Source organism: Kitasatospora sp. NPDC056731 (genome assembly GCF_040687675.1).
GTDB lineage: Bacteria > Actinomycetota > Actinomycetes > Streptomycetales > Streptomycetaceae > Kitasatospora.
Genome location: NZ_JBFBNR010000052.1, coordinates 1 through 49,322, shown reverse-complemented (window position 1 = coordinate 49,322; position 49,322 = coordinate 1). Strand labels below are relative to the sequence as shown.

Annotated in this window: 45 protein-coding genes and 5 pseudogenes; 19 read left to right on the top strand and 31 right to left on the bottom strand. The window is 70.6% G+C overall.

The window, feature by feature from the left end; translation table 11 throughout:
• Positions 1 to 82: 82 nt before the first annotated feature.
• Positions 83 to 3,733, bottom strand: coding sequence for an FxSxx-COOH system tetratricopeptide repeat protein (fxsT, locus tag AB0R04_RS33665; protein WP_363377390.1), 3,651 nt, complete (start codon positions 3,731 to 3,733; stop codon positions 83 to 85).
• A gap of 44 nt (positions 3,734 to 3,777) precedes the next feature.
• Positions 3,778 to 4,260, bottom strand: a complete 483-nt coding sequence (locus AB0R04_RS33660) for a hypothetical protein (RefSeq protein ID WP_363377389.1) — start codon at positions 4,258 to 4,260, stop codon at positions 3,778 to 3,780.
• Positions 4,261 to 4,581: 321 nt separating this feature from the next.
• Between AB0R04_RS33660 and AB0R04_RS33655 the strand changes: the two genes are divergently transcribed.
• Positions 4,582 to 4,776 (top strand): hypothetical protein, encoded by a 195-nt coding sequence (locus AB0R04_RS33655; RefSeq protein WP_363377388.1) that lies wholly within the window; start codon positions 4,582 to 4,584, stop codon positions 4,774 to 4,776.
• A gap of 53 nt (positions 4,777 to 4,829) precedes the next feature.
• On the opposite strand, the gene AB0R04_RS33650 is transcribed toward AB0R04_RS33655, so the two are convergent.
• On the bottom strand, positions 4,830 to 5,120 hold the full coding sequence (locus AB0R04_RS33650; protein ID WP_363377387.1) for a hypothetical protein: 291 nt from the start codon (positions 5,118 to 5,120) through the stop codon (positions 4,830 to 4,832).
• Positions 5,121 to 5,469: 349 nt separating this feature from the next.
• Positions 5,470 to 5,706, bottom strand: a complete 237-nt coding sequence (locus AB0R04_RS33645; protein WP_363377386.1) for a hypothetical protein — start codon at positions 5,704 to 5,706, stop codon at positions 5,470 to 5,472.
• Positions 5,707 to 5,872: 166 nt separating this feature from the next.
• On the opposite strand from AB0R04_RS33645, the gene AB0R04_RS33640 reads away from it, so the two are divergent.
• Entirely contained in the window at positions 5,873 to 6,451 is a 579-nt protein-coding gene (locus AB0R04_RS33640; protein WP_363377385.1) for a TetR/AcrR family transcriptional regulator, read from the top strand.
• A 429-nt stretch (positions 6,452 to 6,880) separates the two neighbouring features.
• Here AB0R04_RS33640 and AB0R04_RS33635 read toward each other — a convergent pair.
• Both AB0R04_RS33635 and AB0R04_RS33630 read right to left on the bottom strand, forming a co-directional pair.
• Positions 6,881 to 7,039 (bottom strand): annotated as a pseudogene (locus AB0R04_RS33635) (leucine zipper domain-containing protein); the annotation flags it as partial.
• Positions 7,040 to 7,108: 69 nt separating this feature from the next.
• On the bottom strand, positions 7,109 to 8,371 hold the full coding sequence (locus tag AB0R04_RS33630; protein ID WP_363377392.1) for a beta-ketoacyl-[acyl-carrier-protein] synthase family protein: 1,263 nt from the start codon (positions 8,369 to 8,371) through the stop codon (positions 7,109 to 7,111).
• Between the two features lie 66 nt (positions 8,372 to 8,437).
• Here AB0R04_RS33630 and AB0R04_RS33625 point away from each other — a divergent pair, with 66 nt between their 5' ends.
• Both AB0R04_RS33625 and AB0R04_RS33620 read left to right on the top strand, forming a co-directional pair.
• Complete coding sequence (locus AB0R04_RS33625; protein WP_363377384.1) at positions 8,438 to 9,055, top strand: TetR/AcrR family transcriptional regulator C-terminal domain-containing protein; 618 nt, start codon at positions 8,438 to 8,440, stop codon at positions 9,053 to 9,055.
• Positions 9,056 to 9,128: 73 nt separating this feature from the next.
• Positions 9,129 to 10,132: pseudogene (locus AB0R04_RS33620) on the top strand (IS5 family transposase).
• A 777-nt stretch (positions 10,133 to 10,909) separates the two neighbouring features.
• Here the strand turns inward: AB0R04_RS33620 and AB0R04_RS33615 are convergent.
• Positions 10,910 to 11,821, bottom strand: coding sequence for an aminoglycoside phosphotransferase family protein (locus AB0R04_RS33615; protein ID WP_363377383.1), 912 nt, complete (start codon positions 11,819 to 11,821; stop codon positions 10,910 to 10,912).
• A 513-nt stretch (positions 11,822 to 12,334) separates the two neighbouring features.
• On the opposite strand from AB0R04_RS33615, the gene AB0R04_RS33610 reads away from it, so the two are divergent.
• Both AB0R04_RS33610 and AB0R04_RS33605 read left to right on the top strand, forming a co-directional pair.
• On the top strand, positions 12,335 to 12,757 hold the full coding sequence (locus AB0R04_RS33610; RefSeq protein ID WP_363377381.1) for a hypothetical protein: 423 nt from the start codon (positions 12,335 to 12,337) through the stop codon (positions 12,755 to 12,757).
• Positions 12,758 to 15,619: 2,862 nt separating this feature from the next.
• A complete protein-coding gene (locus AB0R04_RS33605; protein ID WP_363377380.1) occupies positions 15,620 to 16,450 on the top strand; it encodes a hypothetical protein in 831 nt (276 codons plus the stop codon).
• Positions 16,451 to 16,523: 73 nt separating this feature from the next.
• Here the strand turns inward: AB0R04_RS33605 and AB0R04_RS33600 are convergent, their stop codons facing one another.
• A complete protein-coding gene (locus tag AB0R04_RS33600) occupies positions 16,524 to 16,649 on the bottom strand; it encodes a hypothetical protein (RefSeq protein ID WP_363377379.1) in 126 nt (41 codons plus the stop codon).
• A gap of 180 nt (positions 16,650 to 16,829) precedes the next feature.
• Here AB0R04_RS33600 and AB0R04_RS33595 point away from each other — a divergent pair, with 180 nt between their 5' ends.
• From AB0R04_RS33595 to AB0R04_RS33585, 3 genes are all read left to right on the top strand, one after another.
• A complete protein-coding gene (locus AB0R04_RS33595) occupies positions 16,830 to 17,459 on the top strand; it encodes a hypothetical protein (RefSeq protein ID WP_363377378.1) in 630 nt (209 codons plus the stop codon).
• A gap of 270 nt (positions 17,460 to 17,729) precedes the next feature.
• Positions 17,730 to 18,233 (top strand): hypothetical protein, encoded by a 504-nt coding sequence (locus AB0R04_RS33590; protein WP_363377377.1) that lies wholly within the window; start codon positions 17,730 to 17,732, stop codon positions 18,231 to 18,233.
• Positions 18,234 to 18,578: 345 nt separating this feature from the next.
• A complete protein-coding gene (locus AB0R04_RS33585; protein ID WP_363377376.1) occupies positions 18,579 to 19,019 on the top strand; it encodes a hypothetical protein in 441 nt (146 codons plus the stop codon).
• A gap of 85 nt (positions 19,020 to 19,104) precedes the next feature.
• Here AB0R04_RS33585 and AB0R04_RS33580 read toward each other — a convergent pair whose 3' ends face one another.
• Both AB0R04_RS33580 and AB0R04_RS33575 read right to left on the bottom strand, forming a co-directional pair.
• Positions 19,105 to 19,314 carry a hypothetical protein gene (locus tag AB0R04_RS33580; RefSeq protein ID WP_363377375.1) on the bottom strand — a complete coding sequence of 70 codons (210 nt, stop codon included), beginning with the start codon at positions 19,312 to 19,314 and terminating at the stop codon, positions 19,105 to 19,107.
• 846 nt (positions 19,315 to 20,160) lie between these two features.
• Entirely contained in the window at positions 20,161 to 20,658 is a 498-nt protein-coding gene (locus tag AB0R04_RS33575; protein ID WP_363377374.1) for a hypothetical protein, read from the bottom strand.
• A gap of 161 nt (positions 20,659 to 20,819) precedes the next feature.
• On the opposite strand from AB0R04_RS33575, the gene AB0R04_RS33570 reads away from it, so the two are divergent.
• Positions 20,820 to 21,668, top strand: a complete 849-nt coding sequence (locus AB0R04_RS33570) for a nucleoside-diphosphate kinase (RefSeq protein ID WP_363377372.1) — start codon at positions 20,820 to 20,822, stop codon at positions 21,666 to 21,668.
• Positions 21,669 to 21,715: 47 nt separating this feature from the next.
• Here the strand turns inward: AB0R04_RS33570 and AB0R04_RS33565 are convergent, their stop codons facing one another.
• From AB0R04_RS33565 to AB0R04_RS33540, 6 genes are all read right to left on the bottom strand, one after another.
• A complete protein-coding gene (locus AB0R04_RS33565; protein WP_363377394.1) occupies positions 21,716 to 21,868 on the bottom strand; it encodes a hypothetical protein in 153 nt (50 codons plus the stop codon).
• The gene (locus AB0R04_RS33560; protein WP_363377371.1) at positions 21,865 to 22,128 is read right to left on the bottom strand and encodes a hypothetical protein; all 264 of its coding nucleotides are present in this window, start codon (positions 22,126 to 22,128) and stop codon (positions 21,865 to 21,867) included. The genes AB0R04_RS33565 and AB0R04_RS33560 overlap by 4 nt, the downstream gene beginning before the upstream one ends.
• A gap of 246 nt (positions 22,129 to 22,374) precedes the next feature.
• Complete coding sequence (locus AB0R04_RS33555) at positions 22,375 to 22,596, bottom strand: hypothetical protein (protein ID WP_363377370.1); 222 nt, start codon at positions 22,594 to 22,596, stop codon at positions 22,375 to 22,377.
• A 637-nt stretch (positions 22,597 to 23,233) separates the two neighbouring features.
• The gene (locus AB0R04_RS33550; protein ID WP_159398741.1) at positions 23,234 to 23,620 is read right to left on the bottom strand and encodes a hypothetical protein; all 387 of its coding nucleotides are present in this window, start codon (positions 23,618 to 23,620) and stop codon (positions 23,234 to 23,236) included.
• Between the two features lie 711 nt (positions 23,621 to 24,331).
• The gene (locus AB0R04_RS33545) at positions 24,332 to 25,180 is read right to left on the bottom strand and encodes an NAD(P)H-binding protein (RefSeq protein WP_363377369.1); all 849 of its coding nucleotides are present in this window, start codon (positions 25,178 to 25,180) and stop codon (positions 24,332 to 24,334) included.
• The gene (locus AB0R04_RS33540) at positions 25,177 to 25,602 is read right to left on the bottom strand and encodes a nuclear transport factor 2 family protein (protein ID WP_363377368.1); all 426 of its coding nucleotides are present in this window, start codon (positions 25,600 to 25,602) and stop codon (positions 25,177 to 25,179) included. Before AB0R04_RS33540 ends, AB0R04_RS33545 begins: the two co-directional genes overlap by 4 nt.
• 87 nt (positions 25,603 to 25,689) lie before the next feature.
• Here AB0R04_RS33540 and AB0R04_RS33535 point away from each other — a divergent pair, with 87 nt between their 5' ends.
• Positions 25,690 to 26,280 carry a TetR/AcrR family transcriptional regulator gene (locus AB0R04_RS33535; protein ID WP_363377367.1) on the top strand — a complete coding sequence of 197 codons (591 nt, stop codon included), beginning with the start codon at positions 25,690 to 25,692 and terminating at the stop codon, positions 26,278 to 26,280.
• Between the two features lie 242 nt (positions 26,281 to 26,522).
• On the opposite strand, the gene AB0R04_RS33530 is transcribed toward AB0R04_RS33535, so the two are convergent.
• The 9 genes and pseudogenes from AB0R04_RS33530 to AB0R04_RS33490 form a co-directional block, all read right to left on the bottom strand.
• Complete coding sequence (locus AB0R04_RS33530) at positions 26,523 to 26,930, bottom strand: hypothetical protein (RefSeq protein ID WP_363377366.1); 408 nt, start codon at positions 26,928 to 26,930, stop codon at positions 26,523 to 26,525.
• Positions 26,931 to 27,078: 148 nt separating this feature from the next.
• Positions 27,079 to 27,549, bottom strand: a complete 471-nt coding sequence (locus tag AB0R04_RS33525; RefSeq protein WP_363377365.1) for a hypothetical protein — start codon at positions 27,547 to 27,549, stop codon at positions 27,079 to 27,081.
• Positions 27,550 to 27,779: 230 nt separating this feature from the next.
• Positions 27,780 to 28,058 (bottom strand): hypothetical protein, encoded by a 279-nt coding sequence (locus tag AB0R04_RS33520; protein ID WP_363377364.1) that lies wholly within the window; start codon positions 28,056 to 28,058, stop codon positions 27,780 to 27,782.
• A 565-nt stretch (positions 28,059 to 28,623) separates the two neighbouring features.
• On the bottom strand, positions 28,624 to 29,076 hold the full coding sequence (locus AB0R04_RS33515) for a hypothetical protein (protein WP_363377363.1): 453 nt from the start codon (positions 29,074 to 29,076) through the stop codon (positions 28,624 to 28,626).
• Positions 29,077 to 29,267: 191 nt separating this feature from the next.
• Positions 29,268 to 30,920 (bottom strand): alpha/beta hydrolase, encoded by a 1,653-nt coding sequence (locus AB0R04_RS33510; RefSeq protein ID WP_363377362.1) that lies wholly within the window; start codon positions 30,918 to 30,920, stop codon positions 29,268 to 29,270.
• Positions 30,917 to 31,246 (bottom strand): hypothetical protein, encoded by a 330-nt coding sequence (locus AB0R04_RS33505; RefSeq protein ID WP_363377361.1) that lies wholly within the window; start codon positions 31,244 to 31,246, stop codon positions 30,917 to 30,919. The genes AB0R04_RS33510 and AB0R04_RS33505 overlap by 4 nt, the downstream gene beginning before the upstream one ends.
• A gap of 374 nt (positions 31,247 to 31,620) precedes the next feature.
• Positions 31,621 to 33,456, bottom strand: coding sequence for a CRISPR-associated helicase Cas3' (cas3, locus tag AB0R04_RS33500; RefSeq protein WP_363377360.1), 1,836 nt, complete (start codon positions 33,454 to 33,456; stop codon positions 31,621 to 31,623).
• A gap of 229 nt (positions 33,457 to 33,685) precedes the next feature.
• A pseudogene (locus AB0R04_RS33495) lies at positions 33,686 to 34,135 on the bottom strand (CRISPR-associated endonuclease Cas3''); the annotation flags it as partial.
• Positions 34,136 to 34,790: 655 nt separating this feature from the next.
• A complete protein-coding gene (locus AB0R04_RS33490; RefSeq protein ID WP_363377359.1) occupies positions 34,791 to 35,660 on the bottom strand; it encodes an LLM class F420-dependent oxidoreductase in 870 nt (289 codons plus the stop codon).
• 354 nt (positions 35,661 to 36,014) lie between these two features.
• Here AB0R04_RS33490 and AB0R04_RS33485 point away from each other — a divergent pair, with 354 nt between their 5' ends.
• Positions 36,015 to 36,470 carry a hypothetical protein gene (locus AB0R04_RS33485; RefSeq protein ID WP_363377393.1) on the top strand — a complete coding sequence of 152 codons (456 nt, stop codon included), beginning with the start codon at positions 36,015 to 36,017 and terminating at the stop codon, positions 36,468 to 36,470.
• The gene (locus AB0R04_RS33480) at positions 36,392 to 37,378 is read left to right on the top strand and encodes an IS110 family transposase (protein ID WP_363377391.1); all 987 of its coding nucleotides are present in this window, start codon (positions 36,392 to 36,394) and stop codon (positions 37,376 to 37,378) included. Before AB0R04_RS33485 ends, AB0R04_RS33480 begins: the two co-directional genes overlap by 79 nt.
• A 718-nt stretch (positions 37,379 to 38,096) precedes the next feature.
• On the opposite strand, the pseudogene AB0R04_RS33475 reads toward AB0R04_RS33480, so the two are convergent.
• Together AB0R04_RS33475 and AB0R04_RS33470 are read right to left on the bottom strand one after the other, a co-directional pair.
• A pseudogene (locus AB0R04_RS33475) lies at positions 38,097 to 38,611 on the bottom strand (MFS transporter); the annotation flags it as partial.
• Positions 38,596 to 38,814: a hypothetical protein gene (locus tag AB0R04_RS33470; protein WP_063352833.1), complete on the bottom strand. Its 219-nt coding sequence runs from the start codon at positions 38,812 to 38,814 to the stop codon at positions 38,596 to 38,598. The gene AB0R04_RS33470 and the pseudogene AB0R04_RS33475, both read right to left, overlap by 16 nt.
• On the opposite strand from AB0R04_RS33470, the gene AB0R04_RS33465 reads away from it, so the two are divergent.
• Positions 38,813 to 39,241, top strand: coding sequence for a hypothetical protein (locus tag AB0R04_RS33465; protein ID WP_363377358.1), 429 nt, complete (start codon positions 38,813 to 38,815; stop codon positions 39,239 to 39,241). The two genes, AB0R04_RS33470 and AB0R04_RS33465, sit on opposite strands and share 2 nt — an antisense overlap.
• Positions 39,242 to 39,320: 79 nt before the next feature.
• On the opposite strand, the gene AB0R04_RS33460 is transcribed toward AB0R04_RS33465, so the two are convergent.
• Together AB0R04_RS33460 and AB0R04_RS33455 are read right to left on the bottom strand one after the other, a co-directional pair.
• Positions 39,321 to 40,871: a DHA2 family efflux MFS transporter permease subunit gene (locus AB0R04_RS33460; RefSeq protein ID WP_363377357.1), complete on the bottom strand. Its 1,551-nt coding sequence runs from the start codon at positions 40,869 to 40,871 to the stop codon at positions 39,321 to 39,323.
• Positions 40,872 to 40,893: 22 nt separating this feature from the next.
• A complete protein-coding gene (locus AB0R04_RS33455; protein ID WP_363377356.1) occupies positions 40,894 to 41,475 on the bottom strand; it encodes an NAD(P)H-dependent oxidoreductase in 582 nt (193 codons plus the stop codon).
• Positions 41,476 to 41,608: 133 nt separating this feature from the next.
• Between AB0R04_RS33455 and AB0R04_RS33450 the strand changes: the two genes are divergently transcribed.
• The 5 genes from AB0R04_RS33450 to AB0R04_RS33430 all read left to right on the top strand — a co-directional run bounded on the left by AB0R04_RS33450 (position 41,609) and on the right by AB0R04_RS33430 (position 46,559).
• Positions 41,609 to 42,265, top strand: coding sequence for a TetR/AcrR family transcriptional regulator (locus AB0R04_RS33450; RefSeq protein WP_363377355.1), 657 nt, complete (start codon positions 41,609 to 41,611; stop codon positions 42,263 to 42,265).
• 605 nt (positions 42,266 to 42,870) lie between these two features.
• The gene (locus tag AB0R04_RS33445; protein WP_363377354.1) at positions 42,871 to 44,010 is read left to right on the top strand and encodes a lipase; all 1,140 of its coding nucleotides are present in this window, start codon (positions 42,871 to 42,873) and stop codon (positions 44,008 to 44,010) included.
• Positions 44,011 to 44,675: 665 nt separating this feature from the next.
• Complete coding sequence (locus AB0R04_RS33440) at positions 44,676 to 44,918, top strand: hypothetical protein (RefSeq protein WP_363377352.1); 243 nt, start codon at positions 44,676 to 44,678, stop codon at positions 44,916 to 44,918.
• Between the two features lie 434 nt (positions 44,919 to 45,352).
• Positions 45,353 to 46,108, top strand: coding sequence for an alpha/beta hydrolase (locus AB0R04_RS33435; RefSeq protein ID WP_363377351.1), 756 nt, complete (start codon positions 45,353 to 45,355; stop codon positions 46,106 to 46,108).
• Positions 46,101 to 46,559, top strand: coding sequence for a winged helix DNA-binding protein (locus tag AB0R04_RS33430; protein ID WP_363377350.1), 459 nt, complete (start codon positions 46,101 to 46,103; stop codon positions 46,557 to 46,559). The genes AB0R04_RS33435 and AB0R04_RS33430 overlap by 8 nt, the downstream gene beginning before the upstream one ends.
• A gap of 451 nt (positions 46,560 to 47,010) precedes the next feature.
• Here the strand turns inward: AB0R04_RS33430 and AB0R04_RS33425 are convergent, their stop codons facing one another.
• Positions 47,011 to 47,304 carry a hypothetical protein gene (locus tag AB0R04_RS33425; protein WP_063352647.1) on the bottom strand — a complete coding sequence of 98 codons (294 nt, stop codon included), beginning with the start codon at positions 47,302 to 47,304 and terminating at the stop codon, positions 47,011 to 47,013.
• Positions 47,305 to 48,107: 803 nt separating this feature from the next.
• Positions 48,108 to 48,295: pseudogene (locus AB0R04_RS33420) on the bottom strand (transposase); the annotation flags it as partial.
• Positions 48,296 to 49,322: the final 1,027 nt, after the last annotated feature.

Here is a 49,322-nt window from a genome sequence, read left to right as displayed (position 1 = left end):
GGAAGGAGATGCCTCCGGCGCACAGGTGTGGTGGGGCGAGGTAGAGAACGGCGGCCAGGCCCCGGGCCCGGGGCGCCGGCACTCAGACCGACTGGAGTTCGAGGTCGAGGTCGATCGCGCACCCGTCGCGGGCCGCCCGGGTGTCGGGATGGTCGACGCCCAAACGGCGGGTGAGGCCGTCGAGGGCGTGGGCGTGGTGTTCGGCGGCCTCGACCGGTCGGCCAAGGAGGCGTAGGGTGCGGGCGAGGTTGGCGGCACAGGCCAGTGCGTCCGGGTGCTGCGTGCCGTAGCGGGCACCCAGGTCGGCCAGGGCCTGTTGCAGGAGGGGCAGCGCCGTGTCATGGCGGCCGGTGTCGGTGTAGGCGTTGGCGAGGTTAATCACCGCCTTGAGGGTGAACGGATGCGTCGGGCCCACGCATCGGCCCAGCGCCTCCGCCGCCGCCTCGCCCCGCACGATGGCAGCCTCGGCGTCACCGCTGGTCCTCAGGTAGAGGGCGAGGTTGGCGGCGCAGGCGAGGGTGAACGGGTGGTCTGCGCCGAGCAGTCGCTCGTACGTGGCGTGGATCTGGACGGTCAGGTCTCGGGCGAGGCCGTGGTCGCTGGCGGCGCTGTGGTCCGCGGCCAGGTTGGCCGCGCAGATCAGAGCGTCCGGTGTGTCCCCGTCGTAGCGTTCCCGGTAGCGCTCGTAGGCGGTGGCGTTCTTCGTCCGGGCCTCCTCTAGCCGGCCTGCCCGGCGCAGCGAGACGGCCAGCGAGGTGTCGTTGCGCAGCCGCTCCGGCAGGTCGGGGTCGAGGACTGCGGCGAAGCCGACGGCGACCTCGCTCAGCAGGGCGATCGAGGCCGGAAAGTAGCCGAGGTCGCGCAGGTCGCGGGCGAGGCAGTACTTCGTCGAGAGGGTGGCCGGGTGTCGCAGGCCCAGCACGGCCTCTCGTCGTTGCAGGGTCTCCTGGTCCAGGTCGCGGGCGGCCTGGCTGTCCCCGACCAGTCGGTAGTCGATCGCCAGGTTGTTGGCCATGGCCAGGGTGCGCGGGTTGTCGGCGCCGAAGAGTGTGGTGAGGCGGGCGTAGGTGTCGAGGTCGAGCGCGAGCGCGGGTTGGAAGCGGCCCAGGCCCCGTAGGTCGGCGGCCAGTGACCCGGCGGTCATCAGGGCGTCCGGGTGGTGTTCGCCGAGGGTGGTCCGCTGTCGTTCCAGGACGTCTTCGTCCAGCGTCAGCGCTTCGGTGTAACGCCCCAGTGAGCGACGGATGTTGGCGTGGTGGAAGCGCAGCCGCAGGTTCTGTGGGTCGTCCGGGCCGAGTTTGTCGGTCCATACCGGGATGAGGGTTTCGCTCAGGCGGTCGGCGCTGTGCAGTTCAGCGCGCTTCCACAGGTAGCGGACGCGGTCGATGAGCAGTTGCCGGGGCTGTGGGGCGTCGCATTGGTGGGTGGCGCAGGCGGTCAGGTGCGGCCAGATCTCCTCCAGCGCGGGCCAGCTGGCCGGATTGTCGATGTCGTGGTCGGCGGGGCGCGCGGCGGCCAGGATGAGGTGGACGTCGTGGGCGGCCCCGCGCTGCTCCTCTGCGGTCATTGTGCTGCGGATGACCGCCTGGACGAGCCGGTGCAGTTGGATGCCGGTGCTGTCGACCCGGGCGAGGGAGTAGCGTCCGATCTTCTTGATGGCTGCGCCGAGGTTGATCTGGGTGGCTGGTCCGTCGGCCCGCTCTCCGTAGAGCGCGTGGAGTATCTGCTCGTTGTCGTAGACGAGCCGGGTGGAGATGGGCTCGGGGGCGAAGAACGCGCACAGCTGCAGCAGGCGGGCGGCCGCGGGGGCCTCGGCGCGCAGCCGGGTGATCGAGACGTTCCAGGCGGCTGCCACCGTGGCGGGGTAGTCCACTGGTCGGCCCATTGAGAGTACCTGGGCGGCCGCGCTGCGTAGTTGGGCCAGGTAGGAGTCGACGGGCATGCCGGTGGCGTCCAGCCAGGCGGCGGCCACCTCGATCGCCAGGGGGAGGTCGCCGAGTTCGTGGGCCACCGCGTCGGCGTTCGGTTCGGTCAGGCCTGCGACGCGGCGGCGCAGGTGCTCGATGCTCTCGCGGCGGGTGAAGACGTCCACGGCGAGGGCCTCGGCCACCCGGTTCCACTCCGGGTTGCGGGAGGTGACCAGGATGTGGCCCGAGCCTCCCGGTAGGAACGGGAGGATCTCGGCGGGGTCGTCGGCGTTGTCGAAGATCAGCAGCCAGCGGGCGGCCGGGGTGCCCCGCCGCAGGGCGGTCAGGGCGGAGTTGGCGGCCTCGGCGACCGAGTCGCCGACCGGCAGGCCGAGTTCGCGTGCCAGGTCGGCGAGCGTGGGGCCGATCAGCTCGGGCTGTTCGGCGTCGATCCACCAGACCAGGTCGTACTCGGCTGCGAACCGGTGCGCGTACTCCAACGCGATCTGTGTCTTGCCGATCCCGCCGAGGCCGTAGAGGGTCTGGGAGCTGGGCAGGACGGCCGCCATTGCGCCGCCGAGCTGCCGGTGTAGGTGTTCCAGGACCGTGCTGCGGCCGGTGAACGACAGGTGGCGGGGCGGGGCCTTGAAGTGGGCCGGGCCTGTACCGGGGTAACGCAGGCCGGTGAGGTCGGGTGGTCGCGGTGCGCCGCCGAGTGCGGCGAACAGGGCGGCGGCGGCCTGTTCGGGGCGGTGGCCGGTCAGCTCGACGGTCGGGCCCGAGGGGTGGGAGGCCGGCGGCGACGCGGCGTCGATACGTGCCGTCACCAGGGCATGCTCGACGGGGTCGGCACAGCATGGCGAGCGTAGGTAGGCGGTGGACAGCAGCACGATCGTGCGGTCCGCGTCGGCTTCCTCGCAAAGTGGGCCGAGTCCTGCCGAGGTCAGGACGGCCTCGATCCACCGGGCCCAGACCTCGTCCTCCGGGGCGTGACGTAGGGCGATGCCGGTGGCCGGGGCCGGTGGGGCGCACAGCGGGCAGGGCACGTACCGGCGCAGCTGTACGGATCCGCGGTGCAGGCCGTACGGGTGTGGTGGCGGGCCGGAGCCGGCCTCGATCAGCTGGTCGGCGGCGGCGCACAGCTCGCCCGGTCGGCCGCCTGCCGCGTCGGCGGCTGCGGTCAGTTCGGACTCCGGGGCTCCGAGGTCGTGGACGGCGAGGCGGTCGGCCAGGTAGCCGACGGACTCCCACGTGGTGAAGTGGCGCACGGGGAGCGTCGCGCGCCGTCGGGTGCGCAGTTGCCGGTCCGTGCTGCGGGTGGTCACCACGAGTTCGCTCCTGGGGGCCGGGTCCGGCCACAGGTCATGGATGTCTCTGCGGTCGGCCAACGCGTCGAGGACCAGCAGCCACCGGCGGTTCGTGGTGTGCAGCCACGCGAGGAAGGCTGTTGCGGCGTCGGGTCCTTGGGCCAGCCCGAGGTGAGCGGCCGCCCGGGCGTAACTGTCCCGTACGGCGGTCCGGCTCGATGCGTCGGTCCACAGGAGCAGGTCCACGCTGCCTTCCCGCAGGGCGGACTGGGCGCGGTGGGCGGCGGCCTGGGTCTTGCCGGTGCCTTGCGGTCCGCTCAGTACCGTGGCGGTGCCCGTGCGCAGGGCGCGGTCGACGGAGGGGCGGTGGTGGTAGCAGTCCGCGACCGTGGGGACGGTGCCGATCTGCGTCGGCCAGGTGAGGGCCGGTGGGGTGGTGGGACTGTGGACGTGGATGTCGCCGCGGACGCTCCCGGCCACCACGCCGCCGGAGTTCACGAGGTCGTGCTGGCTGCGCACGCCGGTTCGCGGACCGGCGGGGCCGTGCTCGGCTCCGGGGACGGTCAGCGCGGGTCCGCTCCCGGCGGGGTAGGGCGGTCGGGTGCGCCGATCGTGACCGAGCCGCTGAAGTCCCGGCCGATCGCACCGCCCTGGTTGTCGATGTCCCGGCCAGCGGTGACTCCACTGTTGTCGGCGTGGACCTGGGCAGCGGGGTCGGCGGGGGCGGGGACCAGCAGGGCGCGCAGTTGTTCGGCGGCCTGGTCCTGTTCGGCCGGTTCCAGCCCTTCCAGGAAGTCGACCAGCCGGGTCTGCCAGGTGTGTTCCTGTCGCTGTGCAAGGGCTGCCCGTTCCTGCGGGGCCACGGCTTCCAGTTCCTGCCTGGTCCGGTCGAGGCGTGCCTGGACGAGGCGTTCGTCCTCGGTCCGCCCGCGGCCTAGCAGGCGGGCGACCCGTTCCCGGGTGGCCGCCCACACGTCCGTTCCGGCGGCCTGGACAATCCCGGTGCCCCCGGCCGCGGCCAGTGCGCTCAACGTCTCCGACAGCATTCCCGGCTACCCCCTATCCCTCGGTGGTGCTCCGTGCAGAACTGACCGACATTCAACTCCAATGGCTCCATCGAAAGAAGACCGCCGTCCCGCCGCCGTCCGCGCCGCGGCCGTGTCCCGGCGGGCAACCCGCTCACCGGCATCTACCTGCACGCACTGTCCGAGCTGGACGAGCGCGGTGCCGACCTGCCGGATATCTTCGGCCTGCAGCACCGGATGCGACAGGTCGCAACCGGTGTTGGCGCAGGTCCGACCGGACGATGAGCGGCTTCCCGTCCTATGTCACCTGCTCGCCCACTACGCGATGAAGACCGAGGCGATGTGGAGGCCGCCCGGCAGGGGCTGGGTGAGGAGCACCTGGCCGAGTCCGCCCGCCTGGAGGAGGCCGAGCGGCAGGCCGCCCACGCCGTCTGGGCCGACGGGTACTGGGCCGAGCTGTCCGGTGAGGACCTGGTCGCTGCCCGCAGCCGGCTTCAGCACATCGACGACGAGCCGGTCGCTGCAGCGGCGGCGTAGCAGCGACCCGGGCGGCCTTGGCGGAACTCGGTCCCTGCCCGCTGCCGCCCGGCTCAGTGCGGTGGCTGGGAGCGCTGTGCGTACAAGGCAGCCGCCATGCTGACGGTCCGCCAGGCCAGGTCCGTTCTCGTGTGCAGCTCGCCGGGAGAGCCTGTCAGGCGTAGGGATGTCAGGTCGCCGTCGGTGGCCTGGACCTCGCGCTTCAGCTGGGCGAGGGAACCTTTGAGGTCGCCGTGGGCAAGGGCGCGGTCCGCGGCGTCGACGTCCCGGCCGGTCAGCCGGGCGGCGGCGTTGCTGCTTCCGGTGTCCGTACCTGTCAGCCCTTTCCGGGCAGCCTGCGCCACCGCCGGCAGGACTCCAGGGTCGCTTCGGCCAGCCGGTCCACGAGCCGTGCCGCTTCTCCTCGGCGGCCGCGACTTCGGCGGCGGCCCGCTCGCGCTCGGCATCGGTGCCGTCCTGTACGACGCGCGGAGCTCGGAATTCGGGATGCCGGCAGCGCCTGAGATGACGGAGGCCGGCACCCCGGCTGTGAGGTCCCGGGGCGCTGGCCGCTTCGGTGTGCGCTCTCCAGGCGTACGGACGTGTCGGTTGAGGTGGTTCGGCTTGTCCGCCACCGCCCGATCCCTGTCCCGCCCGATGGGCAGCCGGGGACGGGACCGGCCGCCCGGTCTGGAGAGCGCGGCGCGCCGATGCTCAGCCGCCGTTGCGCGAGCACATGGCGAGGACGAAGAATGCGACGATCACGATGGCGATCCAGCCGAGGCACCCCAGCCCGTCCGGGTTGCCGGGCGCGATCTGCGAGGCGCCGCCCGGCTCGAGGTGCGGGTGCCGCCTGGTGTAGTGATCGAGCAGGTCCTGCTCCGTCGTGGCCTCGGTGGTCCATTCGGTCTTGAATCCGCACTCACCACAGTGTCCGCGGAACTTGGCCATCGTTTTTTCCCCTTACTCCTTGCGTCTCACGTCGCGGCGGGCGTTTTTCTGCGGTCGTCACCGACCTTGATCCGCCGTGCGGCTTCCCTCCGGGAAGTCCACCACAGATGCGGTACCCCGTCCGTGGTGATATAGTCAAGTCGCGGCCAGGAAAGGAAAATTGACGGTGAATCATGATCGACGGGATCTGCTGCGTGATACAGCCATCGATGTGCTGGCCGAGGCGGGCGGGCGCGGGCTGACCCACCGGGCCGTCGACACGGCCGCCGGGGTGCCGTCGGGCACCACCAAGAACTACTTCCCCACGCGGGACGCCCTGCTGGGCGCGGTCGCCGAACGGTGCGCCGAGCAGTACCGCATGGTCGCCGAACACATCGCGGCCTCCGCTCCAGGGCCCAGCGACCGCGAGGGCCTGGTGGCCATGCTCGCAGGCCTGCTGGAGAACGTCGCCGGACCGGGCCGCCCCAGAATGCTCGCCTACCTCGAACTCCAGACCGAGGCCACCCGCCGCACCTGGCTGTCAGCGATCCTGGACCCGATCTCCGCCGCCGACTTCACCGCCTTCGAACACGCCCAGCGCGCGGCCGGCCTGCCCGTCACCCCGCAACGATCCGCCGCCGTCACCCTCGCCCTGCACGGCGCCATCCCACACCTGCTCGGCGCCGGCCCCGACACCCTGGCCGCCGCCGGCCTCGACAACCTGGACCGCTTCGTCCGCGGCCTGCTCGCCGCGGTCTACCCGTAGCACCCCGATCAGCGCCCCCGGCACCCCGCCGACACCGAGTTCCCCGGCGCGCCGGGCAGGCGCCCGCGACCACCACCACCGGAGCACCGGCTGGTCGGACCCGCCCGGCACGTCGGCCACTCGGCGCCCGGCCGAGCAGGCCGGGGCAGTGGTGGATGGCAGGCCGGCGGCGCCGGGCCACGGCGGCGACCGGCCCTCCGGCCGTGCACGGCAGCGCGGCCTGCCGCCAGGCCGGATACCTCCAGCGCCGCTTCGACAGGGACCTGCCCGCCCCTGCGTGCCGAAAGCCCGCACCCTCCTGGCCGGCCTCGACGACGACGAACGGACGCAACGGGCCCTGGCGCGGGCGGCCCGGCGGTCACGGTGTCCGTCGGCGGCGGGCTCGTGGGCGTTGCGGGTGGCCGGCCACTTGTGGGCGCGGCGCATCTCCTCAACGTGTGTGACCGCGTCGGCCGGTGTCGTGCCCGGCTGAGGGTGTGGCGTCGAGCTTCGATCGGTCAACCCGAGTTCGCTGTGCGGCGGGTGCCGGTTCGCCCGCCTCGGCGCCGTTGCTCGGGAAGTCCCCATTTCCGCGGTGACGTGCGTGATCGGACGGGTCTTGCCATGTTCGATCCATCGGTGGCGGTCCTCTGGGGACAGTGGTGCGTTTTGCGTGGGTCACGGTGTCGTCGGGGCGGTGCGGGAGGTGTGGTGTTGTGCGCGGGTGACGATGAGTGAGACGTTCTGTCCGCCGAAGCCGAATGAGTTGCTGAGTACGGCTTTCTGGGGGGCGTCTCGTCGTGCTGTGGCGATATCGAGATCGATGTCGGGTGCGATGCCGGCTGCGGTGAGGTTGCGGGTCGGCGGGATGACGCCGTGTTCCACGCTGAGGACGGCGATGAGCGCCTCTATTGCGCCGGCCGCGCCGAAGAGGTGGCCGAGTGCCGCTTTGGGGGCTGTGACGGTGGCGCGGCCGAAGACCTGTCTGATCGCGTGCGCCTCGGCGGTGTCGCCTGCCGGGGTTCCGGTGGCGTGGGCGTTGATGTGGCTGATCTGCTCGGGAGTCAAACCGGCTTGGGCGAGGGCCTTGCGCATGGCGGCGACCTGGCCGGAGCCGTCGGGGGCGGGTGCCGTGATGTGGTGGGCGTCGGCGGCGATGCCGGCTCCCGCGAGTACGGCGTGGACGTGTGCGCGCCGGCGGCCGGCATGCTCGGCGCTTTCGAGCACCACGACGGCGGCGCCTTCGCTGAGGACGAATCCGCTGCGGTCCGCGGCGAAGGGGCGGGACGCTGAGGCGGGTTCGGCGGTGTAGCGCGACAGTGCTTGTGCCTGGGCGAAGCCGGCGACGGTGATCGGGGTGATCGCGGCCTCGGTCCCGCCCGCGATGACCACGTCCGCCTCGCCGGCACGGATGAGTCTGGCCCCCAGGGCGATCGCCTCGGCGCCGGAGGAGCATGCCGAGACAGGCGTGTAGGCCCCGGCCCGTGCGCCGTATTCGATGCTGATCAGCGCCGCTGCCGCGTTGGGCATGAGCATCGGTACCGTGCGTGGCGAGACGCGCCGTGTCCCGGCCGTCTCCAGTACGTCGTCTTCCTTCAGCAGCGTCCCTACGCCCCCGATGCCCGTGCCGATCGCTGACGCGAGCCGGTGCGGGTCCACCTGCGGGGCGCCGGCGTCGGCCCAGGCTTCGGCCGCTGCGGTGAAGGCCGCCTGCTGTGAGCGGTCGAGCCGCCTGGCCTGCGCCGGCGGCAGCGACTGGGCGGGGTCGATCGCCATCGTTCCTGCGGCGGTGTCGGGAAGGCCGGTGTCCTCGTGGCCGCGCAGGGCGCCGCCACGGATGCCCGACCGGCCGGCGAGCAGGGCTTGCCAGGTGGACTCCACGTCTGCGCCCAGTGGTGTGATCGCGCCGAGTCCGGTGACGACGACTTCGGTCCTGTGCATGCCATTCAACCTTTCTTGTATGCGATACAAGCGAACGGGCCTAGTTGTATCACATACAATTCGGGTGTGGAGAAGAAGCGAACCGAAGCCCGACCAACGCCGGCCCGGTCGCGTGACCGCGGTCGCGCGACCAGACGCCAGCTGATCGAGGCGACCGCACGGCTCTGCAAGGAACGGCCCGGCGCCGAGGTGAGCGTCGCGGAGATCGCGAACGCGGCAGGCGCCTTCCCCAACCAGGTCACCTACCACTTCGGCTCCAAGGACTCGCTGCTCGTGCACGCCGCCTTTCTCGGCCTGCTGCACGACGCCCGACGGATCGAGCGCATCGGCCGCCAAGCCCCCGATGCGGCGACATTTCGGCGCAACATCGCCCGCGCCGTACTGGCCATGCCCTCGCTCCCGCCGGTCGCACGGGCACTCGCCGCCGGGATCTCCAAACCCGAACTCGCCCCCGTCGTCGACCGGCACCTCCAGCTGCTGTTCCGGCAGTCCGAGCGCTTCGTGAGCCAGCTCATCGACCGTCGCGGCTGGAAGGTCCGCCGACCGCTCGACGTGGAGACCAGGACGTTCTGGAGCACCGCGCTCGGCGCAGTGCTGCTCGTCCGCGCCGGGGCACACGGCACCGTCGCCGACCTCGACCTCGCCGGAGCACTGACCATCCACGACGAACCCGAACACGGCTAGGGCACGTATTCGGTTGTGATCAATATGTGGGATTCGCCCTCATGGCGAGGCCCGATCAGGTAGACCATGTTGCGTGACGCGAGCGCAACTATCAGATGTGGAGTGGGAGTTCATCGGGCCGTACTTGCCGATCGGCGAGTACGGCCCGTACCCGGAGCGGTTGCGGCAGCAGTTCGAGGGCGTGATCTGGCGCTTCAGGACCGGTGGGCAGTGGCGGGAGATGCCGGCGGAGTTCGGCGCGTGGTCGACCGTCTCCAATCGCTTCCGGCAGTGGCGTGACGCGGGCGTCTTCGAAGCCCTGCTGGAGGGCGCGATCGCGGAGGCCGCGAGGCGGGGCGAGGTGGATTTGTCGCTGGTCAGCGTGGACTCCACCACTGTTCGGGCCCACCACGATGCCGCCGGGATGCACCTGGGTCCCGACGCGCTGGCCGCTTTGGAGAAGGCGGCCGACGAGGCGGAGAAGGCCCGGCAAAAAGGGGTGACCCGCAAGGACAAGACGGACAGGACACGCCGGGCAACCCAGAACGGGAAGAGCGGCGACGCCTCCGGCGCCGGTGCAAGCTCCGCCTGAAGGCCGCCCTGCTTGGGCGCTCAAGGGGTGGACAGACCAGCAAGGTCCACGTCGCCGGCGAGCGCAGGTGCCGCCCGCTGGCGTTCATTCTGACCGAGGGGCAGGCCGCCGACAGCCCGCAGTTCGTCCCCGTGCTCAAGAAGGTCCGGGTCCGCGGGCCGGTCGGCCGTCCCCGCACCCGGCCCGACGCGGTCGCCGGGGACAAGGCCTACTCGTCCCGCGGCAACCGCGCCCACCTGCGCGGGCGCGCGATCAAGGCGGTCATCCCGGAGAAGAAGGACCAGGCCGCGAACCGGAAGAAGAAGGGCGGCCGGGGTGGCCGGCCCGTCAGCCACGACGTCGACCTCTACAAGGAGCGCAACACCGTCGAGCGCCTGATCAACAAGCTGAAGGCCTGGCGAGGCATCGCCACCCGCTACGACAAGACCCCGGCGAGCTACCTTGCTGGCCTCCACCTCCGCGGCGCGATGATCTGGATCAAAGACCTCACCAGAGCCAACCCTTGATCACGACCAAATACGCTCCCTAGGACGGTCGAACGGGCCTGCGGCGACGACGTACGCGGTTCCCGCGCGAAGGCGGAATCGTCGAGCGAAGGCGGCCCTGTCGCGGCCGGGATGTTCGCCGTCGGCATGTTCGCGGCCGGGATGTTCGCCGTCGCCGACGAACCCCGTCGCGGCCGGAGCAAGGCGTCGAGAACCTGCTCGCCGGCAACAGCCAGGCCTGTTTCAGAAGTGGATCAACAGCTGTCGTCCCGCCTGGCGTAGCGAAGCGAAGCGGGCCAGCCCCCGTGCTGGAACCCGGCAGGAGCCTCCTCCTCCCGCGGGTCGATCCCGCGACGCTCCAGTTCGCGTAACCAGCGATCCCGCCGCGGCTCGGGAAGGCCCTGCCCGCACCAAGGGCAGAAGCCGACCGCGATGCCCGATGCGCCACCGTCACGGACGATCAACCCACACTCCTGGAACCCGGCACCGAACCGAATCAGTGCGTCCGGGCAGCCGAAGGGGCCGCCGTGCCGGCCGCCATGCCAGTCCACCCGGCTCGCCACCGCCTCACAGCAGTCGGGACGGGCCGGGGCACGGGCGGGGCGGGGACAGGGCGCGGACGGGGCGGGGACAGGGCGCGGGCGGCCGCCCACCGGTCCTCTTCTCACCCCGATCCGCCTGCGCAAACCACCGCACCCGCGCTCCCGCGGGCCCGTCCGCCAGGCTTGCCGGTTCACGGCGCCCGGTCTCGACTGACGCTGACCGTTACCGTTCCGCGCGGCGGGGCGGGGGCGGGGGTCAGGTGAGTGCCTCCACGATGTGGGCGCAGCGCGCCGGGTCCTCGGTGAAGCCGGCGCGCAGGCCCCACATCCAGTACTCGGCGGCTCGCAGCAGTGCCCATTTGCGGGCGCGGTCGGGGTCGAGGTCCGCGGCGTCGGCCAGGGCGTCGATGCCCCACTGGACGCGGGAGGGGCCGAGTTCGTCGAACCGGCCCCACAGCAGGGGTGCGACCTGGTATTCGAGGACGCCGCGCACGATCAGCGGGTCGACGACGGACCAGTGCCCGTCGGGGGTACGCAGGACCTGGTCGTAGTGGAGGTCGTTGTTGACCAGGACGGTGTAGTCGTCGTGGGACAGTTCCTCGGCCAGGTCCAGTGCGCGGTCGAGTGCGCGTCGGGGCATCGGACGGCCGAGTTCTTCCCACTGGGCGGGGAGTTCCCGTCGGTGGCCCGCGGCGATGTCTGCGGTCGTGCGCAGGCCGTGGGGTGGCTCGACGGCCAACCGCCGTAGCAGTGTCCCGATCACGGGGACCGCCTGTGTCAGTGGTACGTCCCGGAGCGGGCGGGTGTGGTCCAGGCGTTGCAGCAGCATGACGCCCGCCGTGGTGTCGGCGTCGAGCAGGCGGACCGCGCCGTGGCCGTCCCACAGGCGCAGGGCGAGTACCTGTTCCTGCATCTGCCCGTCGGGCCACGTGACTTTCAGTGCCAGTGGCTCGCCGCCCCGGCGGACCGGCACGACGAGGCTGTTGTAGCCGTGCATGGGCGGCCCGTCGGCCGTCAGGTCCCAGCGCTCGCACCATTGGACGACGGTGTCCGGCAGCGCCATCAGCCACCGGCGGCCCGCCTCGCCCTCGTGCTGCCAGCGGCCGAAGGCCCGAAGGGACTCGGGTGCCTGCGTCAGGCGGTGTTGTTGCGGACTCCCGGACGTCACAGCGTCTCCGTTACGGGTCTGGTCCAGGCCTCGTCGTCGGACCGTTCCTCGCCGATCCCGCGGCGCGGTTGCAGTGCATTGCGGGTGCGGCGCGCCTATCGGCGAGGCGAGGTGCAGTGCGGCGCGGCGCCTCCGCAGGGGCGGTCGAGCCGACAGGAGACCCTACGCAGCGGCTCCCCGGATGCCCTTGCGTGTCCTGGCAGTTCACGGCGAGTGCCGGAGAACCCCGTACGGATTCAGGACGGGTGCACCTGCGCAGAGGCACTACGCCACCCGTAAGCCGCATCCACGACCTCACGGGACAGAACACCTGACGCCGACCGTTCTGTGGCCCGGACGGGCGGCCGCCGGGAAGCATCCCCTGGCCGTCCCTGCCCCCCTACACCCGGGAAACAGTCCCCGACCGTCCCACGGCCCGGGCGGGCAGCCGCCGGGCGGGGTTGTGCAACAGGTCGTCAACAGGTTTCCGTGAAACGGCCACGCGACCGTGTCCCGTGGGCGGATCATGTTCGGGTGCCGATCATCCCGAACCCGCCCCCGTCCCCACCCGCCAGGCCCCCCTCCTGGGAAGACCGGCTGGAAGCCTGGGTCGGGATATGCGCCGCCCGACTCTCCTTGTGGGGCCACGACTTCACCGACGGAGCATGGCCCGACACCGAAGATCTCGCCGTCCTCCTCGCCCGGACCGTGGACGAAGTCACCGACATCCCCTCGATGCGGCCGGCCCACCACGCCCTGACCGCCGCACTCGCCCGCGTCCACGCCGCCGAACGCTGGCTCCGCCCCTACAACGCGGCCTCTCCCTCCATGGCCTGCCACCACCTGCGCCACGCCGCCGGACACCTCCACACCGCCCACCGCCACCTCACCGACACCGCACCCCAAGGCCGCCCCAGCCCACCACCCCGACGGGACCCCGCTTCCCCAAGCCCCTGACCACACCAACAACCCGACCAGCCACCGACGGACCGCCAACCGGCCACAACAGGACGACGGGACGGCGGCGACGACGGCCGACAGGAGAACCCCGACAACAGGCGACGAGCCACGGGCGACGGCGGCGCCGAAGAAAGCAGCAGCCGGGACGACGTCACCCCCGAGGCGCAGCAGAACGGGACGGCCGACACCGGCCACGCAGGGGCACCGCAGGGAACCATGGGAGGGATGTGGGAGGTCGGGTCGGGCCGGGCACAAACCGGGCAGGCCACACGGCACCGGGCGGCCCCCTTTGCCTCATCCGGGCCAGGGGACGGCAGTGCGGCAGCCGGGCCGGGAGCGGGCCTGGCCGGGGACAGGTCCGCGCAGGCGGTCACCGACGGCAGACCAGGGCGGCGAACAGGCTCTCACCACCCCAGGGGCAAAGCGGGCCAAGACGGGCCGGGCGACGGGGCGGCGAACGGCACCAGCCCCCGAGGCGCAGCAGAACGGGACGACCGACACCGGCCACGCAGGGGCACCGCAGAGACGGAACACCACCACGCTCATGAGCCCGCGACCGGCATGCCGTTAGGGCCGCCAGGCGCCGTCTCACGAACTGGATCTCCGAAAAAAGTCCTCATGCCTCGCAGGTCACCGGACGAGATCAGGTCCCACCTGCCGCAACGCTTCACCCGCAGCCGGCCCGCAGCCGTCCGCCGGCCGGCGCCAACCGCCAGATCGCCCGGTTCGAGCAGGCCCACGGACTACACCCTGGCACTGTCGCCCACGCATTCGGGAGCTGGGCCCGAACCGGTCGGCGCCCGCGCCGCGACCTGGCGCCGTGGTACGGATACGACGACACGGACCCACGAAGCGGGTACCACCACGTCAGAACCCTGCTGGAACGGGCCGTCCGGGCCCTGCGGACCCGGGCCCGCCGAGAACTGCGCAGAGAACTCGGACCTCTCGACGAACGCATCCTCGCCCGGACAGTCAACGACCCGCTCGCACCACGTGACCTTCCCTCGTGGAAACGACGGACCGAGATATGACAAGAGGAGAACACCGACAGGCACCGGGCCGCCGGACACCCTGGCCGGTACCGCCGAAAACCCACAGGCCACACCCCCCGACCCTCACGGACCGCCTGCCTCATAAGCCACTGACACTGGTCGAACGAGGCAGCAACACCCGAGGAACCGATGGAGCCGGAGGAAGGCTGAGCGAAGCCGCGGGGGGCCGGGCGATTCGGAGGAGGGCTGGGCAAAGCCGCGGGAGAGGCGATCGCCGCCCCGCACACGATACGGGCGCGGGGCGGGCAGGCCACGCGACACAGGCACCCCTGAGGTAGCGGCATCAGCGCGCGGAACGGGAAATCCTCCTGTCGCGGACGGCTCTGAGGGGTTGTCCGTACGGGAGCACGCCGAAGAATTTCCTGCCAGGCAGCACTGACGAGGCCTGATACCCACTGCTACCGGCAACCCGGGAACGGGGGTGACCATGACGCGATCAACCCGCACACCCGACACTCCACCAGCACGCACCGGTCCTCGCACGAGCTCCGAACCCGGACGGTGACGGCGGACCTGAGCAACCACGCCCCCGAGGCAGCGGCGAGCGGGCACGGCGGAGCATCCCCGACCGACGACGCGTCAGACACCGAGCGCGGGCCGCCGAGGAGGCGGTGGGGTCGTCGGTGATCCCCGAGCCGCCACGGTCCCGCCATCGTCGGCGAACCGGACCCGGCACCCACACGGGACGCCGGCGGGCCCGGACGACCCGCCGGCAGGAGGGGGTGCCCAACACCCCAGACGTCCCTGGAAGAGACTGGTGTTGCCCTGGAAGGAGATCCGGGGGACGAACCCGGACTCGCCAGCGCCGTCCTCGCCGACCGGTTACGCAAGGCCGAAGAACAGGCCCAGCCGTCCGGGTACTGGGTGCTGTGGCGCTGGCCGCACCAGAACTCGGCAGCCAGGTCACCGACCTGGGCGGCCCGGTTGTTCAGCGTCGTCGCGCCGGCGCCGGTGAGGACCAGCGCCACTGGCGGGTAGCCCTCGCGGGTGTGCCCGGGGTAGGCCCGGCGCCACCAGTGGACCATCCGCTCGCAGGCCTCCTTCTCAGCCGGCTCTGTTCACGAGAACGGGCAGCATTTCGACGTCGGTTCCGGAGGCGGTAGGCGGTCACAGCCTCGCCGGAATGCTCACGAGCCCCAAGAGCACCTGGGCTTGCTGGGCGTTCCCCGTTGACCAAGGACGCGGGGCCGGTAAGAGCCATCAGCTGGGCGGGAGCGCGCCGTGCTGGGCTATGGATGTACCCGCCACCAGCGGTCCGCCTCAGCACGAGCCACTTCGGCGTCGTACTGCCTCGCGTCGAAGTGGAGCTCCGGCGGAGGGTAGGGCACAGGGGTGTTCGCCTCCCACGGAACCTCCCAGTCCGACCACTGCACGATCTCCCCGGACCGCTGCACGACCACGGTCAGGAAGCCGCAGCAGCCACCGGTGCACTCCGGTTCCCCCAGCTCCACACGGCGCGCCTCGCCGGTCGCCCGGAGAAGACCGGGGCTGCCGGCCGGCAGCGCATCAGCCGCGTACGGTCCGCGGCCGCCTTCGCGGACCGCCTCTTCGACCACGCCCTCGCCGTTGACCCAGAGCCGCAACTGGGCAGCGAACCGAGGTCCCGCCGACAACAACCCTGATCTCCAGATGATCGAACATCAGCCCACCCCAGGGGGCGGGCTGACGTCGACGCGCGGCTCAGCCGACGCCTGCCCATATGCGCCCAGGGGCGGCCCGAACGCGGGCCACCCCTTTCACCGCTGCTCTGCCTTCCCAGGCGGGCGGGGAGCGCCAGGGCGACGCAGTGGCGAATACCCGGGTCCGGGTGAGCGGCGTGGGCCAGGACGGCCGGGAGCTCCTCGCGGGAGCAGTAGCCGGTGAACGCCACGATGACGGTGCGCAGGGCGTACGGGTCCTGCTCGACGTCCAGCCGGGGCCGGAGGAACTCGACGACCTCCCGGCTGAAGAACTGAACGACCGCTCCCGCGAGACCGGGCAGGTGCAGCTCGCGTTGCGCGCGAACGCCCGCAGCCTCAGGCAGGTCCCGGACGGCGGTCACGGCTGCGGCGAAGACTTCGGCCGTGACCGCACACCGGCCGCCGAGCCGGTGCAGGTCCTGGCCGCCCTAGTCCCGGACACCCGTCCCCTGCCCACCACCACCGCCTACGACGAACTCCTCCCCTCTCGCCGCACCACCCGACCAAAGGCTCTCGACGGTCCGGAGAGCACCCCGGGCGAGGCCGGCAGGCAGACCACCGACGCCACCACGATCGGTGCGAAGCCCGACCCGATCGGCGACGGGATCGCCGGGGCGCAGCAGGCGGGCGAGGGCCTCGGCCTGGCTGCTGTCGAGGGCGAGCTCGTCGCCGCCGCCCAGGCGCTCGTCGGCGACCTGGCTTCCGGCCTGTCGAAAGCCGTCGACCGGCAGTTGTACCGGCAAACCGCAGCCCTGGCCCGTGGTGAGGACATGCTGCTGCCCCACCTCTGCCACGCCATCGCCGACCTCGCCGGTCGCCGCAGCCGGCTCCGCCTGCCCGACACCCCCGAAGGCCGGCGCCTGCGCACCGCCCTGGCCGCCTACGAGAGCGCTTGGAACACCACTGGGAGCGGCACGGTGATGGGACCGCAGGACGTTTCATCACGAGCCCACCCGTGACGCAACCATCACCGGGCGACACGAGGCGCCGGCCACCCAACGGCGGCCAGACGCCGTCCGCGCACCACAAGGGTCACTCCCTGCAGTCCTTCGCCGGGTAAAGCCTGGCGTGCAGCACCCGCGCCTCCCACCACAGATCGTCCGGCACGGAGACCAGCACAGCCACCAGCTCCCGCTTCATCGGGACGGGCAGCACCAACGGGCCCAACTCCTCCGTCTCCCGGTCGCTGACGCGCTGCGGGCACTCCAACCGGTCCGGGCCGGCCTTCTCGGTCAGGCTGACTTCCCACTCCTCCGGCGTTTCCGGGGACCGGAGTTGACCGCTGCTTGACCTTTCGGGACCACCGAATAGGGTGTTCGCGAACGAAGGGGGGCCGGGATGACGCGACGACGAGGTGCGATCGCGGGGGTGCTGGCGGGGGCCGCGCTGCTGCCGCTGGCGGCCTGCGTGTTGGGGCGGTGGGAGAGCCGGTGGGGCGGGCACGGCCGGGTGGCCGACGCGCTGAACCGGCCGCTGCTGATGCTGGGGCTGACGCTCGGGATCCTGCTGGTCGCGGTGCTGGTCCGTAAGCGGTGGGACACGATCGGGCTCGGCGCCGCGCTGGTCGGCGGCTTCGCACTGATCGCGCTGCTGGCGGCGGCTGGCCTGCACGCCGCCGGCCTCGGCACCTTCGGCCGGGCGACGGAGGCCCGGGCAAGCACGCCGGGGCGGCCCGACCGTGTCCTGGTCGTGGTACACGACGGTTCCGGCGGCTCGGAGACCGAGGCGCAGTACTGGAAGGTCCGGCTGGAGAGCGGGGACGGCTGGTCGGCCCGCCGCTGGACGCTGGTCGGCATGCGCGGGCGGTTCCCGGGCGACGGCGCGTTCAAGTCCGCCCGGTGGACAGCCCCGGACCGAATCACCGTCACCACCGACACCGGCGCGAAGGTCTACGCGGTCGACGCGGAGAGCGGCACGCCGACCATGGTGGAGAGCACCGGCAACGTGGCTTCCCTCACCGCGCGTTGAAGCCGCGCGACCGGGCGGTGGAACCCGGGGGCCGGAAGTGGTACCAACGGGAGCGGGCCCCGGAGCTCCGGTCGGTACGACACCCGGGAAGCGTCGAAGAGCAGGGCTGGTCCGTCCAGGCACCCGGCCATGAGGAGCAGTTCTGCGAAGCGCCCGGCGGCGAACAGCTCGCCCCGTTCAACGGCCCCGGCGACGGCGGCGAACGCCTCCTCGTTGAGATCGCACACCCCACCTCCCACGGCCAGGTCCCCGGGCAGCTGGCCGGCCGGTGTGCCCCGCTCGACCGCGTACCGGCTGCTCGACCTGACGGCCGTCGCCGAGGCGATCGAGGACACCGTGCAGTCCGAGCTCGGGGTGTCCCACGCGCGGGACAGCACCGACCTGGTCCTGCCGGTGCGCGCGGTCGTCGGCCTCAAGGGCCGCACCGCGGAGCTCACCGACCTGATCGCCGACCGCCTCGCCGGCGCCCACCAGGACGCCAGCGGCGCCGTGCTCCCGGCCGAGACGGTCGGCGGGATCGTCGCCGCGGCGGTCGCCGAGGTCCGCGCCCGCCCCGACGTCCCGGCTACCGAGCTGGAGACCGGCCCCGCCCCGGACGGCATCACCGCCGAAGCCTGGCGCCACCACGTGAGCGTCGGCCGCGACGCGCTCACCCAGCAGCGCGCCGCCCAGCTCGGCATCGGTGCGCTCGCCCTCGAGGTCGTGCCGGCCTACGTCTCCGACCGCCAGGCCGAGGACAGCGGTCTCGCCCGCCTCGCGAGCGATGCGCCCTGATACCTCGTCGCCGAATAGGCCACCAGGCGGTGCCGCACTTCACGACGCATCGAAGATCTTCAATCCAGGGCGGTGACTGCCCTCCGCACGGAGGGCGGAGGGGCCAAGCAAGGTGCACGTCAAAGAGCCATGACGTGATCTTGGAAGACGCTTGGTGCGGCCAAGATGAGCCGGAAAGCCTCCATGGGGCGATGTTCGGCTTCGCCTTGATCGGCTGGCGCGACCCCTGGGGCTGAGTCTCCCAGCTCCTGCTTGGCGGCCGACCGAGCATCATCTTCGCAATCCATTTGAACGCGTTCAATATTTCCATAGAGTGGACGTGGCCGAGTGATGGAGGTTCGTGCCGTGATCGCCGTTGTGATCCGACGAGGTGTTCGACTGGGAGTCCGCATAGGAGCCGTGCCTGCCGGGCTGGCCGCCTCGCTATGGCTCGGCGTCGCTGTCGCGCAGTTCCTCATGAAGCCGCATGCCCTGCCGGGTTTCTCCCGACTGGCGATCATGGTCGGCGGAAGCCTGGGTGTCGGCGTTCTGGTCGGCGCGATCACCGGTGCGGCACTTGTACTGTCACCTGAGTGGCTGGCTGGGCGCACTTCACTGCGAGGACTACTCGCTGGGATTGTCGCCGGGACGACATATCTCGGCGAGACCGTCGTCGTGGCAATGGCCTCCGACGGCGGATACGGGCCGATGCTGCTCACGCTCCTCTCCACTCCTGTGGTCAGCGTCGTGGCAGCGGTGCACAGCGGTGACATCCTGCGACGCACCCGCAGAAAGTCAGCATGCTGACGCTGACGCACCACCCGCGTCATCGCGAGGAGGGAGGCCGGCGCCAATTCGGCTGCCTCGAAGTCCCCGAGGGCTGTTGCAGATGTCAGGGAGTGTGGTCGCCGGCGACGTACCGGCTCCAGGTGATCCCCATGTCTGCCGCGGCCTGCTCGGTGGTGAAGTCGGTGTAGCCCAGCGCCTTCGCGGCCACGGGCGGCGGAGTGTGCGCGACGAACCGGCGCAGCGCCTCGGCACGGCCGGCGCCGGGCGTGATGCCGGCGTCTCTGAGGATCGTCTGGAGGGCCCGCGCCGTCATGGGCTGGCCAGCATGACGCCCGGGGACGAGCCACCGCCGGGCTTCGCGCACTGGCGTAACGGCGCGGGAAACCCGGGCACACGCTCACGGTCGTGCTCGACCAGGCGGTGGTCGTCGTCGGCATCGCCCCGCACGTAGCCCTGCGGGCGCTACCGCCGGTCGGCTACCACCGGCTTCACAGGGCACCACCGGCCGAACCTTGTCAGGCAACGACGTCCAGCCCGCAAGGTCGCCGCCCTCCAGCAGGAAGTTCCGAAACAGGATCTGACCTTGTCGTTTAACTATCGGCTCGGCGTGTGCTCTGAGAGAGACCTGCCTGGTCTTGTCGGGTGGCAACTTCGGCTTGTGTCAGTGCCCAGCGCATGTGATCGGCGTGCTCACGGGTCATATCGCGGAGAGTGGGTGACTCGGCGGTTCGCTGGGCAGCGGCTTCGGCCGACTCAGTCCAGGCGCGGAAGACTTCGAGGGGGCGCTGGTGGCCGCATTCCAGCTCAGAGCCCGACTGATCCGTGACCACGGCCCAATTGCCGATGTTGACATAGAGACTGACGCCTTCGTCATGGAAGACGACCTCGAAAGGCGCTTCGTCGGACTGCACTCCCTCGGGGGGTCTCGGTGGAGATAGTGAACTGTTCCTTGGGGTTCATCCAGTAGTCCTCGCCCCATGGTTCGACCCAGATCCCAAGGATCTTCTCGTTGTCGTTGTTCAACCTGATCTTCGGCATGGCCGCAGCGTAGCCCCCTCCATGAGGCCTGCACGCTGCTACCTGTAGCAGCTCACCGCCGCGGTTGCGGCGCTCCTTCGGTGGTGTGGTGCGACTCAGCAGATCCTGTTCGTCCCGGCAGTCAGGACAGCGGCCCGGCCAGCAGCTGGGCGGCCAGGTCGTGCAGTTCGGCCACCAGGTCCTTCGTCAGCCCGCCGCAGTGCTCCTGTTGGTCCTCCGCGAGATACAGCCATCGGCGGACCGGCCGCAGCGGCGAGTCGGGGTCGTCGGCGGGGCACAGCTCGAAGCCGATCCGCTCGGCCGCCACCAACGGATCGACGCGGCCGTCCAGCAGGTCCCGCAGGCAGTACTGGGCCAGTGCCCGGTCGCGGGCCTCGAGGGTGGCAGGCAGCCGCAGCGCCGGCCAGAGTTCCTGCTCCAGCTCGGCCAGCAGCCGGCGCGCCTCCAGAACTTCCTCCTCGGGCAGCACGCCGAGCTCCCACAGGCTCGGGGTGTCCGCCCCGCCAGCCAGTGCCGTCCGGGCAGCCTCCACCGCCGCGGAGACCGTCTCCGGATAGCCGGCGGTCCCGCGCTCCAGCAGCACCCGACGCAGCGGTTCCAGTACCTGCTCCAGCTCCATGGCGCGAGCGTAGCCGCCCACTCCGGTATAGAGCGACGCGATTTGAGCCGGGTGGCTTTGTTCACGAGAACGGGTTCTGGCTCAACTTCGTGAAATGGCCGCGCAGAGTCACGAATTGGCTTGGCCTGGGCTCCAGGTACAGTCGGAGCGCCCATGAGACCGTGCTCGCGCAGGAGTCCTCCTTGCTCGAACCGGGCCGCTTCGCCCTTCTCATAGTCAAACCAGACGGCGTGGCCCAGCACCTCACTCGGCTCATCTCCCTCTGGACAGGCGACCGGGGCTACAAGCTACGAGGGTTCCGGGAGCTGGTCCTGAGCCCGGAGCACCAGCTCATCCTCGACGCGGACACCCACTCCGGAGGCCGAATCGATCGGCAGCTGAGCGAGGTGTTTTACGGCTTGGGGCCGGCGCACGCCTTGCTCCTGGAGCGGGAGGGCAGCCGGTCCTCGGGCGAAAGCTCGGCTGCAGCCGAGCTCGCGGGCCAGTTCACAGGGGATGCCCTTCCCCACCGGGCCCGACCGGGAACTCTGCGCGGCGATTTCGGGGCCCTGAACCCCGTCTTCAACCTGGTTCACGCAACCAAAGACACCGATAGCCTCGACCGGGACGCCCGGGCCCTCTTCGATCGCCCTCTCATTGAACTCCTGGGACCGAGCGGTGCCAGGCCGGATGGAATAGCCCAGACACCGCACCTACTGCGCCCGTTCAAACTGTGGACCACTGTGGCGGACGTCCTGGCCGCCTGGCTGGGACCGGAGGTGGTACGGCCCATCGACTGGCCTGCCGACTCCCACGGCCCGTCCCACCCGGCAGTCGGCGCCGCCCTGATGGCCTGCACCCGCGCCGCACAGCGAGCCGGAGGCGAAGATGGCGAGGTGCTGACCGGCGTGCTGGGCGGGACCACTTCCTACGTGCAGTTCGCCCGCCAGGTTCCGGCGGTGGACTCATGGCACGGATACCTCGCATATACGACGCTGCGTCACTTGACGCTGTGTGCTGACACCCCATGAGCCGTGATCGCTGCTGGCCTCGGCGCTCGCGGTACAGCGCCGCTCTGTCACGCCAATAGGACGCGCTTGCGAAGGAGCTGGAAGCCTGCGCGGCCGAACATCTGGCGCTTGAGCATCTTGATCCGGTTGACGTGGCCTTCGACGACGCCGGAGTTCCAGGTGTCGGCGACCGCGACGCCCAGCGGTGCGGTGTCGGTCACCGGCCGGTGCCTTCGTGCATCCACTCGTCGGCGCTGGCGGCCAGGTCCGGGGGCCCGTCGAACAACGCCCAGTCCACCAGCGGCTTGGTGGGGATCGGCAGAAGGCCGGCGGCGTGCTCGATCGCCAGCTCCTCCGGGGTACGGCCGAGCACGGCGGCCAGGTCCCGCAGGATCTGCGCCTCCACCCCGGACACGGTGACGCTCGCGGTGATCGGCGGCTGTGCCGGCGGTTCCGGGGCCGGTTCCGACTGAGGGCTCATCAGGGTTGCTCCGCCCAAGAGGTGGGGCTGCAGGTCGACGGTAGCGGTCGGCGAGCGGGCCGCGGGCCGATCCCGCTCACGCGGCACCGGTACAGGCCATCGACGGCCGGACCGGGCGCAGCGGGACCGCCGCAGTGCGCGTCGCCTGGTCGGCGCGGGCCCGACGTTCGGCGACGGCCCTGCCCCGGACGGCCGTGTTCTCGTATGGCTGCCGCCACCTGACAAGTATCAGAGAGTGACTGACTGTCACTTCTGGTGAAGATGCTGGGTGAGGGTGACGAAGTCGGCGTGGGCTTGCTCGACGGCTTCCGGGTACGCCTGGCGCTTCTCGTGCTCAGCCAGCGCCCGGTAGATGCTGGCCAGGCCCGGGTCCTGGCCCTTGCGCTTGCCGGTGGGGGTGATCAGGTCTGAGCGGATCTTCTCGACGGACTCGCCCGCTGTCCGGCGTCGCAGCACGGTGTGCAGCATGTCGTCGGTGATGACGAGCGGGCGTCCGCCCGTCTGTGAAGAGCCCGATGAGGTTCTCCTCGCGGCCCGGTACCACTTTTCCGAACTTCAACATGGTGACTTGATAGGGAAGCCCAGTGCCGGACCGTCCACGGTCCGGCCGGTGCGGCGACGGGCCGACGGCGGGGCCGGCCTCGGCCCTGACGGCGGACCGGCGGCGCAGGGCAGGCGGCAGCGCATGTCCAGCCCGCGCAGGGCTGGTGGGGGGTGCGGGGGGAGGAGCCCCCCGCTGGTAGGCGGGTCCAGCGCCGCCGGGCGCTGGCCACGGGTGCGGGGGCGGAGCACGCCGTGCCTGGCCATCCACTCGGCTGCAGTCCGCGGCGGTTCTGCCGTTGCCGCCCGGTCCCGGCCTGGTTGGCGGGGCAGGCGGGGGTCCCGGGAGAGGGAGAGCGAAGGGGAGGGTCCGGACCGAGCCGGTTGCTGACATGACGACGGCCGGGCTCCTCCTCTGGAGTGCCCGGCCGTCGCTTGACCTGTGCTGATGCAGAGTGAGGTCACGGTGGTGATCCAGGTCACCAAGATCGCCGATATGCCCTCATGCAGGCGGTACACGACGCTGATGCGGTAGCCGGAGTCGGGGCCCGGGTCGGCATCAAGTTCATTGACACCGAGGGATGTTGGGGTTCCGGTCGACGGTGTTCGCGTTGTTGTCGACGTATCCGGCGAACGTCCAACCCGGTGAGTACACGTAGTTCGAAGCGCCCGGGTACCAGACGTAGGTGACGCGGTACCAGGTGTCTCCCCAGTTGCCGATGCTCTCGCCGACCTGCCAGCAGTCGGCCCAGATCTCGGAGCCCGGGGGCAGATCCGCCGCGCCGGTCTTGCTCGAGGTGTTGGGGTTGTTGTAGATACCGACCCAGTTGCTGGTGGTTGTTCGGACCCAAGCGGAGGCAGCGGCGCTGTCTGCCCCCGAAATCACCACACCAGCGCTGATTGCCAAGGCCGCCGCGACTGTTCCGGTGCGGCGTCCCACCTTGATCCTCATACGTTGCTCCTCGGTGTCTGGCGCGAGTAGTGCGCTTCGCCGGCACGACGGCACCCGCCGCACCGGATTGCCCGTCGTGGCCCGGCCGTTGGCCGGACCTGTCTCGTCATCGGAGACCGGAACCTGCAAGACGCCTGCTTCCGATGGGCCGTGCCCGATGGGGCACCCGGCGGAAGCGGTTGCCCAGAGGCTGTGGGCAGGCGTCTTCGAGCTGTCCTGGTACCGTGCCCGTCCCCGTGCCCCAGGTTGGCAGGCCAACACCCGGATGAGGAAGGGGGAACCCCATGCGAAGCGGTAGAACGTCGCCCGCGACGGGATTGTCAGCCACGCGCACCGCGAATCGGCGGACTTGCACCTGAGACGGGTGAGATACCACCAGGTCCAGTGGGACCGGCCACGAACCCGCAGGACAACCGGTGGTCCCCGCGACGGAACGCCCCCGTTTTGCCAGAAGGGTTGAGACGAAGTGGAAGATCGGGAGCACGCAGGATCTGGCGAGTAGCAGGCCAACGGGCCGAGCGCTCGTCCGGGGGTTGAGGAGTATTCGACCGGAAACCGGTGCCCGTACTCCTCTGTGACCGACCGCTGGAGACAATGCCCGCAGGGCCGGACCCGCGGTCGGGGGGTTCGGCCGTCCCGGTGTCGTGCGGGACGGCCGGCGCAGTCTCGCCGGGTCGAGGTCGAAGTCGAGGTCGAGATCGCCCTGGAACATCAGCTGCTGCATCGCATCTCCCCCTCAAGGAGGGCCCGGAAGGTGCGCGGGGGCCGACCGGTAAGCCGGTGGACGGCGTCGGTAGTGCGGTCCTCCGCCCCTCCGGCGATAGCACGGTCCATGTCGGCCAGCATTGCAGCGAACTCCACCGGTACCTGCGTCGTGAGGCGATCGCGCATCTGCTTGTAGGACAGACGGCGGTGGACGACGGGCCGACCGGTGACCTCGGAGATGCTTGCGGCAATGTCGTCGTGGCTGAGTGCCTCAGGTCCGGTGAGGACGAGATCGGTGTTGGGGGCTTGCTCGTCGGTCAGAGCGCGCACGGCGACGGCCGCGATGTCCTCGGCGTCGACGAAGCCGACCCGGCCAGTTTCGGTGGCGGTCCAGATGATGCCCTCGTCGCGGATGCTGCGAGCATGCGCGTGTGTGCCGGTGAAGTTCTGCATGAACCACGAGGGCCGCAGTACCGCCCACTGTTCGAACAGATCGGGCAGGGCCTGGTGCACCGTTCCCACCGCCGGGCCGCCCTCGGGGATGGCCGAGGAGCTCAGCAGCACCGCGCGGCGCACACCGACGGTGCGGGCCTGATGGAGGAACGGCAGCATGATTGCCGCAGGGTCGGAGTCACCCGGGGGCGGTATGAGGTAGACGCGGTCGACGCCGTCGAGAGCGGCCGCGTGGGTGGTGGGGTCGTGCCAGTCGAAGGGGACTGGCTCAGCCCCGGCGACCGGGGTGGCCTGACGGCTGGCAGCTTTGACGCGGTGGCCCGCGGCCGTCAACTGCGCGGCGGTGCGGCTTCCGGTGGTGCCGGTGGCACCGATGACCAGAGTGGTGCGGGCGGTGGTCATCGGCTGCTCCTGGTGAAGTCGGCGCCGGGCTCCTGTACGGCGAGGGGGTTCCAGTAGTCGCGGTAGGAGGCGATGTGTCCGTCTCGAACGGTCACGACGGCGATGTAGGTCATGTCGAAGGGAGCGTCGCTCTCCACCAGGCGGCCGACGCCGCGCATCTCGACCACGATGGTCTGTGGATCGGTGGTCTGGTGGATCCGCAGGTCGGGGAAGTCGTGCAGGTCAACGTGATCGGGGTAGTGGCGCATGTAGGCGGCGATGGGCTCCTTGCCCTCCAGGCGCCGGGGCCAGCCGTCGGGGGCGAAGGGGAACTCCATGAGGCCGTCCTCGGCCCACAGGGCGACCCACGCGGGTATGTCCTTGTCGAGCAGCAGTCGCAGGCTGTGGCGGTACAGATCCGTCGGGGAGGTTGGTGCGGACATGGGTATCCTCCAGAACATAGAATCCGGACCTTGGGTCCGCTTCAACGATATGGACCACGGGTCCGTTTTACAAATGGAAGGAGCGGCATGCCCGAACGCCAGTCGTCTCGCAAGGACGCCATCCGCAACCGGGAGGCCGTGCTCGCGGCCGCCGACGCCCTCTTCACTCGCCGCGAGAGTCCCGAGGACGTCACCATGGCCGACGTCGCGGCAGCGGCCGGCGTCGGCAAGGGCACGCTCTTCCGGGCCTTCGGTGATCGCGCCGGTCTGCTCCGCGCGCTGTACGAGGCACGGCTCGAACCGATCAGGCAGGCCGTCGAGACCGGCCCACCACCCCTGGGGCCCGCGACCCCACCGCGGGATCGCGTACCCGCCCTGCTCGATGCCGTCCTGTGCTTCAAACTCGACAACCGGCGCCTCGCGCTGGCCCTGGAGGAAAGCGGGAGCAGCAGCCCGTACCGGGCGGAGCACTACGAGCGATGGCACGGCCTGCTCCAAGCCGTACTGGAGCAGATCCCCAGCGTGGCCGACAGCGGCTTCACCGCCCACGCCCTGCTCGCCGTCACACGAGCCGACCTCGTCGAGCACCTGGCCGGAGAAGAGCGCATTTCGCGGGAGGAAATGCGGACACAGTTCGCGAACTTCGTCACCGGAGTCCTGGCCTCCGGCTCACCGTAAGGGTTGACCGCCGAGGGATGATCGAGGATCGGCGAGTCCCTTGATCGGCGGGGCCTCTCGCAAACGGTCCATTTTAACGGTGGAGACGTCTTCATGGAGTCCTGCTCGCTCACGCGCATCCACCTCTCTGCTGATCTGCTGTGGGTCCGATCGGGGCCAGCGAACGGGTTGTCGCGGCCACCCTGCCGTCACCGCCGCGCGGTTGTCCCGGCTTTCCACGAACGAGCGAGGCTCGCTACAGCTCACGCCGCTCCGGACCGGGCCAGGGCAGGGCGGGTGGTGCGCAGCGGGATCGCCCCGGCCCGGGTGGCGCAGGCGACGGCGAGAGCGGCGCGGTGGCGTTCGCGCTGATGGCGGGCGTGCTGGTCGGCGTCCGGGGTCGGGGTGTTCCCGATCGCGGGCCGGTGGGCGTCCTCGGGCTCGCGCAGCCGGTTGTAGTGCTGGCGCAGGATGGCCTCCCGTTCGGCGACGGCCTCGTCGACTGCGGCCTGGCGGGCGGCGGCCGTCCTCGCGCATCCGGCGTCGCAGGTCCTGGTAGGCGCGGTGGTCGGCGAGCGGGGGCCGGACCGGCTGTGTGGTGGGCCGGTTGGAGAGTCGGCGGTGATCCGCAGGCGGCGGGTGGTTGGGTCGTAGCCGTGCGCCTCCGCCACCCGCGTCCAGAACAGCCGATAGCCCAGGCTTCCAACGAATCCGGGCCACGGACCAGACCGGCCAGACAGACAGGAAGCCGACGCCGGTCGGCTTCTCTGCCATGCTCCTTGCTGGCGGTTGGCACCGGCAGCGGCGGCTCGGCGGGTGTCAGATATCGACTCGGTGTCGCTGAATCTCTTCCGCACTCCATCCCGTGACGGCCGCAACGTCCTTGTCTGGTGTCGAAAGCAGCGAGAGCCATTCGCGCAGCGCTTCGGCCAAGGAGTCGGGCAGGCCGAAGGAGCTCACCGGGAGCTCGTCAATGCCCTCGCCAACGTGGTCGATGTGGAACCACATGCCCGTGGGGTCTAGGCGGGCCGTCGCAGCATCGTAGCCATCGAGGCCGTTTGTACCGGCCTCAATCAGCGCACCTGAGCGCCAGTCTGTGATCTCCCACGAGTCCATTCCGGTCTGACCGCCGTTCACGATCCGGTGTCCGGTCTCTTCGAGGCGCCGGATCTCTCCCTCGCGCGCCTCCTCGGCTGCCAGGTTGGCGCGCAGGAGCTCGCAGATGTATTCCCTGATCGGCCCGTCGAGAGCCGTCTGCTGGGTGTTGCCAGTCGTACCGCTGGTGGTCATGGTCATCTCCTTAACACGCCACTCCTGTGGTGATGCGGCAGTCTCGCACGCGGTCCCGCTACGAGACGCTCGGGCCGGGCCGGGTAGGGCGATGGGCGCCCATGCCCCCGAGGTCGACGACTACACCGCCCGCATTAACCCGGCCTCCGACACCGGCGACCGCATCGTCCACTGCTGGCCGCCGATCGACGTGGCGAGGGAGTCCATGGCCTCGGGGCTGGTGCGCAGGGTCAGGCGGTGGCGATAGGTGGCGATGACCTCGGCGACGGCGGCCAGGTCACCAATGCGGCCAGGTCGGGCGGGCCGTCGAACAGGGCCCAGCCCACCAGCGGCTCGGCGGGGATCGGCAGGACGCCAGCGGCGTGTTCGATCGCCAGCTCTTCCGGGGTGCGGCCGAGTACGGCGGCCAGGTCCCGCAGGATCTGCGCCTCCACCCCGGAGACGGTGACGCTCGCGGTGATCGGCGGCTGTGCCGGCGGTTCCGGGGCCGGTTGCGGCTGAGGGGTCATCTTCGCTCCGATCCAAGAGGCGGGGTTGCAGGTCGACGGTGGCTTCGCCGGGCGGTACAGGGCAGCGGTGCCGAGGGGCAACCGGTGCCGGCGCCCAGGCCGGGCTGGGCCGCTTGATGGCAGTTCCTCCCCGACAGCAGCTGACCGGGCACCGCGGTCGGTCAGCGGTGTCGGAACTGCTGGTGAAGGCGGAGGACTTCGGTCTGCCAGTGCACGCGGGTCTCGTTGGTGTTGGTGGGTACCTGTCGGCCGAGGCGGGCGGCCAGTTCACGGTAGAGGGCCGGGTGCTGGGTGTCGCCGGCGGCGAGCAGGGAGGAGAGCAGCGGTTCGCCGGCGGCGGTGGTGTCTTCTACCCAGAGCAGGACCTGAAGCAGGTCGTCGGGGTGGAGGTCGGGCAGGGCACTGCCGAGGTGGCGGCTCAGGTGGGACCAGGAGGTGGCGGAGCGCTCGCGGGCGGCCTTATTCAGCGCGCCGCGTACCGCCGAGGTCAGCCGGGACCGCGGGGACGGAGCGCCCCAGGAGCCCGGCCGCGGGAGGCACCGGGCTGGGCCCTTTCGTTCCCGGGTCAGTGAGAAGTCGGCGACGAAGTGGGGGGCATCAGGCAGGGTGTCCTGACCCGGAAGAGGAGAAGTCCTCCAGTCGTGGTCTCGACCGTGACCAGGTACTGGCTCGATTCCTGCGATGCGTCGAGGACAGTGTCCACCTTGCTGTCGGTGGTCTCGCGGTAGCCATCGATCTTGAAGCCCTGCTGTTCGAGCATCGCGCGGACCTTGCGGACGGCCTGCGGGTGCTGTTCGAGCGGGGCGGAGCTGTAGGCCACGTACGTCAGCTTGTACCGGCCGTCCTCGCGGACCTCGTCGTTCTTGCCGACACAGTTGCTGAATTTCGGTTCGACGCTTCCGGCATCGAGGGTGGCTCCGGCAGTCTGCGCCATGTACTCGGTCATGTGCTGGGCCCAGTCCTGGGCGTCCCGGCGAGCTTTGACGGGCAGTGGGTCGTTCGGGCCGGGTGTGGACATGCATCCTCCGAGAATCAGGGGCAGGCAGAGTGCTAGCGCGGCAGCACCCAGGCGCCGGGCTCCGGCGGGGCGTGCGGCGGGTCGTGGCAAGTAGGGCATGGTGAAATCCTTGTGGCCGGGGCGGTGTGAGGACCGGGCGCAGCCGGACCGTGGCCGGCCCGGCTCCGGTGGTCACGGGGGAGGCTGCCGGGCTAATCGTGGTTTTTGGGAACCGTGGCCGGGGGCTTCCCGACGATGATGCGGCCCTGGTTGTCGAGGCTTTTGCTGCCGGCATCCCAATACCCGCTGTGCCCGGAGGTGTCGACCTGGAAGTTCTGCCCGCCGAACGGGGTGTTCATCGGGTCGTCGCCGAGGGTGAGTCCTGTGGCGATTTTGATGTTGTCGTCTGCTGCTCTGCCGGTCCAGAAGTGGTTGGGGTCGATGTGGAGCTGGTCGGCACGCTGGACGGTCATTCCGGGGCTCGCAACGGCGACGATGTCGTCGGCTCCCAGCCCCTGCCCTCCTGCGGCAGCCGCACCGACGAGCGTCGTCCCGTAGCTGTGGCTGAAGACCGAGAGGTGGCTGTGGTTGCCGACGCCGTCCTGGGCGACCCGGGTGCCCTGGGTGAACTGACGCAAAGCCGCAGCCCCGTCCTCGGCCCGGGTCGTCCCGACGACACCGAAGTTCGCCTCCTGCACGACCGGGATCTCAGGGGCGTCGTACCCGAGCCAGGAGATCACCGACACCTTCTGGTTCGTCCCCTTCGACTCCTCCTTCGCGGCCTCCTGCATGCTGTTGACGCGCTCGAGCTGGCCCCCCGTGCCGGCGATCGTCGTTCCCGTCCCCGGCACCAGGACCGCGGTGTGGTCGGCGGTATCGGGATTGCCCATGGCGATGACCGCCTTGCCGTCACCACCGTAGGACTTGGAATCGAAGGAAAGCAGGAACAACTGCTTGTCCCCGACCGCGCTGTCGTGCTGGTCGAGCTGCTCCTTGAGCTTCATCAGATTCTGCTCGCGGATGTTCCACTCCCCCTCGTCGATTCCGCTTCCCCGCGCGGTACCGGACCTCAGCCCGTCCAGTTCCTGGTCCAGGGCCAGCCGGTTCGCCTCGTCCCGGACCGCCGAAGGCAGACCGTCCAGCTGCCCCACCTTGTCCGGGTAGAGCGCGAGATAACTGCTCTGCTGCTCCGGGGTCAGGGACTTCCACCAGTCGGCGGACTTCTGCGGGTCCTTGTTGTCGGGAACGTACGGATCGGCGAGGCCGAGGTCCTTCGCCACGTTCTTCACGTCGGTGGCGGTCTCGGCGGTGGAGCCGAACGTCCTCGGCCTGGTCAGGATGTCGGCGTCGAGGCGCCCGAGGGCATGGTCGCCCTTGTCGCTCGCCTCTTTCGCGTCGGCCAGCGCCTTGTTGATCCGCCCCTGGGCCTGCGTACACAAATCGGCCAGCGCCTTGCGCTCCGGGTTGGACCTGGCCTCGGGGTCGTTCTGCTCACCCTTGCTCAGCGCCGGCAGGTTTACGATCCCGTCGGCGCCGACGGTCAGACCCCACTCCTCCGCGCGGTGCACAGCGTTCTTCAGATTGGTCTGCGCCTGGTACATCCGGTCGGCGACGGTGTCCAGAGTGAGCGCGACAGCGGCGGACTCGACCCGGACGATCTCCAGGATCTGCTCGGTTCGGCCCAGGGTGTAGAACGCCTTCTGCGCGTCCTCCCCTTCCCAGTTCCCGTTTCTCAGCGGCCCGTTCACCTGGTTGCGGTGCCGGCTGTCGGCGGCCTGGGCCCCGTTGGACAGGGCCCGCCAGGCCTTGGCAGCGTCGTGCAGCCCGGTCGGATCGAACCGGAGCAGCAGCTCGTACAGGTTCACTGGCCCGGTTTCTCCCATGCCTCGCCGATCCTCTGCTTCTGCCACACGTCGGCGTTGGCGTTCTCGTTGCTCGTGTAGGCCTGCGCCGTGGCGGTGAGGTTGTCGGCCGTCTTCTTGAGACGGTCGCCGACGCCCGTCAGCACGGGTGCCCAGTTGCCCGCCACCTGGCCGAGCCGGGCGGCCACCGACCAGCCCGTCAGCTGACCGGAAGCTGTCTGGCTGGTGGTGACGGCCGCTTGGCAAGGCTTCGCGAAGTCCTCGCTGATGGCCCGCACCACGCCTGCGGACATGCGGATCTCACCCGGATCGACTTTCAGATGCCCCACTGCTTTCCCCTCCCGACAGATCTTCAGTCAGCAGGGAGCCTATTTCGGTAATCAGCCGATCTCTATCCGTGCAGATACTCAACCGCTATAGGGCAATTAGTCTGGTTCTAGCGATATGGTTCCTCTGCATGGCTTTGTTCATGTTCAGCAGCAGCGTTTGTTCACTGCGTGCGGCGGCAGCCGGCGATCGGCAAGCTCATGGATGTTCACGAGACTCCGGCGCCGCAGCAGCTGGCGAGCCCTGGCAGCACCGATGTGTCGGCGGCGGCGACGCCCAGCGGGGTGGTAGCGGTCACCAGCCGGTGTCTTCATGCATCCACTCGTTGGGGAGGGCTGCGGATCCACAACGTTCCAGCACGAGATCCTCTCGAAGGTCATTCCCGGATGATGCCGTCCAGGGGGTCCAGACGGATCGTCCGTCCGTCGGGGGCACGCCATCCGCCGGTCTCCCGATGATGGGGGATCAGGGCGATGTCGCGTAGTGCGGGGATGTCCTGCCACGGGGCCGGCGGATGGGTTTCCGCTCCGGCGCCGGTGAGCCAGGTCGACCGGACCTGGACGGTGGAGAGGATGACGACACGGACGCCGTCCTTGTCCGGGTGGTGGGGCAGCTTGGCCGGGCCATCGGCGGTGACGAAGATCCAGCCGTCACCGTCGGGCCAAACGGGCAGGATGCGCTTCGACTCACCGCCCAGGCGGGTCACGGCGAGGTCCGGGTCCAGGACGGACGTCAGCGGGTACAGGTCCTTGACCCGGTCCGGTGGCGGGATCATCGCCATGTCGGCGGCCGCGGCTTGGGCCTGTTCCCTGGCCAGGCGCTGCGCGTCGTCGGAGTTCATCTGGGCAGGGTCCCAGGCGGCGTCGTACACGTCGGCGATCAGACCGGGAACCGCGCCCGGGATCGCGATCGGACCGTCCAGCCCACGGAGCGTGTCGCAGGTCCGGCGGAGCAGGGAAAGGTCGTAGACGTCGCCCCAGTGCGGGGCGGGCGCGCCGCCCGGCGGGGACAGGACCACCAGTCGAGGGCCCGGCGCCCAGGCCGGCCGCGGGTGGTCGTGACGGTGGCAGCGCCCGGCACGCTGGAGGAGCAGGCTCATCGGGGCGAGGTCGGAGACGACCAGGTCGAAGTCCCAGTCGAGGGACTGCTCGACGACTTGGGTCGCGACGACCACGAGCGGCCGGGCCGGGCGGACGCCCTTCGACCCGACCATGCCCTCGATCAGGTCGGTGCGCTCGATCCGCTGCCACATCGGTAGCCGGGCGTGCAGGAGAACGATCTGCGGGCCGTCCTCACCCCAGCGCTCCGCGAGCATCCGCCTGGTCGCCTGGGCATCGGCGACGACGTTGCACACCACCAGCGCGCAGCCCGTGCCGGCGGCGGCGGGCTGGAGCTCTGACACGATCCGGGCGGCGCGGCCGCCGGGCACTTCCGGGTCGTGGGTGTGGCGGGTGGTGTGGTGGTCGACGGCGACGTCGCGTTCCCGGGTGGTGGGCAGTGGCCCGTGCGGGGTGACGTTGCCGGTCGAGGCGGAGACGTGGACCCAGCCGGGGTAGGGGGAGGCGATCGGCTCCGCGTTCTTGTGGCCGGCGCCGGACCGGTAGGCGTCGACGAGGTCGGTGGCGGTGCGGCCGGTCAGGGTCGCCGACAGCAGCACCATCGGGATTCCCAGGTGACCGCACCACTCCAGCAGCCGCTGCGTCAGCCGGTGTCCGTACGCGTCGTAGCTGTGAGCCTCGTCGATGACCAGGGTCTTCCCCGACAGGCCCAGCCACCGCAGGACGTTGAACCGGACCGGCAGAGCCGCGAGCGCCGCCTGGTCCCACGTGCCGACCGCGACCCCGGCGGCCAGCCCCCGGTGCGGCCCGCGCAGCCACTGCGCGGCCTCCGTCGACGCGCAGCCGTCCGCCACCACCTCGTCGCGTTCCGGGTCGTAGTCCTCGTTCAGCCACGCCATCGAGTGCAGCAGCGTCACCGGAGTCCCGACCTCGGCGGCGCGGGCGGTGAACTTCTTCACCCGGCGCCACATCGCATCGATGGTCGCCATCGTGGGCAGCAGCACCGCCAGACCGCCGGCCCCGGCCGCCGCGCCCAGGACCCGGGCGGCGAACAGGGCGGTCTCGGTCTTCCCGTCGCCGGTCGGCGCGGTGACGAGCACCAGGCCCGGCCCGTCCACCAGGTCCTTGAGTCGCTTCGCGACGTCGGCCTGCAACGGGTAGGGGGTCCTTGATGTCGGGGAACAGGTCGGTGAACGATCCGGCCGGCTTCCAGACCGGCGCCGCCAGCTGGGCGTGGGCGAGCACCCATGGTGCTCGCTGCCGGATCCTCGAGACGTGCGCCGCCAGGTCTCCGTTCCACGCATCGAGACGGCCCTGCACCTGCCGGGTGTTGGAGGCCAGCCAGTCCGCCAGCACCACCACTGCGGTCACGACCACCGCCGCGCCCGCGGGCAGCAGCCGTTCCGGCGCCGCCGGCGAACCGCAGATGCCGAACACCGACCGGACGTGTTCCTCCCGCTGCTCGGCCCAGCCGTCCTCACCCAGCCCGCGCAGCACCTTCAGCGGATCGGCCATTGCGGCGGGCGACAGCGCCTCACCGAACACGCCGTGGTGACCGCCGAGGATCTGCGCGAGCTGGTGCGCCACGGACTTCCACGGCCGCTCGACCGACGGCCATCCCAGCCCGGTGAGGATCTGCGGCAACGCCCAGTGGCTGGCTACCTGGTGGGGGATCCACTCGTCGTGCATCCAGCCCGGCGGCTCCGGATACCGCTGATCGGCCAGCAGCCCGGCAGTGCCCTCGATGCCCCGCTGGAAACAACAGGTGATCTTCCCGATGTCGTGCAGGCCCGCCGCCAACATCACCAGCCGCCGGGCCCGTACGAGATCCACGTCCCACCCGGCGGCGATCAACCGCCGCTGAGAAGACGGCAGGTACGAATCCTACAGCGCCCCCGCGATCACCGCAGTATCAGCCAGATGACACACCAGCAGATACGGACCCGTCAGACCACGCCGCTTACCGGCAACTCGCGGATCGAACATCAAACCCTCCGGATAACCGCCTGACGGACGGTGTGAACAGTAGGAGACCACAGGCCTGCGGCGGTGCGACGAGGCGCCCTTATACAGCGGAGCGGACGGCAAGAAGACCACCCGTAGGAGCGGCCATCACAGGTCACCTCCGCACGGGCGGAGCGGACTCCGGCAGCACGGCCATCTCAGCCACGATGCCCGGGCCGCAGTTCGGCGCCGGCCTTCACGGTGCTGTCCGCTCCGCCCGTGCGGAGGTGGCGCGTCGCCGGCGGATCGTAGAGTTCGCTCCGCCCGCGCGGAGGTGACCCGCTGGTCGCCGCCGGAGTCAACACCACTGAGCTGTCCGCTCCGCCCGTGGAGGTGCCCCGAGGTCGGCATTGCCGGAATCGAACTGAATAAATTGGCGCGCTCTGTGGTGGAAAACTGCAGGTCAGTCATCTTGGCCCCGGGCGGGGACACCGTGCGGCGTGAAAACAATAGGCTGGCGCTGGCGCCTGGCGTGGTGCCCTGGTCATTCGGCCGGGGGCATCCACGTCCGGGCGAGTTCCGCGACCCAGGTGACGGCCGCGTCAGGGGTCGGCGGGGGCGCTCCGACGACGACGACCTCGGTGATGCCGACTGCGGCGAGTTCTGGAAGATGCTCCGGGTGGCCGTCACTCAGTGCGACAGCAATGGTGAGTTCACCGGGAGTGCGGCCGCGTCGGGCGCACTCGTCGACGAGGACGGCGATGCGTTCGGGGACGTCGGCGACGGGGATGTTGAAGCCGTACCAGCCGTCGCCGAGTGTGGCCGCGCGGCGCAGGGCGGTGTTGCTGTTGCCGCCGACCACGACCGGGAGTTGGGCGCCGCGCAGCGGCTTTGGGTTGACCCGGATCGCGTCGAAGCGGGTGAACTCCCCGGTGAAGGAGGCGGGGTCCTTGGCCCAGAGGGTGCGCATCGCGGTGAGGTACTCGTCGGTACGGCGTCCGCGTCCGGTGAAGGGGACGCCGAGGGCGGTGAACTCCTCGGCTGACCAGCCCGCTCCGATGCCGAGGCTGAACCGTCCGGCGGAAAGCCTGTCGAGGGTGGCGGCCTGCTTCGCGACCACCACCGGGTTGTGCTCGGGCAGCAGGAGCACGCCGGTGGCGAGCTCGATCCGGCTGGTGACTGCCGCGGCGAAGCTCAGGGCGAGCAGCGGGTCCAGCCAGTCCGCGTCCGCGGGCACGGCGATCTGGCCGTCCGCGGAGTAGGGGTAACGGGACGCGGGCGTGTCCACGAGCACCACATGCTCACCGCACCACAGCCTGGCGAAGCCATGCGCCTCCGCTGCGGTGGCGACGGCCGCGATCACTTCAGGGCGGGCACCGTTACCGATGCCGAGCGCGTGCAGTCCTACCCGCATTCCCTACCTCCTGGGGCCACCCTAGGCACCAGGCGCGGACGCACGGTGGCATGGCGCGCCACGGGCGTAGGGACAAGGCATGCCGCGTAGGTGAGCAAGGCCACCGCACCTCCCGGGCTGCGCTGCCAGCCTCGGGAGGGGATGCCGTGCGGCGTGAAAACATGTGGGGCTGGTGCCCGGCCGGTCGACTCCGCTTGTCTCTTGGGATCTTGAGCCCGTAGGTCGGTCTGGTGCGGGGGCTGTTGAGGGGCCACGCACTGTTGCCTTCGAGCACGCCGGTCAGATTCTGCTTTCCCCTCGGCCCCTGCGGGCGGGCACCGCCTTGGCGGTTCCGGTTCGAGAGTGGGGAGTGTGATGGTGGCGGACAAGACCGACGCGGCGGGCGCCGACGAGGTGACCGAGGAACCCGGGGAGGCGGTCGAGCGGGTCGCGGCGATCGACATCGCGAAGGCGTCCGGGATGGTACGCGTCCGGGTTCCGCACGACGACGGCTCCGGTCGGCGGGTGCAGCGGGTCTTCCATGCCGCGGCCACGTCGGGGGCGATCCTGGACCTGGCCGACCACCTGGTCTGCCAGGGCGTGGCCCGGGTGGTGATGGAGGCGACCTCGACGTACTGGAAGCCCTGGTTCTTCCTGCTGGAGGCCCGCGGCCTGGACTGCTGGCTGGTCAACGCCCGCGACGTGAAGAACGTCCCCGGCCGCCGAAAACCGACAAGCTCGACTCGGTATGGCTGGCCAAGCTCGCCGAACGCGGCATGCTCCGGCGCTCGTTCGTGCCCCCGAAGCCCGTCCGCGAACTGCGGGACCTGACCCGCACCCGCGCCGTCCTCACCCACGAGCGCACCCGCCACAAGCAGCGCGGCGAGAAGCTCCTGGAAGACGCCCAGATCAAGCTCACCACGGTCCTGTCGGACATCTACGGCGTCTCCGGCCGGGCGATGCTGGAGGCCCTCATCGCTGGCGAACGCTCCCCGGTCGCGCTCGCGTCGCTGGCGCACGGCGGCGTGAAGGCGTCCCCGTCCCAGCTGGCCGAGGCGCTGCGCGGTGGCTTCGAGGAGCACCACGCCTTCATGATGCGCACCCTGCTCGACATGATCGACCACCTCACCGTGCAGATCGACAAGCTCACCGCCCGGATCACGCACCTGTTCGCCGACCACGCACCGACCTCGTTCACCGACGCCGGCGATCCGGACGGCACCGGGCAGGGCCTGCTCACGCCGATGTCCGACATCGAGCGCCTCGACGAGATCCCCGGCGTCGGACCCGGGACCGCGCAGGTGATCCTCGCCGAGACCGGCCTGGACCTGGCCGCCGTGTTCCCCACCCCCGGACACCTGGTCTCCTGGGCAAAACTGTCCCCGCGCACCATCCAGTCCGGCAACAAGAACACCTCCAGCCGCACCGGCAAGGGCAACCCCTGGCTGCGCGGCGCGCTCGGCGAGGCCGCGATCTCCGCCGCCCGCACCGACACCTTCCTCGGCGCCCGCTACCGACGCCTGGTCAAACGCCGCGGCCACATGAAAGCCCTGGTCGCGGTCGCCCGCTCGATCCTCGTCGCGGTCTGGCACCTGATGACCAACCCCCACGCCCGCTACCGCGACCTCGGGCCCGACTGGCACAACCGCCACCAAGATCCGCACCGCAGGACCCGCGACCTCGTCCGGCAACTGAAGGCCCTCGGCCACGACGTCACCCTCACCCCCGCGGCCGTCTGACCCGCCCCCACAGCCCGCTGGCACCGACCGCCGACGGGCTACCTCGTGCTGCCCGGCCAACCCCCTGGTTTTCCGGTCAGGAAGTATCGGCCCCGCCTCCGCGGAGAGTCGGACGGACGGCGAGCACCAGAGCGTCGTTCTCCGTCAGCGCGGAGGCGGCCAGGATGTTCCCGACGACGTGAGCGGTCAACTGCCCGGCTTCACCCGCAGCCTCAGGCGGGTCCCGGACGAAGGGAAGTGGTCAGGGGGGATCGGAGGACCTCACCCAGGACTCCACCCGCCGGTACATGTTCGCGTGCTGGCGGGTGGCCTCGCAGAGCGCCGTCGCCGTCACCCGCCACCGGGAGGACAGGGCATCGCGGAGCCGTAGTTGTGGAGTTGGTTGATCGCCTGGCACAACGGGGTGCGCTCGCCTTCCGGGAACAAGTGGCGCAGCCCCTCGTCGATGCTCTTCCTCCCGGAGACGATCCTGACGACCCGGAGGCGATCCTGACGACGCCTTCCAGCATATTGACGGCCAAGGATGACGGCCTGGCCGTCGTCGCCAGCCTTCCGGGCGGCCAGGGCTTCGGCCCAGTTCGCGTGAGCCGTCGCGTACTTCCCGGTGAGCAAAGTCAGCGGGCAGGAGAATCGACTCCACCCACTGCCGGCACCGTCAGTGCCTGTTTGCAAGCTTCCGGGCAGCGTTTGGCCAGTCAGGAATCCAACGGGGCTGGGTTCACTGGGCTGCGGTTGGGTTGCTCAGGCGGTCACGCCTGACCCGCGGCTGGGGCAGCTCGGCGTGGCGCACCGCGTTGGAGGCCAGGGCGATGGCCACGCCCCGGCCAGCGAAGATGCCGCAGGCTCCGAATGCCGGGGCGGCGTCCCAGGCCCCGATGGCGGCACCGACCAGCGGGTAGCCGAGGGGGGCGATACCGACCATGGTGAGCATGACGACGGAGGTGACCCGGCCGGGACAGGCCGGGTCCGCCGCGGTCTGTATGAGGGCGTTGTTCAGACTGCCGAAGACGCCCTCACACAGTCCGATGACCGCAGCCAGCACCGCGGCGAGCCACAGGGCCGGCACCAGCGCGCGATGGTGGCCGCGCCCGCACAGCCCACGAACAGTGTCCCGGCCAGCATCAGGCCGGCACGGAGCAGCCATCCCGCGATAGCAGGCAGTGAGGCGCTGGCCGCAGCTCCTGCACTGAAGCTGCTGGCGATCCAGCCGTAGCCGATCAGATCTGCCGGTCCGGGTCGGAGAAGGTCAGACCGCCGACGGCGCGCAGGCGCCGGGCCGGGGAGGGGACGGGCGTGGTCTCGCCGGGCGGCTGGCGGAAGTTCGCGCCCTGCTCCACCGGCAACAGCCGGCGCCCACCGGACTGGGCGGGCACGGGAGCGTCGGTGGCGGGCTCGGAGAAGGCAGGCAGGCCAAGGTTGCGACGGTCAGGGGTCATGATCACAGTCTCGCAGCCCGAACAGAGGCGGGGAACGCCGCCCGGCAACGCAAGAGGGGAGGCGGGTCAGCGCCGGCTGGAGGCCCGGCGGGCCCAGATCCGCGGGCTGGACGAGGTCAGCCGGGAGCGGCAGCGGTTCCAGGCGATGAAGGCCGAGGCTGCGGTACGCGGCACCGCGGCGGCGACCGCGGCCCGGGAGGAGGCCGTGGGCCGTCCGCGGGTGGCACGGGCGATCGCCCACCTCGCGCAGGCACACGACACCACGGCGAAGGCCGGGTGGAGCCTGGACGATCCGCGCCGGGCGGGCAAGGTGGCGCTGCTGGGCGGGGAGGGCGCGCCGGTCGCGGTCCTCAACCCGCAGCGCGCGCTGGCCCGCGGCCAGGCGCACCTGCTGCCGGCCAGGCGCACCTGCTGCCGGCCGGGCTGACCGAATGGGCCGGCCCCCACCGGTAGCGAAATCCGCGTACGGGGTGGGGGAGGCTCGATGGGCGTTTGGGTGGAGTTCGTCAGGAGGTGTGCACTCGGCGTGACTTGGCGCTCCCGGCGGCGCCGCCCGGGGCTTGGCGGGAGAGCGACAGTGCGGGCAGCAGGGCGAGCGCGAGCAGGGCGACGGCCCAGCCGTAGGTGTCCCGGAAGGCGTCCGCGAGGCCGGGGGCGAGCGCGGCCCGCGCAGCGCCGTCCAGGCCCTGCACGGTGGCCAGTGCGCCGCCGGCTTCCCCGCCGGCGACCGTGGTCGGCAGCCGGTCGGCCATGGCCCCGGTGAGCAGGACGGACATCAGGGCGGTACCGACCGAGCCGGAGACCTGCTGGACGATGGTGACCAGGGTGGTGGCGGCCGGGACCTCGGTCGGCGCGACGCTGCGGGTGGCGGCCGCCATGGCCGGCATCAGCGTCATGCCGATGCCGGTCCCCATCACCGCCAGGGCGGCGATCAGGTGAGGGTACGGGGTGTCGGCGGCGACCTGGACGGTGAAGCCGAGGAAGCCGGTGGCGGCCAGGACGGTGCCGGTGACCACGATCCGGCCGGGGGCGAAGCGGTCGGACAGCCGGCCGGAGAACTGCATGGTGATACCGGTGGCGAGCGCCTGCGGGATGCCGAGCAGGCCGACGTCGGTGGCGCTTTGACCGCGCACCAGCTGGTAGTAGAGCGGGAGCAGCAGCATCGAACCGAAGTAGCCGCAGCCGAACAGGGCGATGGTGGCGGCGGGCCCGGCGAAGGCGCGCCGGGCCAGCAGCCGCAGGTCGATCAGCGGCTCCCCGACGGTCAGCGCCCGGACGACGAAGCCGGCGACCAGGGTCGCGCCGGCCAGGATGGGCAGCAGGCTGCCGGCCGCGGCGAGGTGTCCGTGCCCGGCGCCCAGCCCGTAGATCAGTGCGGCCAGGCCCGGGGAGAGCATCAGCAGGCCGGGCAGGTCCAGCCTGCGGCGGGTGCCGGCGCCGTCGCGGGGCAGCAGCCTGGCGGCGAGGATGAGGGCGAGCGCACCGAGCGGCAGGTTGACCAGGAAGACCCAGCGCCAGGAGGCCTCGTCGACCAGCCAGCCGCCGAGCACCGGCCCGGCCAGCGGGCCGATCAGGACGGGGATGCCGAGCACGCTCATGGTGCGGCCGGTGCGGGCCGGGTCGCAGGCGCGGACCAGGACGGTCATCCCGACCGGCATCACCATGCCTCCGCCCAGGCCCTGAAGGACGCGGAAGGCGATCAGCGAGGGGGCGTCCCAGGCGGCGCCGGCCAGCGCCGAGCCGAGCACGAACAGGGTGAGCGCCGTCAGGTACAGGCGGCGGGTGCCGAACCGTCCGATCGCCCAGGCGGTGACCGGCGTGACGGTGGCGAGCGCCAGGGTATAGCCGGTGGTGACCCACTGGATGGTGGCCAGCGGGGCACCGAAGTCCCCGGCGAGGCGGTTGAGGGCGACGTTGACGATCGTGGTGTCGAGGACGGTCATCAGCGAGCCGAGGACCACAACGGCGGCGACGGCCGCGGTGCGCGGGCCGGGTGCGGCCGCAGTGGCCGTGTCGGTGGTCGTCCCGGCCGTGACCGGCTCGGTGGCGGTGCTCATCTTCGTTCCCCCCGGTCGCGGTTCAGACGCCGTACGGGCGGACGGTGCGGGCGTCCCGAAGCGCGTGCGCCCACCAGGTGAGCTGGTCGAGCATGCCCTTGGCGGCGCCGCTCTGGACGGTCGGGTCGACCGGCTCGCCGTCCTCGCCGAAGAGGCCCCAGACGCTGTGGAAGCTGACGGTGTCCCGGACAGTGACGGCGTGCAGCTCGGCGAAGACCAGCCGGAGCTGCTCGACCGCGCGCAGCCCGCCGCCGAGCCCGCCGTAGGAGACGAATCCGACCGGCTTGGCCCGCCACTCGGCGCCGTGCAGGTCGATGGCGTTCTTGAGGGCGGCCGGGAAGCTGTGGTTGTACTCCGGGGTGACCACCACGAAGGCGTCGGCGGCGGCCAGTCGGGGCGAGAGGGCCGCGTGCCGTTCGGCCTGCTCGGCGGTGGGCTCCTCGCCCACGTGAGCCAGCGGGTGCTCGGCCAGGTCGACGACGTCGATGTCGAGGTCCGCGCGCTGCCCGGCGGTGCGGACGAACCAGTCGGCGACGGTGGGCGCGAAGCGGCCCTGCCGGGTGCTGGCGATGATGACGGCGAGGCGGAACGGGGTCTCGGACATGGCTGTCTCCAGGGGTGCGCTGCTGTTCTGTCACCGCCCGTTCGGACGGCACGTCAGGTAAAGTACAACGTGTATGGCAATAAGTACAACGATGACTGCAACTTTTCGAGGCAGCGGCAATGAAGGAGACCCCATGACCAGCCGGCAGGAAACACCGGACCGGCCCCGCCGGGGGCTGGCCGAGAAGCGCCAGGCCATCACCCGGGCCGCCCGCACCATCTTCGGCCGGGACGGCTACACCCGCGCCAGCATCGACGCCATCGCGGCGGAGGCCGGGGTGTCCACCCGCACCATCTACAACCACTTCACCGGCAAGGAACTGCTCTTCCAGACCGTCGTCCGGGAGAGCGCGGCGCAGGTCGCCGACGCCCAGCTGGACATCATCGAGCGCAGGCTCGGAAAGGTCACCGACCTGGAGGCGGACCTCACCGCGTTCGCCCTGGCCTGGGTGACACCGCTGACCGAGTTCGCCGACCACTTCGGGCTGGTGCGCCAGATCAACGCCGAGGCCCGGCACCTGCCGAAGGCCGCCCTGGACGCCTGGCAGGAAGCCGGACCGCGACGGGTGTTCACCGCCCTCGGGCAGCGGTTCGGGGAACTGGCCGAGGACGGGTGGCTGGAGACACCGGACCCGGGGCGGGCGGCCGCACACTTCGTGCTGCTGACCGCGACGGAGGTCACCCAGCGCTCGTACTGGGGCGCATACCCGCTGGACCGGGCGGAGACCGAGGAGATCATCGTCGCCGGCGTCCGGGCCTTCCTGCGCGCCTACGCAGCACCCCATCGGTGACACTGCCGCACGCCTCGAACGCGAGGCGCCGCCCCCGGCCACGCCGGGGGCGGCCTGCGGTCCCGGACCTTGGCCACCACCCTCCTGGCTTGATCTCTACCGACTTCGGCCCGTCAGGGTGATGTCGGGGTGATGTCGGGGTGTCGAGGGTCAGGCCGGTGCCGGTTATGAATCCGTCGAGGGTGTCGGTTCGGTACCGGAGTCGCTCGAGTCGGTTGCGGACGAGGGCTTCGAGTCGGTTACGGCCGCATAGCGATCACCCCTGCCACCGACAGACGTCCCGAGCGACGGCCCAGAACCTAAGGAGGGCGCAGGGCCGTCGAGTTGGAGCCCTGGTGGTCAGCCGACCCTCGCCGGTTCCCCCCGGCTCGCGCACGGTGCCGCGGTAGGGCTAGCCCCAGGACGGATACGCCCGCTGGCCGGACTGCGGCACGAGGGCGACCGTACGTAGCGTCGGCGACATGAAATCCACCCACTTAGCAGGCACGCTACGGCCCGTGCTTCGCCGGCTGAACATCGGGACAGTCCTGGCCGTCCTGGCCACCGCGACTGCGACTGCGACTGCGACTGCGGCGACGACGACGGGAGCCGCCTCGGCGGACACGGTGCACCGAAGCGATCGCGGACGGCTGGTCTCCGTCCAGCAGACGACCACCCTGGCCGCGAAGGAGGATGCCGCCGCGGCACTGGCCGCCGCCGGGTACGACACGGGTACGGTCCGGTTCGGAGTGGACGCCTACCGGCTGGTGTACCGCACCGTGGACCCCGGCGGCTGGCCGATCACCGCCAGCGGACTGCTGGTGCTGCCCCGCGGCGGCGAACACGAGCTGCGGACGGTGTCATTCACCCACGGCACGGCCAGTCACCGCTCCGATGCCCCGTCCTCCATGGTCAAGGCCGGATTCGTGTCCTCACCCGCCATCACGTACGCGTCCGCCGGGTTCGCCGCCGTCGCACCGGACTACATCGGCCTGGGCGCCGGCCCGGGACTCCACCCCTGGATGGACGTGCCGTCGGAGACCACCGCCTCCCTGGACATGCTCCGGGCAGCCCGCGCCTTTGTCCCGCGTACGGGCCGGGCACTGGGACACGACGTGCTGGTCACCGGGTTCTCCCAGGGCGCCTCTGCGGCGATGGGACTCGCACGGGCACTCCAGGCCGGCGACGACCCGTGGTTCCGGCTCCAAGCCGTCGCACCGGTCAGCGGCGCCTACGACTTCCAGCACGCCGAACTGCCGGCACTGCTCGACGGCACTCTCGACCCGAAATCAAGCGTGCTGTACACGGCATACCTCCTTGTCGCCTGGAACCGGCTGCACCACCTCTACGACTCCCCCGACGAGGTCTTCCAAGCCCCGTACGACAGCACGGTCGAGACACTGTTCGACGGTTCACACACCGGCCCGCAACTCTTCGCCGGCACACCCGACACCATCGACGCACTGCTCACCCCACACGGCTTCGACATGCTGCGCCGCCCAACCGGCCCGCTGGCCAAAGCACTTCAGGTGGCCGACAGCATCTGCGACTGGGCACCACACGTCCCGGTCCGCCTGTACGCGGCCGACGCGGACGAACAGGCGGCCAACACCAACACCGACCACTGCGAGGCCACACTGCGATCGCACGGCGTGAACACGACGGTCGTCGACCTCGGCACCCCCGACTTCGCGGGCTCCAGACACCTCGGCTCCAACATCGCCGGCACCGCGGCCATCGTGCGCTGGTTCAGCCAACTGCGCTGACAACCCGCCGACCCACCCCCGCCCGCAGGACAGGCCAGCCACCCGTGTGCCGGCCACGACCCCAGGACGCACCCACCGGGAACACCCCACCGTGGAACCCGGATCAGCCCGACCGCGGTCCGGGACGCCCCCCACCCCCGTGAACAACCGGCGCCACGACTCGACGACTCGTGGACAAAGCCAGGTGCGCTCCAACCAGCCCATGACCTGGCACAACGCGGCGGGCCCGAGGCGGCGGGTGAGGCCGCGGACGCTCTGACAGTCACCGTCGGTGAGGTGGTAAAGGCCAACGCGTTCCAGGACAGCGTAGAAGGGGCCGGACTGTGGCGGCGGCCAGATCTTGGTGGACGGCGAGACCACCCCGACGAATCATCCGGAGAACCGGAGGCCCAACGCCGACGGCCGGCGGCTGCACCTCGTCCGCGGACAGCGCGTCACGGTGACCGTGACCGGCTTCGGCGAGGAACCCGACACGGTGGTGGTCAGCCGGGACGTCGCAGCCGGGCGCGCCACACTACGCCTGACCGGCGAGCATCTGGAACTCCATCCGGACACACGGACCACTTCCACCGCGCCCTGGCATGCCGGAACGCGGACGGGACGACACCGGCCCAGACCGACCCGGTCAGCAGCCAAGACGCTGGAACAGCTCCACTGTTGTCGGCGTGGACCTGGGCAGCGGGGTCGGCGGGGGCGGGGACCAGCAGGGCGCGCAGTTGCTCGGCGGCCTGGGCCTGTTCGGCCGGTTCCAGCCCTTCCAGGAAGTCGGCCAGCCGGGTCTGCCAGGTGTGTTCCTGTCGCTGTGCAAGGGCTGCCCGTTCCTACGGGGCTGCGGCTTCCAGTTCCTGCCTGGTCCGGTCGAGGCGTGCCTGGGCGAGGCGTTCGTCCTCGGTCCGCCCGCGGCCTAGCAGGCGGGCGACCCGTTCCCGGGTGGCCGCCCACACGCCCGTTCCGGCAGCCTGGACGATCCCGGCGCCCCCGGCCGCGGCCAGCGCGCTCAACGTCTCCGACAGCATTCCCGGCTCCCCCCTGCCCCCCGGTGGTCGACCGGACGATGCGGCCGGCGGGTCGGGCGCGGTGGTCCCGGTGCCGGACGCCCGAGACCCCGTCGAGCGGGTGGTGCCGCGCGAGCAGCCGACCGGGGCCGTGGCGAGGATCACGGCGGCGGCACCGAAGGACGCTGGACGGATGCCTTCGAGGCGGCCCGCGGCCTGGTGACCGCCTTCTGCGCGTTGGGGCGGCTCGCACCGCGCCCGAGGCCGGGCGAGTCCAGGGAGAACAGACCAGGAATATGACCTGGACCACATATGTCACAACACATGTGTCGTGTAATGTGTCCGATATGAGCACTTCAGCGAAGAATCCGACCCTCGTCTTCATCCCCTGCCTCTCCGGCGCCCCGTGGAGCGCCGAGCAACTGGCCCCCTACAGCGAGGCACCCAAACGGACGCTGCGCCTACCCGAGGGCGTCGACGACATCGAGCACTACGCCGACCACCTCGAGAGCGCGATCGCGGACCTCGACGACTACGTGCTGGTCGGCGACTCCTTCGGCGCGAACATCGCCCTCGCACTGGCGACCCGCCGCCCGCCGGGCCTGCGCGCCCTCGTCATGTCCGGCGGCTTCGCGGCCAACCCGGTCGACTCGAAGCCGTGGAAAGCCCTGATGCAGGCGATCGGCAGGGCCCGCGGGCCGCTCTACCGGCAGCTGACACTGCGCGCCCACGCCCACCGCCTCACCTCCCCGTACGACGGCGAGGGCCAGACGCCCTGGAGCCAGGCGCGCAGCCGCGAACTGTTCCTCGCCTACACCCCCGCCGCCTCCTTCGGCGCCCGCCTGCGGGCCGTTCTCACCGCCGACTACACCGACGCGCTAGACCGGGTCCAGGTCCCGACCCTGATCCTGACCCCCTCCCACGACGTACTGATCGGCGAGAACGCCTCCAAGGTCATGCTCGCGGGCATCCCCGACGCCCGGGAGGTCGTGCTGCCGCGCACCGGCCACATGTTCCGCTTCTCCCACCCGGTCACCTACGCCGCCGCGGTCAACGACTTCCTCGCCACCCTGCCGACCATCCGACAGGACGCCGATGCGTAAGGCCGAACACCTGCGGTTCGCGATCCTGGCGGCCCAGCGCGAAGGCAACCGACTGCTGATCCAGGCCCTCAAACCGCACGGCATCACCCCGTCGCAGGCCGAGGTGCTGCGCCTGCTCCAGCAGCACGGCACCTTGAGCCTCAACGGGCTCGGGCAGCTCCTGGTGTGCGAAAGCGGCACCAACCCCAGCCGGCTCCTCGAACGCGTCGTCGCGGCCGGGCTGGTCGAACGCCGCACCGACACCGCGGACCGCCGCTACCTCCAGCTCAGCCTCACCCCCGAAGGCGAACGCCTGGCCACCGCCGTAGCCGGGATCGAAGAGTCCCTCTACACCGCGATGGACACCGCCTGCCAAGGCCTGGACACCGACGCGATGCTCACGTTCCTGCACAACTTCATCGACCCCCTGCCCTCGGGCAAAGCCCTCAACAAGCGCCTCGCCCTCGACTGACACCCCACCCCCACCCGACGCCACGGCCCGCACAGGACCGGCCGACCACGCACCGGAAAAGGAGCAACCGGCCCGATCACGGCGGCAGCTATATGGTCGGTGACCCACTGTGCACAAAGCGTCGTCGCCGAGCCCGTTGGGGGCGTTAATCTTCCGCGGTGCGGCTCCGGCTGGACGAAGTGGCGCCGCCGGCACACCACCGAGGCCGTGATCACCGGCATCACCGCGGCCGCCGACCCCGGTCGGCAGGCCATCGCCCTCTCCTGGCCCGACGCCGACGGCCGGCTGCGCCCGGTCGGGGTGAGCCTGCCGCTACCGTCCGGGCTGCGGTGTGAGCTCGCGCCGCTGCTCGGCCTTCTTGTCGGCACCACCAAGATGTGGCGGCGCCGCGCAGCCAGCGACTGGACCTCCTACCTGGAAGCACGCGCCGCTGGCTGGTCACGGACCTGCGTCAGGCCCGGCCGCCCCTGCGGCCGGGCCGGGCAGGCACCACCTGGATCCACGGCTGGTGGGTGCCGTCGGTGCTCCAGGTGAACTTCATCCAGTACTGGTGACCAAGGGAATTCTCCAGCATGCCGATGAGCATCGGGTCGGCCCCGTACGCGGCGAGGGATCTGAGGATGTCGTAGTCGACATAAAACTCCGTGTCCCTGTCATTCGCGAGGTGGTCGTTGAGGAACTGGAGCTGTTCGTTGGAGATGTCGCCGATCTTGCTGTCGTTGTCGAAGCGGTGCAGCTGAGGCATGGTTCGGGAGTTTTCCAATCCAGTCGGGTTGAGGTGATGCCGTTCGCCAAGGTTCGTCAGCAATGCTGGCGGCCCCCACCCTGGACCTCTACGAGTCGGAGATTCGCTGCCCGTTCAACCTCTCCACCGCGGTCGTCTCCTCGCGAGGCAGCATGGCGTTGAGTTCTGGACCGAGCCACCTGAACCACTCACGCCACGCCTCCACCCTCCCACAGCCGCTGTCGTCCCATCAGCGGGCCGCCCCCAGGCGGGCAGGCCCGCAGCCGCGACCAGGCCCAGCAGCCTTTCGAGTCCGCGCCGCCAGACCTGTGCCCATCCCCTCGCCACACCGGCACAGATCGTCTGGTGAGGACCCGCTTCCCGTAGACCGGCGCCCCACGAATGAGGTACTGGCGCATACGGGAAGGGAATTGACTTGTTCCAACTCGCCCGGCCTGGACAGTGTGTTACCAGATGGTGCGGACCCACGAAATCGGCTGGACCCGTCCCGGAAGAGTCCGGGACGGGGCCGGGGACGGCGGTCAAAGCCCGCAGACGCGGCCGGCTGCCAATCCTCCAGGCGGGTGACGAGGGTGGTGATGAGGACGTCCGCCTCGCGGGTGCCGAAGGCCTGTTCGGCGTCACGCTTGTGGGGCCAGTCACGGCAGTGGAGGCGGACACCGGCCTTGGTACACAGACGCTCCACCAAGTCGCTGCCGTTCGGATCCGCACCAGTGGTGTCGACGCCGCGGCAGTGGGCCAGGGCGAGGGTGGTGGTGCGCACGGAGCGCTTGCTGCCACAGAACACCAGGACACTGCAGCCGTCGGCGATGCTCGGGCGCCAGCGCCAGGTCCACCAGAGTCTTCACCGGCCCATCGGTGCACAACACCGCGTCCGCGAGCTCGAACAGCCCGTCGCGCCGAACGGTCAGGCAGTCGCAGAAGACCCCCGGAAGCGTGACAGTTCCGCGAACCGCTCGCACCGCCCACCCTGTTCCACCAGACTCACTATCGCAACCTTCGCGTCAAGTCCTGTCTCTCTTGGTCGAGTTCAGGATCACGTGAAGGTTGTACTGCCGTCCCGTAAACACCCGGACGAGTGATCGCCAGGTCCGCCCGTTCGAAGCCGGACGATAAATCACAAGTTGTGACGCCGTCACGGATTGTGCAGACGCTACGGCGGAGGGGTCCGCCCCGCGAACGGCCCGATCATCCAGTGGGAGGCCAGGGCCTGGAGGGGAGATCCTGATAAGCCCCGAGGAAGTAGTCCACTCCTTCCTCGAACAGAGCGGTCTCGACGTCTGCCTGTAGTGAGCCCTGAACCTCGACAGGAACCGGATAGTCGCCGATCCTCATCCACTCGTCATCACCGATCTCGAACAGGCCCCTGACCTTTAGGAACTGCTGTCGGGTCAGGGCGACGGGCGAGCAGGGTCACTCGGCGGGACCAAATCCTTCCAGTGCCCACGAGAGGTTGCGGCCGTTCTCGAACGGATAGTCATCGTTCACCCACTAATCCTATGGCGCTCCACGTTCGGCCAACCTGAGCGATCCTCCCGACCAGCGACCCACCCCCGGTCGCCGAGGAAAGGCAAATCCGCTACTCTCCGCCACCGACCACACAACTCGCGCCAGAACCCGAACTCATCAACATCACCTGACCGTGGTTTTGGGTGCCTCCCAAACCCGTCGACAAGTGACGTCACTACTGCCCGATAGACCCGGAAACGACAAGTTCGCGGAAGTGTTCAGCGAACGGAACTCCTGGAACGCATGGGACAGGTGGGCCTCCGGGGCACGTCACTACGGTGATCTTCATCCAGAGGCCGGCAAAGTCGGGTGGTGGCCGCAGATTCCCGATCATTCGCACGTTGTTCAGGAACAACGTGGACCACCGCTCACCCGGTTGCCGAGGCCCTGGTGCGCGGGGTGGCGGCCGGGCAAGCTAGTTTGTCCGGGTGAGTCTCCTCGATGATGTGGCCAAGCGCGACGGCTGGCGATGCTGGGTGTGCGACGAACCGGTCGACCCCGACAAGTCG

What these genes read in the sequence shown, in the direction of transcription:
- AB0R04_RS33535 (WP_363377367.1), top strand. Translation starts at nt 25,690, where the DNA reads ATGCCCGAACGCCAGTCGTCTCGCAAGGACGCCATCCGCAACCGGGAG.
- AB0R04_RS33435 (WP_363377351.1), top strand. Translation starts at nt 45,353, where the DNA reads ATGAGCACTTCAGCGAAGAATCCGACCCTCGTCTTCATCCCCTGCCTC.
- AB0R04_RS33425 (WP_063352647.1), bottom strand. Translation starts at nt 47,304, where the DNA reads ATGCCTCAGCTGCACCGCTTCGACAACGACAGCAAGATCGGCGACATC.
- AB0R04_RS33560 (WP_363377371.1), bottom strand. Translation starts at nt 22,128, where the DNA reads ATGAGCCCTCAGTCGGAACCGGCCCCGGAACCGCCGGCACAGCCGCCG.
- AB0R04_RS33580 (WP_363377375.1), bottom strand. Translation starts at nt 19,314, where the DNA reads ATGACGGCGCGGGCCCTCCAGACGATCCTCAGAGACGCCGGCATCACG.
- AB0R04_RS33520 (WP_363377364.1), bottom strand. Translation starts at nt 28,058, where the DNA reads ATGACCCCTCAGCCGCAACCGGCCCCGGAACCGCCGGCACAGCCGCCG.
- AB0R04_RS33555 (WP_363377370.1), bottom strand. Translation starts at nt 22,596, where the DNA reads ATGCTGCACACCGTGCTGCGACGCCGGACAGCGGGCGAGTCCGTCGAG.
- AB0R04_RS33455 (WP_363377356.1), bottom strand. Translation starts at nt 41,475, where the DNA reads ATGTCCGAGACCCCGTTCCGCCTCGCCGTCATCATCGCCAGCACCCGG.
- AB0R04_RS33660 (WP_363377389.1), bottom strand. Translation starts at nt 4,260, where the DNA reads ATGCTGTCGGAGACGTTGAGCGCACTGGCCGCGGCCGGGGGCACCGGG.
- AB0R04_RS33575 (WP_363377374.1), bottom strand. Translation starts at nt 20,658, where the DNA reads ATGGAGCTGGAGCAGGTACTGGAACCGCTGCGTCGGGTGCTGCTGGAG.
- AB0R04_RS33595 (WP_363377378.1), top strand. Translation starts at nt 16,830, where the DNA reads ATGACGCGACGACGAGGTGCGATCGCGGGGGTGCTGGCGGGGGCCGCG.
- AB0R04_RS33550 (WP_159398741.1), bottom strand. Translation starts at nt 23,620, where the DNA reads ATGAGGATCAAGGTGGGACGCCGCACCGGAACAGTCGCGGCGGCCTTG.
- AB0R04_RS33645 (WP_363377386.1), bottom strand. Translation starts at nt 5,706, where the DNA reads ATGGCCAAGTTCCGCGGACACTGTGGTGAGTGCGGATTCAAGACCGAA.
- AB0R04_RS33430 (WP_363377350.1), top strand. Translation starts at nt 46,101, where the DNA reads ATGCGTAAGGCCGAACACCTGCGGTTCGCGATCCTGGCGGCCCAGCGC.
- AB0R04_RS33630 (WP_363377392.1), bottom strand. Translation starts at nt 8,371, where the DNA reads ATGCACAGGACCGAAGTCGTCGTCACCGGACTCGGCGCGATCACACCA.
- AB0R04_RS33470 (WP_063352833.1), bottom strand. Translation starts at nt 38,814, where the DNA reads ATGACCCCTGACCGTCGCAACCTTGGCCTGCCTGCCTTCTCCGAGCCC.
- AB0R04_RS33465 (WP_363377358.1), top strand. Translation starts at nt 38,813, where the DNA reads ATGATCACAGTCTCGCAGCCCGAACAGAGGCGGGGAACGCCGCCCGGC.
- AB0R04_RS33515 (WP_363377363.1), bottom strand. Translation starts at nt 29,076, where the DNA reads ATGTCCACACCCGGCCCGAACGACCCACTGCCCGTCAAAGCTCGCCGG.
- AB0R04_RS33490 (WP_363377359.1), bottom strand. Translation starts at nt 35,660, where the DNA reads ATGCGGGTAGGACTGCACGCGCTCGGCATCGGTAACGGTGCCCGCCCT.
- AB0R04_RS33485 (WP_363377393.1), top strand. Translation starts at nt 36,015, where the DNA reads ATGGTGGCGGACAAGACCGACGCGGCGGGCGCCGACGAGGTGACCGAG.
- AB0R04_RS33545 (WP_363377369.1), bottom strand. Translation starts at nt 25,180, where the DNA reads ATGACCACCGCCCGCACCACTCTGGTCATCGGTGCCACCGGCACCACC.
- AB0R04_RS33450 (WP_363377355.1), top strand. Translation starts at nt 41,609, where the DNA reads ATGACCAGCCGGCAGGAAACACCGGACCGGCCCCGCCGGGGGCTGGCC.
- AB0R04_RS33460 (WP_363377357.1), bottom strand. Translation starts at nt 40,871, where the DNA reads ATGAGCACCGCCACCGAGCCGGTCACGGCCGGGACGACCACCGACACG.
- AB0R04_RS33525 (WP_363377365.1), bottom strand. Translation starts at nt 27,549, where the DNA reads ATGACCACCAGCGGTACGACTGGCAACACCCAGCAGACGGCTCTCGAC.
- AB0R04_RS33540 (WP_363377368.1), bottom strand. Translation starts at nt 25,602, where the DNA reads ATGTCCGCACCAACCTCCCCGACGGATCTGTACCGCCACAGCCTGCGA.